Here is a 55078-nt window from a genome sequence, read left to right on the forward strand (position 1 = left end):
GGGGTGCCCCCCCCCGGGCTCACCGGTGGTCCCCAGCGCCGGTGGCGGTGGGGGGGCGGGTGGTGGGGGCCCCGGTGTGCTGTGCCGGGCCCGCACCTTCCGTATCGCGTCCGCAACCGGCCGGTCAGTTCCGGCCGGTCAGTTCCCGACGGAGACCGTGAACCGGACCGGATTGCCGTCGTTCGCCGCGCCCGAGACGTCGGGCTGGCCGTCCGGGACCACGTCGTCGTACGGGAAGGCGTACCCGATCGGCGAGTTGGCGTGGACCACCCGTGCCCAGTGGTTGGTGACGTCCCCCTGGTAGTAGTCGGCGGCCGTCGTGCCGTTCGGCTGGCTGGGGTGGGTGAGCATGATCGAGCGGTTGAACCCGGCGGCGATCCTGGCGAGCAGCGCCTTCTTCTCGTCCGGGTCGTCCGGATTGTTGGCGAAGGGGCCGTCGTTGCAGGTGAAGATGGACTTCGAGTCGGGCTTGGTGAAGGTGTGGCCGCCGTCGAAGGTGAGGGTGTCCCCGCTCACCCGGCCCTTCAGGCTGCCCTTGCCGCCCTGCAGGTCGATGGTGAGGTCGGTGGAGCTGTACTTGTCCCAGACCTGGTCGACATAGCCGCTCCACAGATCGCCGAACGGCATGGCGTCCGGGGAGGCGGACGCCATCAGATTCTGCGGCGACATCACCCGCAGCACCTTGCCGTCCGAGCCGTGGACGACCAGCTTGTCCCAGGGCTGGCCGTCCTTGGCCGCCTGGGCCGTGAGATCCGATGCGATCTTGTCGACCGCGCCGTCGGGGAGCGGGGCCACGGTGTGGTCGGTGTCGCCCTTGAGCGTGAGCCCGATGGGCAGCGAGGTCACCAGGTCGACGTACGAGATGTTGGCGTACAGCTGGTCCGGGTTGAAGGTGAACTCGCAGAACGACCAGGTGCGGCCGTAGTTCGGGTCCGCCGGGGTGGCGAAGGCGGGCTCGACCAGCGAGGGGCCCGGGTTGAGGAAGAAGTCGAGCTTGTCGTCCCGTACGAAGTAGACACGGGCGCCGTACATCTGAGGCAGTGTCAATGTGACGGCACCCGCGCCCGCGGCCTTCAGCGGGATGGCGCAGTCGACGGGCAGCGGTGTCTGCGGGGCCGACGGCGAGTCGGGGTGGTACACGCTGCCGTCGGCGCGCAGCAGGACCCACTTGTCGGTGCCCTGCTCATGGCCGGTGACGTACGCGTTGACGTTGCCTGGCAACGACTTGTTCTCCAGGGCCAGTTCGCAGGTGGCGGCGGAGGCCGACGCGCGTGGGCTCAGCGCGCTTCCCCAGGCGGGGTAGGTGAGAGCGGTGGCGGTCGCCGCGGCGCCGGTCAGGAACATTCTGCGGGATATCACGCAAGTCTCCTGTGGTCTGTGGGGGGGGCGGAGCACGGGAGGCGGGTGGGGCTGTGGGGGGTGGCCTCCCGTTGGCCCATACTGTTGCGAGGTGCGGGGCATTGGTCAAGACCTAGCACTGAGAGCGCTCTCAAATTCCTCTCCGCCTTCACCACTTGAAGACGCGGAGGCTCTGCTCATGGCCTCCGGGCCGTAGCTCCCGGCCTCGCCCCCGGGCAACCGGGCCCCGGCCACGGGTCTCCCGCCCGCGGATTCCCGGCGACGGCCTCCCGCCCGGCGCCCACCGGGACCGCCGGGGCGCTCGCCGCCGCCCCGCACGAGCGCCCCGCCGCCGTCCGGGCCGCCGGCCCCTACGGAGTTGGGCCGGACAGACCCTACGGCGTGGCCCAGTCCTTGAGCGCGTTCTTGCTCCCGAAGCGCGAGTTGGCCACATTCTTGTCGAGCGGGCTGCTGGTGTACTGGTGGAAGGTCCAGGCCGCCTTGATCCTGGGCTTGCCCGCCGTCGTGTAGTCCGCGATCCACAGTCCGTCCCCGGCGTACGACGTGGTGTCGTGGTTCAGCCAGTAGTCGCGGTTCGTGTACAGCAGCACCCGGTTGTGCGGCCGCAGTTTCTTCACCGCGCGGATGAAGCTGTCCTTCTCGGCGTTGCTGGCCCGGGTGCCGTCCCCGGTGGTCTCCCAGTCCACCGCGAGCAGATCGCCCGACTTCTCGGGGGCCTTGCTCACGAAGTACTCGGCCTGTGTCTGGATGTTCCCCGGCCACAGGAAGTGGTAGAAGCCGACGACGCACCCGCCGTCCCGCGCCAGTTTGGTCTGGCTTGTCAGTCGTGGATTGACGTATGTGTGGCCCTCGGAGGCCTTGATGAAGACAAAGGCCTGACCGTCGGTGTCGAACGACGTCTGGTACGTACTGACATCGATGCCGTGCAGCATGCGTGCTACCTCCCCTTGTTCCGTGGTGACTTGGGTATCCCATGTTCCACTTACCCATTCGGGAGGTGTCGACTGCATTCGCTCACCTGGGCGAAGTGAGAACCAGGGATACGTTGTGGCCGCCGAAGCCGAACGAGTTCGCCAGGGCCGCGTCCCAACGCCCCCTGCGGGCGCTGCCGGTGACGACATCCAGCGGTACCCGGTCGTCGAGCCTGGACAGGTTGCGGGTCGGCGGGACGGATCCGTCCCGCAGCGCCAGCAGCGCCGCCATCGCACCCAACGCCCCCGAGGCGCCCAGCAGATGGCCGGTCATGGACTTGGTCGCTGTGACCACCGGGTGGGTGCCGACGGCGGCGGCGACCGCCTCGGCCTCGGCGAGATCGCCCTGCGGGGTGGAGGTGGCGTGCGCATGGACATGGCCGATGTCCCCGGGGGCCAGGTCCGCGTCCAGCAGGGCCTTCCGGATCGCCCGTGCCTGGCCTTCGGGGTCGGATGCGGTGATGTGCCCGGCGCTGGACGTCGTCCCCGCACCGGCCACCGCTCCGTGCGCACGTGCGGCGCGTGCGCGGGCGTGCGCGGCGCTCTCCAGGACCAGGACTGCGGCGCCCTCGCCGAACACGAAACCGTCGCGCTCCGCGTCGAAGGGGCGCGAGGCGCCCTCCGGGTCGTCGTTGGCCGTCGACACCGCCCTCATCTGGGCAAAGGCGGTCAGCGGCAGCGGATGCAGGCTCGCCTCCGCACCGCCCGCCACCACGATGTCGGCCCGCCCCGCCCGGATGAGGTCGAGACCGAGCGCGATCGCCTCCGCCCCGGAGGCGCAGGCGCTCACCGGGGTGTGCGCGCCGCCCTTTGCCCCCAGCTCGATGGAGACCCAGGCGGCCGGCCCGTTGGCCATGAGCATGGGGACGGTGTGCGGCGAGACCTTCCGGGGGCCGGACTCCTCCAGTACGCGGTTCTGCCCGAGCAGGGAGAGCACGCCGCCGGTGCCCGTACCGATCACGACGGCGAGGCGCTCCGGATCGACGGCGGGCGCTCCCGCGTCCGCCCAGGCCTCGCGGGCACAGACCAGGGCGGCCTGTTCGCAGCGGTCGAGCCGGCGGGCCTCGGTGCGCTTCAGCGAATCCGCCGGGTCCTGGCGCATCCGGGCCGCGATCCGCACCGGCAGCGGGCCGGCCCAGTCCTCGTCCGCCAGGCTGCCGATTCCGTTCTCGCCCGCCGTCATCGCGGCCCAGGTAAGCGGGACATCACCGCCGAGGGGCGTGGTGGCCCCCAGCCCGGTGACCCAGACATCCGTTCTTGTCGCCATGCGGTGGACCGTAACCAACCATCCAGTTGGTTGGCAACCTGCGTATGATCGCCCCATGACGAGGAGCACCCGCACCGGGGGGACCCGCGCCCGCCTGCTGGCGGCCGCGCGCACGGAGTTCGCCGAACACGGACTGGACGGCGCCCGCGTCGACCGGATCGCCGAGCGCGCCGGGGCCAACAAGGAGCGCATCTACGGGTACTTCGGCAGTAAGGAGAAGCTGTTCGCGGCGGTCGTCGCGGAGGCGCTGGACGAGCACGCCGTGCAGGTCGGACTGCCGGACGGCGACCCGGGTGAGTACGCGGGGCGGATGTACGACTACCACCGGAGGAACCCGGAGCTGACCCGGCTGATGATGTGGGAGGCGCTGCACTACGGCGACGGGGCGCTGCCCGACAGCGAGGCGCGCTCCGGGCACTACGCGCGGAAGGCGGCCGCGCTCGGTGAGCCGGCCGGCGGGCGTCCGGCCGGGGACGCCGCCGCCACCTTCCTCGCCCTCATCGGTGTGGCGGTCTGGCCGCTGGCCTTCCCGCAGATGGCCCGGCTGGTCCTGGGGGCCGGGCCGGGACCGCTGGACCCCGCCGCGCTGCGGGCCCATGTGGTGGAGACGGCCCGCGCGGTGGCCGCGCACCGCCCCGGCGCCCCGGGGTGAGTACGCCGGTTGCGGCGTCCGGGCCGCCCCGCCGTCCCCCGTCCCGGCGCCGCCGCGTCACCCCTCCCGCTCCGGCTGTCAGGGCTTGCGGGCCACGGCCACATAGCAGGCGGCGTCGGCGTCGCTGACCTGCCCGGACTCCCGTGGGTCGTCGGGCCGCCACCGGTGGGACACCGTGACGCCCGGCTCGACGAGTTCCCAGCCGTCGAAGAAACGGCTGAACTCCTCCTTGGTGCGGAACTGCAGCGGTGTTCCGGCGGCCGTGTAGATGTCGATCATGCGGTTCATGGTCTCCGCGTCGAAGTCCGGGGTGGCGTGCGACAGGGCGAGCGTGCTGCCCGGTGCGAGGGCCTCCTTGTACCGCTCGATGATCGCGTAGGCGCCGTCGGCGTCGGTGACGAAGTGCAGCAGCGCGTTGAGGCTCAGCGCGACGGGCCGGCTCAGATCGAGGGTGTCGCGCAGGGCCGACGCCTTCAGCAGGGTCTCCGGTTCCTTGGCGTCAGCCTCGACATACGCCGTCCTCCCCTGCGGGGTGCTGCGCAGCAGGGCCTGGGCGTGGGCGAGCACGATCGGGTCGTTGTCCGCGTACACCACGCGCGCGGCCGGGACGGAGAGCTGGACCACTTCGTGGAGGTTGGGGGAGGTGGGAATGCCGGTGCCTATGTCGAGGAACTGGCGCAGCCCGTGCTCCGCGGCCCACCGGGTGGCCCGGTGCATGAACTCCCGGTTCGTCCGCGCCGCGACGCGCACACCGGGGAACGCGGCGAGCACCCTGCCCACGGCCTCCCGGTCGGCGGTGAAGTTGGTGGTGCCCCCCAGGTAGTAGTCGTACATCCGGGCGGAGTGCGCCCGGTCCAGCTCCAGATCGACCGGACTCGCCCCGAGATCCTGCCCCTGGTGCTCCGTCATGCTGACTGCCTCCCCTTGTCGGTGTGCCGCTCGTCAGCACCCTGCCCGTCGAGCGGTACAAGAACTCCGGCCGGGCCCGGTCAACTCCGGCCAACTCCGGTCCACTCCAGTCGCCCCTGGTCCACTGCGGTCCCCTCCCGGAAGAGCAACCCGGCGACGGGATTTTCAGGTACACATAGACGAGCCCAACGTGACGGGACGAACACCGATGGCAGCTTCCGTATGCGCCATGGCGTGGATGTGCGGACCACGGTGCGTACCGGCGCGCGGGGGGCGTGTCCCTATCACCGGACGCCGGTTCCAGCAGGGGACCGGCGCTGGTACAGCAGAGCAGGTACGTGTATGCGCCGGAGAACCGCGGTGGACGCCACCGCCTTACGGACGCCGTCCACCGGCCTGTCGGCGCGCAGGCTGCACATGGTCTGCGAGGCGTTCTGCGCCGAGCACCACCAGGAGTGGCAGTCGTACGCTCTCCTCCAGGTGGGGGAGTCAACGACCGCGCATGCCCTGGTGGTTGAGCTCAGGGCCCGGCTGACGCTCCACTGGGAACACGCGTTGCGCCAGGAGTCCGTCGAGGGACACGCCTGGAAGATCTTCAAGGAGATCATCTTCGAGTGGCTGGACGAACGCGGCCTGGAACCGGCGCTGGCCCGGACCGCCGCACCCGCATCGGTCTTCGAGCACATCCTGGGCGCCTGGGCCCCGCCCGCCCCCGGCCCAGCCCTTCCCGGCCCAGCCCTTCCCGGCACCGTCCTTCCCGGCACCGTCCTTCCCGGCACCGTCCCGGGACAGCGGGAACAGAGCCCGTGCCCGGAGCTGTACGCGGCCATCGCGCGCCTTCCGGAGCGCCAGTACGACGTGCTGCTGCTCCGGTACGTGCTGCAATACGATCAGGCCCGTACCGCATTCATCATGGGCGTCCCCCAGGAGACGGTCCGCTCGCACATCCGCCACGCGAAGCGGAAGCTGGCCCGGGACCTCGGCCTCCACGGGGCGCCCGGCCCGGGGGAGTAGCGCATGGACGTGAAACACGGAAGAGCCCCTGGCTCCGCCGCCGCCCGCGACGGCGGCGGGCACCGGCGGGTCGGCCGCCACGGCAGCAGCCACCCGTACCGCGCCCCCTCCGTGGAGCGGGCCCCGTCTCCCTCCCATGGGTGACCCCGACGGCCCGCGCGTCCCACCGCGACCGGGCACACCGGCCCCGGCGCCCTATCCGACGGCGTACGAACAGGCCGCACACGAACTGGGGTTGGCCTGCGCCCTGGTCCTGAACGCCCCGCAGGCGGCGGGCTGCCTCTCCCGGCTGGTCGACGAGCGGCACCCCGGCCCCGAGGGCGCCCTGATGCTGGCGGCGCTGCTGCACATCACCGGCCGGTACGACGCGGCACGCTCCTGGTGGCAGTTCGCCGCGGGCGCGGGCAGCAGAACGGCCGCGTACGCACTCTTCCTCGACCACCGGCGGCGCGGCGAGTACCGGGACGCCAAGCACTGGCGCACCCAGGCGGCGAACCTGGCCACCCCCCGCCGGGCCCCCCGCCCGGAGCCCGCCGCCCCCACCGTCCGCGCGGACCTCCTCCCCGAGGAGGCCCGCCACAGCCTGCTGGCCCAACTCCACCACGGCCTCCCGCCCGACGTACCCCGGGCACTCGCAGAGGTGGTCGACCGGTTGCACACGCGGGGGGACTGACGGCGGGGTCGGACTCCGCTCCCGCCACGCGGGTTACCGGGCCCCGGCCGTCCACGGTGAGCCGTAGCGGTCGGCCAGTTCACGGGCGTCGGCCGGGGAGAGCAGGTGCGGGTCGGTCGCCCGGGTGAGGAGGGTGAGGGCCGACGCCTCCTCGATCTCGACCGCCGCTTCGACGGCCTCCCGGACCGTGCGGCCGGAGACGACCGGGCCGTGGTTCTGCAACAGGGCCGCGCGGAAGGGGAGTTCCAGGGCCAGCAGATCCGCTGCCTGGCGGGGGTCGCCCGGAGGCGCGTACGGCACCAGGGGGGCTTGTCCCACGCGCATGACGAAGTACGGCGAGATCGGCCCGATGGCGGACCAGGGGGACCAGGGCGGCAGGCACGAGGCCGCGGTGGCCTGTCGTGAGTGGAGGTGGACGACCGCTGTGCAGGAGTCCGAGCGGCGGTAGAAGGCCAGATGCAGCGGCAACTCCTTCGAGGGCTTCGGGCCGCTCAGGGTGCGGCCTCCGAGGTCGGTGACGGCCAGTTGGTCCACGGTCAGCCGGCTCAGGTCGCACCCGGTGGGGGCGATGTGCACCTCGTCGCCGATCCGGACGCTGACATTGCCGGTCCTGCCCGGACTCAGACCGAGCGCCGCCAGTTCGTGTGCGGCGCTCACGATGTCCTGCCGGACGGTGTCCTGTCGTATGGCCTCCTGGCCGACCGTGCTCACCCGAGTTCCTTCCATGCGGTGGTGAAGACCGAGTCGTCACCGAAGTTTCCAGATTTGAGGGCGAGGTTGACCACCGGACCGGTGCCCGCCGGGCCTGCCGTCGCCGAGGCCCAGGCGACTCCCGGGGCGATCGCCGGACCGATGCGCAGCCGGGTCACGTCCAGGGCCGTGGTCACGGTGCCCGAGGTCTCGCCACCCGCGATCAGGAACCGTCGTGCGCCGCGGGCCAGCAGCTCCTGGGCGCACCGGCCCAGGGCCCGTTCGACCAGGGCCGACGCGGGTTCCAGCCCCGGGGATGTGTCGTGTTCGATGTCGTCGAGCGATGCGACGGCGTACACCAGGACCGGGTCACCGGGGCGCTGTGCCCACTGGTGCGCGGCCCACCGGGCCAGGTCCGCGACCTCGCCCGGCAGGTCGGCGCGCAGGGCGGCGAGATCGAGTTTGCGGGCGGGCATCCGCTCGCGCCCCCGGGCGACCTGGCGCCGCGTCGCGGCGGACGCGCTCCCGGCCAGCACGGCCTGGAACCCTTCCGCCACCGGAATGTCCCGGGCCCGCGACGGGCGCCCGGCCACCGGGAGACCCAGGGCGAGACCCGAGCCGCCGCTCCACAGCGTGAGCCCCGACGCGCCGTCGGCGATGACCGCCAGATCGGCGTCGTCCACGGCGTCGACGACATGGATCCGGCTGCGCCCCGGGTCGGCCTCCAGCGCCCGCCGGACCGCTGCCGCACCCGACCGCACCGTGGCGTGATCGGTGAGTACGGTCTCGTGACCGCTCTGCGCCGCGAGCAGCCCGACCACATCGGATTCGGTCATCGGCGTGAGCGGGTGGTGGCGCATCGGGCTCTCGCTGAGCAACTGCCGGTGGACGAAGAGATGCCCCTGGTAGACGGTGCGCCCATTGCCGGGAAGGGAGGGGACCGCGAGGGTCACGGAGGCCCCGACGGCGTGCATCAGGGCGTCCAGGACCGGGCCGATGTTCCCCGTCGGTGTGGAGTCGAAGGTCGAGCAGTACTTGAAGTAGAACCGCTCGCAGCCCAGCTCCCGCAGGACCGCCAGGGCGGCGAGGCTGTCGGCGACCGCCCGGCCGGGCGGCGCCGTGCGGGACTGCAGGGCGATCACCACGGCGTCGGCGTCGGCGTCCTGGGCCAGGCCCGGGTCGTCCGGGGCGGGCAGACCGGTGCGGACCACGGTGCGGTACCCGCGGCTCACCAGGTTCGTGGCCAGATCCGTCGCGCCGGTGAAGTCGTCGGCGATGGCGCCCAACGTCGGCATAGTCCCTCCTGCCCTTGCCGTGAGGCGGGCTTCCGTCGGCCCGCTCCCTACGGTGATGTTACAAAGCTTGACACACATGTGCAACGACGTTAATTCTTGTGAATATTGTTGTGGGCCTCGCCCCTACCATCGACTTGGTCCGCCCCTCCGCGAAGAGGGGGCGACGCGAGCACGGTCGGACGGGGGCCCCGCCTGCTCGTCACTCTCCGCCGAGGAACGTCATGGACATCAACGTCATGGACATCACTGAACGGACACGGTCCGACGCCACATCGCCGGTCCGCTATGCCCTCACAGGGGCCTGCGGAGGATTCGGCCGCACGCTTCTCGCCCAGACCCGCTATGTGCCCGGCCTCTCGCCCGCCGTGCTGTGCGACCTGGACACCGGAGGACTGCGCGCCCTGTGGGCCGAGCTGGGCCTGCCCGACGACGGGCTCCGGGTCTGCCGGACCCCCGACGAGGTGCGGCGGGCGGGCTCGGACCCGGACGTCACCCTCGCCGTCCCGGACACCGCGCTGCTGGCGGAGACGGAGTTCGACATCCTGGTCGAGGCCACCGGCAACCCCGCCGTGGGGTACGCGGCCGCGGTGGCGGCCCTCACCGCCGGCCGGCATGTGGCGATGGCCAGCAAGGAGGTCGACTCGGTCGCCGGCGTCCGGCTGTCCCGGCTGGCCGCCCGGCACGGCGTCGTCTACACACCGGCCGGAGGCGACCAGCCCGCCAATGTGCTCGGGCTGCTCCGGTGGGGGCGGCTGATCGGGCTCGACGTGGTGGCGCTCGGCAAGTCCAGCGAGTACGACCTCGTCCTCGACCCGGAGTCGGAGACCGTCACCCAGCAGGACATGACCGTCGCGGTCCCCGGCATGAGCGACCTCCTCACCCTGGGCGACGACGTACGCGGCACCCTGGCCGCCCGCGCGGCCCTGGTCGAAGCGCTGCCCCGCAGATCCAGCGCCGACTACTGCGAGATGTCGGTGGTCTCCCACCACTCCGGCTTCCAGCCCGACGTCCCGGAGCTGCACTACCCCGTCGCGCGCATCGACGAACTGGCCGACGTGTACGCGCTGCGCGAGGACGGGGGCCTGCTCGCCACCACGGGCGCCCTGGACGTCTTCAGCGCGCTGCGCCTGCCGGGCGAGGCGTCGTTCGCCGGCGGCGTCTTCCTCATCGTCCGCACCCACGACGACGTCACCTGGCGGATGCTGCGGGAGAAGGGGCACGTCGTCAGCCGCGACGGCCGGTACGCCTGTGTCTATCTGCCCTTCCACCTCATGGGGGTCGAGACCCCCTTCACCCTGCTGACCGCGGTCCATGAGCACCGGGGCGCCGCCGGCCCGGGTGGCGTGGGCCGCTCCGCCGTGCTCGCGGGCCGGGCGGTGCGCGACCTGCCCGCGGGCACCGAACTGCGGATGCACGGCCACCACCACGAGGTCGACGGCCTGGAACCGGCCCTGCTGACCGCGCAGGACGCCGGACCCGGTACCGCCCCCTACTACCTGGCGGCGAACGCCCGTACCGCCCGGGATGTCCGGGCCGGCACGGTGCTGACCCTCACCGACCTCACCGGCTACGACACCGCTCTCGCCCAGGCGTCGCACGCGGAGCCCGCGCAGGACGCCTGACCCACCCCTCGTATCCCCTGCGGCGCGGACAGCGCCAGAGCGGAAAACCCGAAGGAACGACCCGTGAACCCGAACATCGAGCATCTGCTCCTGGCAGCCGCCGCGATCGTCTTCCTGATCGTGCTGATCACGAAGTGCCGGCTGCACCCGTCACTGGCGCTGACCGTCGCGGCGCTCGCCCTGGGCATGGCCAACGGCATCAGCCCCGCGGGAGCGGTCAAGGACTTCGAGCAGGGCTTCGGCGACACGCTGAGCGACACCGGCCCGGTCATCGCACTCGGCGCCATGCTCGGCGGCATCCTGCTGGGCAGCGGAGGCGCCTACCGCATAGCCGACGCCTTCGTCGTCTCCCGTCCGGTGAAGTGGATCCCGCTGGCCATCGCGGTGGCCGCGCTCATCATCGGACTGCCCAACATCTTCGACGTCAGCTTCGTGATGCTCGTCCCGCTGGCGTACGCGGTCGCCAAACGCACCGGAACGCATCTCCTCTTCGTCGGCCTGCCGCTCGCCGCCGGCCTCTACACCGCACACGGCCTGCTGCCACCGCATCCCGCCCCCACGGCCGCGGTCACCGCCTACCACGCCAACACCGGCCTGACCATCGGCCTCGGTCTGGTCATCGCGATCCCCACCGTGCTGATCTGCGGCCCCCTGCTCACCAAGCTCAGCAGCCGCGCCTTCGGCCCCGCGCCCGACCTCGACGCCGGACCCGTCGCCAGCGTCAGCCCGCAGCCCGAGGGCCGCAGGGCCGGTCCTGTCTCGCTCCCGCTCACCCTGACCGCCGTCCTGCTGCCGCCCTTCCTGATGCTGGTCGGCACGCTCGGCTCCTCGATGACCCGGAAGAACTCACTGCCCTGGCAGGCCTTCGAGACCCTCGACAACCCGATCCTCGCGCTGCTCGTCGCCGTACTCTTCGCGTTCTTCGTCCTCGGGCCCCGGGCCGGCTTCCTGCTGCGGCAGATGCAGACGATGTCCGGCAAGGGGCTGGGCGCGGTCGGCCCGGTGCTGCTGATCATCGGGGCGGGCGGCGGGCTGGCCCAGATGCTGGCATCGACCGGGGTGAGCCACGCGATCACCGGTTACGCGGTGCACTGGTCCGCGCCGCCGCTCCTCCTCGCCTGGGGAATCGCCGCGCTGCTGCGGATCTGCCTCGGCTCGGCGACCGTCGCCACGATCACGACCGCCGGCATCGTGGCGCCCTTCCTGACCGTCTATCCGGGCCTCTCACCCGAACTCCTCGTCCTTGCCACCGCGTCGGGCTCCGTGATGCTGTCGCACGTCAACGACTCGGGCTTCTGGCTCTTCAAGGAGTACTTCCAGCTGTCCGTAGGAAAGACCTTCAGGACCTGGTCGGTCATGCTCTCGGTACAGTCCCTCATCGGACTGGCCGGCGTGCTCCTGCTCTCCCTCGCCGTCTGAGCCGCCGGCGCCCGAGCACCCCCGTCCCCCGTCCCCCGCCCACCGGACCCGGAATAGAGTGATCACATGAGTTCACAGGAGGAGGGGCAGCTGATCCCCGACCAGCGGCGCGAGCTCCTCCTGCGCCGGCTCCGCAGTCATCTCGTGCTCAGCGTGCACCAGCTCACCGAGATGCTCGGCGTCTCACACATGACGGTGCGCCGGGACATCGCCGCTCTGGAGGAGCAGGGCCACGTCTACTCCGTGCCCGGCGGGGTGCGCCTGGCCAGCCGTATCTCCAGCGAACCGAGCCATGAGCGCAAGACCCATGTCGACCGGGCCGAGAAGACGGCCATGGCCGCGCTCGTCGACGGGCTGCTTGTGGACGGGATGAGCGTGTACGTGGACGCGGGGACCACCCTGCTCCATGTGGTGCCCTTCATCACCGCCCGCCAGGGAATGACCGTCGTCACCAACGACTTCACCGTCGTCCACCGGCTGGCCGACGCGCCGCACGTCGAGACGATCCACATCGGCGGCAGGCTCGAACACGAGAACCTGTCCACCGTCGGCCCGGTGGCCGCGGCCACTCTGCGGCAGTTCGCACTCGACCTGGCCCTGATCAGCAGCAGTTCCTGGGACCTGCAACGTGGCGTGACCACCCCGTCGGAGGCGAAGGTCGAGGTCAAGCGTGCCGCGATGGAGTCGGCCTCCCGGTCGGTACTGGTCGCCGCCGCGTCGAAGTACGGCCTGTTCGCCACGTACCGGATGGCTCCGCTCCGCGCCTTCGAACGGATCGTGACCGACAGGGCACTCGAACCGGCCGCCGCCCAGGCGATCCGCGACCTCGGGATCGAACTGGACCTCGCCACCCCCTAGTTGGGTCGCGGCACAGTTGTCGATGAGGTTGTTGATGACGTTGTTGAAGTTGATGACGTTGTTGAAGACGTTGTTGACGACCCATCAGGACCGCGGGGAAAGCACCGCGACGGCCCGGTCGAAGGCCGAGTCCCGGTTCTTCGCGAACTCCTCATCGGTGAAGACCGGTGTCCGAAGCTGCGGCGGGATACCGGTGCCGTCGAAGGTCCGCCCCGAGCCGGTCAGGAACTCCTCGTTCGGGAGCCAGACCTCCATACCGTTGGGGAGCACGCGCTCCAGGACATCGGAGAAGACCCCCTGTGTGGGCTCCCCGACGCGGACGGTCCTGCCGGGGCGGCCGATGAGGGCCTGGGTGAAGGTCTCGCCCGCGCTCACCGTCGTACCGGCGGTCAGCACGGCGACCGGACCGGTGTAGCGGGGCACGCCCGCGGCCGGTTCCACCTGGATGGGCTGCGGCCGCGTGTACCGGGTGCGCTTCCGGTAGGCGAGGTACGGGGTGTCGGTCAGCCGACCGGCGATGTGCAGCCCCAGGGAGTCGGAGCCGCCGCCGTTGATCCGCAGATCGATGACCAGCCCCCGGAGGGAAGCCGTGCGCCGGACGGTGAGCACGGTGTCCAGCGCCCTGTCGAGCTCGGCGAGCTGCGCGCCGTACGAGGGGTCCTGCCGGTCGTAGGCCGCGAATCCGGAGATACGGAGATAGCCCTGGCCGCCGGGCAGATCCGCGTAGCTGATCCGGCCGTTCGCGAACTCCTGCGGCTGCGCGCCCCCGAGGTCGCGCCGCACGATGTACGACTTGACCTTGGTGTCAAGCTCCTGGCTGAGCATGGCCGTACCCGGACGGACCTGGGCGAAGTGGCGGTCGCCGTCGAGCACGGCGACATGGGCGTCGTACAGCGGCCGCACCATCTCGCTGAAGAGGGCGAAGAGTTCGTCCCTGGTCGTACCGGCGTGCACGGTGGGGCGGTACCTGTCCCGTACGGCGTGCCAGTCGATGCCCTTGGCGGCGAAGAAGGGGTAGTTCTCCTCGAAGGACTGCCAGAACACATCGAACGTCGTCACGGGGTCCTCGGGCGTCGCCCGCCCGCACGCCGCCGGGAGCGCCGCGATCCGCCGCAGTTCCTTGTACCCCGGCGAACCCGCCTCCCGCAGCGACCCCGTCGCCCGGACGGTGAGATCCGTTCCGTCAGCGGTGCGGTACACGCCCGGCGCCGTCTGCCGCGCCGCGTCGCCCTTCAGACAGCTGACCGCCGTCGTCTGGTACTCCTGCAGCCGCCCGTCCGCGATCGACAGGACGGTCCCGTAACCGTTCACGCGCCACACCCCGTCGACAGCCGGCCGGGGTGCCGCCGACGCGGGTGCCACCGCCCCGCCCGCGAGGGTCAGTGCCACGACGGCGGTCGCGGCCCTGCTGCTCCTGTGTCGCACCGTCTTCCCTCCCCTGTACGCGATCTGCGTCAGCGCTCCGAGGATCGCCGACCGGCGCGTACGGGAACATCCGGCGGGCCGGTGGACCGGCAGGGGGGACATCCCCCGGGTCCGGACGCCCGGCGACTGCCCGACCGCCCCGCTTCCTGACCGCCCCGCTTCCCGACCGCGCCGCTTCTTGATCGCCTTGACAGGCAGACGTCCAGTGGGAGTCTGGAGATGACGGCGTCGCGCGCCACCACGACCGGCCCGGCGACCCGCACGACCAGTACGGCGAGGGACGGGCCCTTCTGGGGATGTCCGCCCGGCCGAGGGCGCGGCACGGCAGTGCCCCGCCTCATCCAGGTATCCACGGCATTCAGCCGGCAGCCCGCTGCGGCGCCCGTCCGATGGCCACTGCCCGAGAGGGCGCCGAACCCCACAGCTGATCTGACCCTCCGAAGGAACTGCGCCGATGGCTGTACGAGGCGAGCAAGCGGTACGAGGCGAGCAGCCGGTACGAACGGCGTCGCCGCCTCCCAGGGCGCGGGAGGTCGCGAAATTCGCCGCCGTCGGGGCATCCGGTGTGGCGGTGAACCTCCTGGTGTTCAACCTCGTGCGCCACGCCACCTCGATCCCCGTGGTGAGCGCGAGTGTGATCGCCACCGTCGTGTCGATCGCCTTCAACTACATCGGATTCCGTTACTTCGTCTACCGGGACCGCGACAAGAGCGGCTGCACCCGCGAGATGGGGCTCTTCCTGGTGTTCAGCGCCATCGGCCTGGTGATCGAGAACGGCATTCTCTATCTGGCCACGTACGGCTTCGGGTGGGACAGCCCGCTGCAGAGCAACGTATTCAAGTTCCTCGGCATCGCCATCGCCACCCTCTTCCGATTCTGGTCCTACCGCACCTGGGTGTTCCGGGTGATACCACCCACTTCCTCATCATCCCCGTCCCCGTCCTCTTCCTCTTCCTCTTCCTCTTCCTCTTCCTCTTCCTCTTCCTCGCACGGGCCCTGACCCCCCGGAGCCCGCGACCAGGGGCAGCAGACCGGCCCCGGCCGGGTCCCCGGAACCTGGCGGTGCGGCGTGCTCGTTGGTTCGTACGCTCGTGAGGTCATGTATTGGTCGGGATGTCCACTGATCAGGTCGTCCACTGATCGGCTGGTGTGCTGGTCGGCTGGTGTGCTGGTGGGATCGTGTACTGGTCAGCTCGTCTGCTGGTGGGGTGGTGTGCCGATCAGGTCGTCGGTTGGTGGGCTCGTGTACTCATGGGCTGGTGTGTTCGTCCGACTGTCCGCTCGTCTCCGCCCGTCGCGGACATCCCGCGCGAGATGAGCGGGGGACCTACCGCTACCGGCCGGGCGGCGCGTTCGGCCAGGCGGTCGACGAGGCCCGCGAGCATGCCCGTTGGGGTGACACCGATACTGCCTGGCGGACCGTGCGCGCCGCGATCCCGGTGTGGGAGCCGCTCGGCCCCGCCCATATCGCCCCGGTGGGCCTGCTCGCCGACCCTCTGCTCGCGCCTGTGCTCACCGCTGGCCGGCGCCTGGAGCTGCCGGAATCCCCGCGCGGCGGCGAGCGGGGCCCGGCCCCCGGCCCCGCCCGCGACCAGGACCCGGGCGGCCTCTCCTGGCTGGCGCGCCCCGGTGGTCTGCGACCCGGGCAGTCGTCACCGTCCGGCTACCGGATGGTCCTGGTCGAAGGGGTCGCCCCGGACGAACTGCCCGTCCTGCTCGGTTCCTCATCCGACACGGCGCTCGCCCCACCGCTGCTGCACTGGAGAGTCCGTCACCATCACCGCCCCGATCTGCGGACGTTCTCCGGCTACGACGACAAGGCGCTGCTCAGCGTCGGGCGGGCGGGCCAGGGCTGGAGCTTCGGGTTCGAGGACGGCCCGCCTGCCTTCTCCATGGAGCGGTTCGTCTCTCCGGCGCAGGCGGCATCCGCCCGTGGTGGCCACGCGATCGTGGTGTGGAGCGATGGGGGCGGGCGTACCCCGCTCTTCCATGTGTCGATGGCCCGGGGCGGGATGCCGCTGTACGCGTTCACGGTGCGGGACGGGGTGACGGAGCACAGCTCAGGCGCCGTGCCCGCCGGGCTGGCCCCGGATCTTCTCGGTTTCGGCACCGAAAAATCCGACACCGAAAAATCCGACAGTGAGAGGCCAGCCGCTCAGTGGGGCGCCCAGGGCCGGGAACTGGATGCCATCGCCGACCTGTACGGGGTCGCTCTGCCACGTCTCGCTCTCACCGAGGGCCGGCTGCACTCCTTCGAGACGGTGTCCCGGATACGCCCGCCCGGCCCCGGTGAGGCCCATATGACGATCACCATGGGCTGACGCGCACGCAGGCGCTCAGCCTCTCCGCCACAGGCGCTCACCCGCTCCGCCATCAGATACGGAGGTCCGCGGTGACGGTGGAGGCAGGGGTGGTCAGGACGGCGTCGAAGGCGTCGACGACCGGGGTGTGCACAGAGGTGCCCTGGAGGCGGATGCGGTCGGGGCAGTCGGAAGCCTCCGTCCGTGCCCTGCGGAGATCGGCGATACCGAGTCCGAGGCCGCCGTCGGCAAAGGCGCACTCGATGCTTCCGGGTTCGGGCGGTTCCAGTGCCGTGTCGCCGAGGGTGAAGCCGAAGGGTGCTGTCTCGTCGCGGCGCATGTCCGCGGTGTGTCCGCCGATGCTGGTCAGGCCGAGCGCGAAGTAGGTATCGCCCAGTGCACGCCGCAGTTGCTGTCCCATGGGCAGCCCCGTGAGGTGCCCGTCGAAGGAGATGGGTGTCGTCTGGATGTGGGCGTTGTGGGCGGCCAGGACGATACGGGCGCCGGGATCGATACGTTCCAGGTGCCAGAGGACCGAACTGGCCATGTAGGCGTCCCGGGCCGAGGTGTCGGCGGTGAGGCCGTTGCCCGCGAACAGACCGGCCATGGCGCGGAAGGTGTAGTCGGCGTGGCAGGCGCCTTCGAGGCGGTGCAGGGCGAGGTCGTAGTCGTGCCGGTCGCCGCGGGTGGCGTACAGGGGTTCGAGGGCGCGGAAGCGGACGAGGAGGCGGGCGAGGATTGCGGTGAGGGTGTTCTGCTCGGTGGTGGGCAGGCGCGCCCAGGCGGGTGCGGCCACGGCTGCGGAGCCGCCGGCGAACGACCCGGCGATCCGCAGAGCCGTCTCGGCTGCCGGCACGGTCTGGGGGTCGATGCGGCGCAGGTAGTCGGCGACCGGTGACAGGGCGGGCAACAGGGATCCGCCCGCCGCCGGGATGTCGATGCCGGCGAAGCCCACCGGTGCTGAGGCGGTGCGGTTGTGCTGACGTACCCATTGCAGGGGTTCGGTGAGCCCTACGGGGACCGCTGTGGCGAGGTGGACCGCCAGGTCCTCATCGGCGCCCTCTCCCCGGGCCCAGGCATCCAGAGGGAAGCCTTCGCTGAAACCGTACTCGAAGGCCAGGACGGTGAAGCCGCAGCGTTCGACGAGGAACCTCAGCAGGCGGCGCCGCAGAAGCGCGAACTCTTCGACGAAGTGGGAGTGTTCGCCGATCGCGACGATGCGGGCGTCTCCGATGATGCCGCGCAGCGGTTCCAGGTCGTCGAGCGGCGCCTGCGGGTCGAGGTGGGTGAGCGGGACAGCTCGTTCGCGAAGCCAGTGGGTGAACGGGGTCCCGGGGGAGAAACGGGTCATGGTGAGGCTCGATTCAGTGCGGGGAGGGGCCGGGGGCTGCGGCCTCCAGGTCGTCGACCGTGCCGGACATGATCGTGGGGAGGTGTTCAGTGAGATGCGGCAGGGGCCAGTGCCACCAGGCCAGTGCGAGGAGACGGTCGATGTCGGCGTCGCGGTAGCGGCGGCGCAGCAGCCGGGCGGGATTGCCGCCGACGATGCCGTAGTCGCGGACGTCCTCCACGACGACCGAGCCGGAGGCGATGATCGCTCCGTGCCCGATACGGACGCCGGGCATCACCGTGGTCCGGTACCCGAACCAGACGTCGTTGCCCACTGTGGTGTCACCCCGTCCGGGCAGCCCGGTGATGAGGTCGAAGTGGTCGGCCCAGGAGCCGCCCATGATGGGGAAGGGGAATGTGGAGGGGCCGTCCATCCGGTGGTTGGCGCCGTTCATGAGGAACCGCACGCCCTCGCCCAGCGCACAGATTTCCGATGACGAGTTTCTCGGGCCCGTAGTGGTAGAGGACGTTGCGGTTCTCGAAGGCGGTCGGGTCCCCGGGATCGTCGTAGTACGTGAACTCCCCGACCTCGATCAGCGGTGAGGTCACCAGTGGCCTGAGGAGCACGACCCGGGGCTGGTCGGGCATGGGATGAACCTGGGTCGGGTCGGCGGGTACGGGCGGCATCTGTGATCGTTTCCTTCCGGAGGGCGGGCTTCAGACGCGCGCTTCGGCGGCGCCGAACCAGCGGCCGAGCGCTTCGCGGAGCGCCGGTACGGCGTTGTCGGGGGATTCGTCGACGGCGGCGGCCCAGGCGATGTGTGCGTCGGGCCGGATCAGGAGGGCGTCCGCGGGGCGGTCCTCGGTCTTGGCGGTGCAGACGTCGACACGGGTCCGCCAGGCTCCGGCCGCCCGGCGGAGGCCCTCGCGGTCGACGAGGTCCGGGAGCAGGGGCCGTGCGGTGTACAGGAGTTCGCCGACACCGGTCACCCCGCGGTCGCTGTGGAGGGTGAGGTTGGGGGCGAAGGCTCCGGCCAACGGGTGGTCCCCGGACGGTCCGGGCACCGGGTAGCGGATGTCAGCGCCCGCGACCAGCGCCCCCATGCGGCGCAGCGGCTGCTCGTCGGCGAGCAGCTCCTGGAAGAGCTCGCGGAGCGCTTCGGCCGCCGGGTCGGTCCCGCGCCGCAGCGCCACCTGGGCCCGGGTGTGGAGCAGGGTGCGCGCGCCGGCGAAGTGCCGTTCCTCGTGGTAGGTGTCCAGCAGGCCGTCGGGGGCCGTGCCGTGGATGTCGGCGGCCGGCTTCCAGGCCAGGTTGACCGCGTCGAGCATGCCGGCGTTGATCGCGACGCCGGTCGCGGGGAACAGGTGTGCCGCGTCACCGGCCAGCAGGATCCGCCCCTGCCGGTAACGCTCGGCGTGCCGGGCCTTGAAGGTGAACCGCGGCAGTCGGACCGCTTCGGCCAGCGGAAGACCCACGCCCAGGACGCGCCGGAGGCTGTCCCGGAATTCGGTCACGGACATCGGGACGTCGTCGTCGTACTCGTCGCTCTCGTCCTCGGTGGTGTAGAGGGAGACCACGGGGGATTCGGGCGATGCGCCAACGCCCAGAAGACCGGTGGCCGTTCGTGTGGAGCCCCCCTTGACCGTGCCGAAGCCTGCGACGTCGAGATCCCCGTTGCCGAGCACGGTCACGGTGTCCGGCAGGGTGACCTGGGCCAGCCGGTTGACTTCCGGATACGTGGTGCCGGGAAAGGCGATGCCCGCCGCGTCCCGCACCCGGCTGCGGGCGCCGTCGCAGCCCGCCAGGTACCGGGCGGTCACCCGGTACGGTCCGTCCGGGCCGAGCACCTCCGCGGTCACGGCCGCCGTGTCCTGGACGACTCCCGACACCTGGTGCCCGTGGCGGATCTCGACTCCGAGCTCACGGGCGCGTTCGGCGAGTACCTTTTCGAGCTGCTGCTGCGGGAGTGGCAGGGCGTGCATCGGAGGGTCGGCGAGCCGGGTCAGGTCGATATGGACGCCGCCGAACGGGAACCGAGGGGCCGGTACGGGGCCGGTGCAGGCGGCCTCGAACCGCTCCAGCAGGCCCCGGTACCGCAGCAGTTCCAGGATCTGCCCGCCGAGGCCACCGGCCTTCGGGGTGTCCCGGCGATGCGGATGGCGCTCCAGCACCAGGGGGTGCACCCCGGCCAGGCGCAGTTCGCACGCCAGCATCAGGCCGGTGGGACCGGATCCCACGATGATCACGTCAGTGTCCATACGCTCCCCCCTTTGGAACGGCACGTGTCGTGCCGATAGAATTGCACAGCTCGGCATCCCGTCAAGTGCGGCACGTGCCGTGCCGTTAGGGTGGCGCCATGACAGACTCCCGGCGCGGAGCCGCCCGGACCGAGGCCATCATGCGGACCACGCTGGAACTGGGTCAGGAGATCGGCTACGCGAAACTCAGCATCGAAGCGATCGCAGCCCGAGCCGGCGCGGGGAAACACACGATCTACCGCAGATGGCCGTCCAAGGGTGCTCTGCTCCTGGACGCGCTCCTCTCACTGCACAAGGCCAGCCTGGAGTACCCCGACACAGGCGACATCGTCGCCGACCTGCGCACCCAGATCCACGCGGCCGTCGATCTGCTGGCCAATCCCCCCTTCGGTCCGCTGTACCAGGCCCTGGTCGGCGAGGCCCAGTACGACCCCCAGATCGCCGCGGCGCTCAATGAGCGCTTGATCGCCGTCCAGGCCGACTTGACCGTCGCCCGGTTGAAGGCGGCGCAGGACCAAGGCCAGTTGTCGCCCGACTTCGACCTGAGCCTCGCCATGGCGATCCTCTCCGGCCCGCTCTATTTCCAATTCCTGATCACCCAGGAACCCCTGACCCATGAGTACGTCGACCGTGTCGTCCACGCCCTCTTCGCCGGCATGGGCAAGCCGTCATGAAGCAAGCCGGCGAAGGGTGATGGTGATGGCCGGCCACGCGTCGTACCCCTCGGGGCCCGAACGACCTTTCTGCGCAGACCTGTCTATCCGGGAGAGTCATGACAAGCAGGTTCACTGAGCTGACCGTTGACTGCCGTGACCCGGAGCGGCTCGCCGCATTCTGGTGCGCGGTCCTTGACTTCAAGGTGATCGACCGGCGCGAAGGCAAGGTCGAGATCGCTTCCTGGGTGCCGACCGTCGAGGGCATACGGGCCCGCCAGATGCCGCCCACCCTGCAGTTCATCCACGTGCCCGAGGGCAGGGCCGTCAAGAACCGGCTGCACCTCGACATCAGCCCGGTCGACGGCAGCACCGAGGACGAGGTGGTCAGATTGCTCGGCCTCGGCGCCACCAAGGTCGACGTGGGCCAGGGGCCGGACCGGAACTGGGTGGTCATGGCGGATATCGAAGGCAATGAGTTCTGCGTCGTGCGCAGCCTGGCGCCGCAGCGAAGCTAGCCCTACGGGTCAGGGGCTCTGCTGTTCTCTGTTCTCCGGTCGGGGGCAGACGGAGGGCTCCGGTGAGTGCTTCGATGGCCACCGTGTGTGCAATGGCGCAGGGTGGCACCGCCTGGCACCAACTGGCGCAGGTAGCGCCATCCGCACCATTCCTTTCTCTCTGGAAGTTCCTGAGGATTGGTTGCGCCACGTTTTTCCCAGTCAATCTGTGCGCATCTACGCCGCTCACGGGCGCCCTTCGCGCTTCAGTTCCCGGAAAGGCGCCATGCGCGCTTGCGAGTGGCGCCAATGTGGTGCCATGATGACGTCATGGACCTCACCCCGTATGTCGACACCCTCCGCCGTGAACTCGCGGTGGCCGCCGAAGCCGGCGGCGACGAAGCCCGTGAGCTGGCCGACAGGCTCACCGCGCCCTTGGAGTCGGCGACCCGGCTGACCCTGCTCAACGTGCTCTCCGCCGCGATGGGCGAGATCACCCGTGACCTCGCTCCCGGCTCGGTCGACGTACGGCTGCGCGGGCTCGACCCCGACTTCGTGGTGACGCTGCCGCCGGCCGGCGGCGCCCCCGCGGAGCCGGTCACGCCCGTCGAGTCGCTCAGGACCACGTCCGCGCCCGACGGCGACGAGGGTGGCACCGCCCGTGTCAACCTGCGCCTGCCGGCCCACCTCAAGGCCCGCGCCGAGGAGGCCGCGGCCGGCGAGGGGCTGTCGGTCAACGCATGGCTGGTGCGCGCCGTTTCGGCCGCGGTCGACGGCGGTAACCGGCCGCGTACGACGGAGAAGACCCGGACCATCGGGCAGGGCTACACGGGCTGGGTGCGCTAGCCAGAGGCCCGCCCGCGCCACGTCACGCACATCACGTCACACGCACCGCCACGCCCACCAGCGTCACCCACCACACCACGTCCCACCAGCGGGGACGCCACGCATACCCAAGAGGACGGGACAGCTATGCCTTCTTTCAGTACTCCCGAACCGATTTCGGTCACCGCCCACGTGGGCGCCGGTTCCATCCACTTCGCCGCGGATGACCGCCCCGACACTGTCGTCGAGGTGCAGCCCCGCGACCCGAAGCGCGACAAGGACGTGCGGGCCGCCGAGCAGACCGAGGTCACTTACGCCGGCGGCGTCCTGACCGTCAGGACGAAGGAGCGTCGCATGATCGGGCCCTCCGGCGTCGTTGACGTGACGGTCGGACTGCCCACGGGCTCGCGCATCGAGGCGACCGGCTCCTGGACCCAGGTGCTCGGTGAGGGACGGCTCGGCGAGGTCCGTGTGAAGACCTCGGGCGGTGACGTCCGCCTCGACGCGACCGGGCCGCTCCAACTCACCGCCTCCCACGGCTCGATCACCGTGGATCGGGTCCAGGGCGCGGCCGAGATCACCAGCAGCTTCGGCGGCATGCGTGTCGGCACCGTCGACGGGCCCGCCGTCCTGAAGAACTCGCACGGCACCACGACCGTCGGCGTCGCCACCGGTGACCTGCGGGTGAGTGGTGCCAACGGCGACATCGACATCGCGCGCGCCGAGGGTTCGGTCGTCGCCACCACGGCCAACGGCACCCTGCGCGTCGCCGAGGTCAGCCGCGGATCCGTCCGGCTGGAGACCTCCTACGGCGCCATCGACCTGGGCGTACGCGAAGGCACCGCCGCCTGGCTCGACGTCAACTCCGGTCATGGACAGGTGCGCAGCACGCTCGCCGCGTCCGAGAGCCCGGGGGAGTCCGAGGACACGGTCGAGGTCCACGCCCGTACGCGTTACGGGAACATCGACATCCACCGCGCCAGGGTCTGACCCCGGCCGCCCACTGGCCCACGCCCACTGGCCCACGCCCACTGGCCCACGCGCGCTCGCCCACCCGCACTGGCCCGCACCCGCTCGCTCACGCCCAGCCCCGCAAGCCTTCGAAAGGGAGGGCTTCATGCCTTCGTCTGTCATGCCCATGCCCGGATACGTCCAGGGCCAGGAACCGCCCGAAGCCGTATCCGCCGTCGGTCTGCGCAAGTCCTACGGCGACAAGCTCGTCCTCGACGGGATCGACCTGCGCATCCCGGCCGGCACCGTCTTCGCATTGCTCGGCCCGAACGGCGCCGGCAAGACCACCGTCGTCCAGATCCTCTCCACGCTCATCTCCGCCGGCCCCGGCTCCGGTGCCATCCGGGTCAACGGCCACGATCTGGCCGCCGCCCCGCAGGCCGTGCGCGCCGCGATCGGTGTCACCGGGCAGTTCTCCGCCGTCGACGGTCTGATCACCGGCGAGGAGAACATGCTCCTCATGGCGGACCTGCACCACCTCCCGCGCCGGGAGGGACGGCGGACCGCCGCCGAACTCCTGGAGCGCTTCGACCTGGTGGAGGCGGCGAAGAAGCCCGCCGCCACCTACTCGGGCGGTATGAAGCGCCGTCTCGACATCGCCATGACGCTGGTCGGCGATCCGCGGATCATCTTCCTCGACGAGCCGACCACCGGTCTCGACCCGCGCAGCCGGCACGCCATGTGGGGGCTCATTCGCGAACTGGTCTCCGGCGGCGTCACCGTCTTCCTCACCACCCAGTACCTGGACGAGGCCGACGAACTCGCCGACCGCATCGCCGTGCTCAACGGCGGGAAGATCGCCGCGCAGGGCACCGCCGACGAGCTCAAGCGGCTCATCCCCGGCGGACACATCCGGCTCCGCTTCACCGACCCGGCCGCCTACCGGTCCGCCGCGGTCGCCCTGCGCGAGGCCACGCGGGACGACGAGTCACTGTCGCTGCAGATCCCCAGCGACGGCGGCCAGCGCGCACTGCGCTCCCTCCTCGACCAGCTGGACTCGCTGGGTGTCGAGGCCGACGAACTGAGCGTCCACACCCCCGATCTCGACGACGTGTTCTTCGCCCTCACCGGCTCCAGCGTGCCCGCCCAGAACAACCAGCCGAAGGAGGCTGTCCGATGAGCGCCCTCTCCCTCGCCGTACGCGACTCGCACACGATGCTGCGCCGCAATCTGCTGCACGCGCGCCGCTATCCGTCGCTGACCCTGAACCTGCTGCTCACCCCGGTCATGCTCCTGCTGCTCTTCGTCTACCTCTTCGGCGATGTGATGAGCGCGGGCATCGGCGGCGGCGGTGCGGACCGCTCCGCGTACATCGCGTACATCGTCCCGGGCATCCTGCTGATGACCATCGGCGGCACCGTGGTCGGGACCGCGGTGTCCGTCTCCAACGACATGACCGAGGGCATCATCGCCCGCTTCCGCACCATGGCGATCCACCGCGGTTCGGTGCTCGTCGGCCATGTCGTCGGCAGCGTGCTGCAGGCGGTCATGAGCGTGGCCCTGGTGGGCGCCGTCGCCGTGGCCATCGGCTTCCGGTCCAGGGACGCCGGCGTCCTGGAGTGGCTGGCGGCCTTCGGGCTGCTCGTGCTCTTCGCCATGGCCCTCACCTGGGTCGCCGTCGGCATGGGCCTGATCAGCCCGAACGCCGAGGCCGCCAGCAACAACGCGATGCCGATGATCCTGCTGCCGCTGCTCTCCAGCGCCTTCGTCCCGGTCGACGCGATGCCGGGCTGGTTCCAGCCGGTCGCCCGGTACCAGCCGTTCACGCCGGCCATCGAGACGCTGCGGGCTCTGCTGCTCGGCGGCGACATCGGCAACAACGGGTGGCTCGCGGTCGGCTGGTGCCTGGCGCTCGCGGTACTCGGCTACTTCTGGTCCACCTCGAAGTTCAACCGCGACCCGAAGTGACCGCCACGGCCCCGGAGCGACCGCCGTGACGGCCCACTCCCCGGTGCTCTTCCACCCCCGGGACCGGCCGGGCGGCGGCCCTGAACGCAGCAGTCCGGCCGCTCACGCACCGACATCGCGGGCGCGGTAATCGGCCAGGGTCTCCCGGCGTACGAGCAGCCTGGCCCGGCCGTCCTCCACCGCCACCACGGGCGGACGGCCCACGAGGTTGTAGCCGGATGCCATCGACAGCTGGTAGGCCCCGGCGACCGGTACGGCGAGCAGGTCACCGGGCCGGATATCACCCGGCAGACCCACGTCGGCCGCGAGAATGTCGCCCGCCTCGCAGTGCCGGCCGACCACCGTGGCCGTGCGCGTCCCGGCGGTGGAGCGGCGCCCGATGAGCCTGGGTGCGTAGCGGACGCCGTACAGCGCGGGTCTGGGGTTGTCGCTCATGCCCCCGTCCACCGCGACGAACGTCCGCTCACCGGTCCGCTTCACCGAAAGCACCCGGTAGAGCGCCACACCCGCGGGGCCGACCACGGCGCGACCGGGCTCGATGAGGAGACGGGGCACGGGCAGCCGTGCGGCCGCGCAGCCCTCGCTCAGCTCGGCGCGCAGTCTGCGGGAGAGCGCGGGGATGTCCAGCGCGGCCTCTCCGGGCCGGTAGGCGATGCCGTGACCGCCGCCCATGTCCAGCTCGGGCAGGACGACCCCATGGGTGTCCCGCACCCGGGCCATCAGCCCCACCATGCGGCGCACGGCCACGAGGTACGGCTTGATATCGGTGAGCTGCGAACCGATATGGCAGTGCAGGCCGGTCAGTTGGAGCTGGGGCTGTCCGAGAACACGGGCGATCGCGTGGTGGGCCTGTCCGTCGGTGAGGGAGAGGCCGAACTTCTGGTCGTCCGTTCCGGTCCGGATCTTCACATGCCCGCCGGCGGACACCCCCGGCACGACCCGGACCATGACCTTCTGACGGCCCTCGTGACCCACCGCTGCCGCCAGCTGCGCGATCTCCGACGGATTGTCGATGACGATCCGCCCGACTCCGAGCCGTAGCGCGGCCGCGAGGTCATGAGGTGATTTGGCGTTGCCGTGCAGCACGATCCGGCCGGCCGGAAACCCGGCTGTCACAGCGAGTTCGAGCTCTCCGGCCGAGCAGACATCCAGTCCGAGCCCCTCCGCCGCTATCCAGCGCACCATCGCGCGGGAGAGGAAAGCCTTCGCGGCGTAGAGGATGCCGGCCTGCGGAAAGGCAGCCCGGTAGGCCCGGCAGCGCGCATGGACCTCGCCCCTGTCCAGGACGTACGTGGGTGTGCCGAACCGTTCGGCCATCTCGGCCAGATCGACGCCACCGACCGCGAGACCACCGTGCGGCAGCCGGGTCGTGGAGCCTGGCCAGACCGACAGATCGGCGTCGGCCGCAGACGTGGGCGAGGACGCGAGGGTGGTCGTCACGAGGCCAGCTTCCTTCCGCTCGGGGTGGGCATAGGTCCGGGCCCGCGGAGCTCCGCGACCGTACGGGCCGGGGCGTCGGCCCGTACCGGCGGAGCGGTCAGCATCGGATCGAGCGTCATCCGTGTCACGCCGAGCGGTTCGGCCATCGCACGCAGTGCGGGCTCGGAGAGCACGATCCACGCCTGGCCCTCGCCCAGCACTGCGGTGACCATCGCCGCCTCGGTGAAGGCAACGGTGGTACGTACGCCCAGCGGGGTACGGAAGAGACGGAGCGCGGCGCGCGCGGGCCCCGGCAGGACCGGTACGTACAACGGCCCGGCCGGGACCTGTTCCTCGGGTTCAGGATCGTCGTCGTAGGAGCGCAGGCACATGGGAACCTCCCGGAGAAACCACGAGGAGCGGGTGGCATCCCGGGTGCGGGGAGGCAGCCCGGGACGTGACACCGAAGCTATGCCCCGCCCGCGCACCGGTCGCCGTCTCATGATGTGCCCCTGACGCCGGACGGCCGAGTCGTAACGGATCGCTGACGGCCTGCGTGCCGGGCCACCGGGAGCCGGTGGCAGAGCCGATGCCCGGGCTTGCCTTGAGTCACGTCAGGGACTTTTTTTGGAGACTTCTTGTCGAGAGCTGATTACCACGTATCCCTGCTGCGTGAGACGCCTGCGGGGTTGGGCAGTTGATGCTCGGGCGGAATGCGACGGCTTCGGCGAGCCCCGCACTCGTCATGCGTAGGTCTGGGCTCGCCCCGAAAGCCTGGCCGGTCAGTCAGGTCCGGTTCATGACCACGTGAGGGTCGCCGCACTCCAAGTGAGGGTGGCGGCACCGCCGTTGAGGAGTGTGTCTGCGAAGGCGGTGACCTGCCGGGTGACGTCCGTGAAGCCTCCGGGGTAGCTCGTTGCGGCGGTGCCTTGCCGACGGCGCCAGGCGGTGTAGGAGGTCTGGCGGCGCTCGCCGAGGTCGGTGATGGTGGTGCTGAGGGGTTTGAGAGTGATGCCGCGGTGTGTGGCGGTGGCGGTCAGCGCTGTGGTGAGTTCTTGTCCGTCCAGGTCGTTGAGGGTGAGCAGGCGGTAGAGGTCGCCGTAGTCGCGGTCGCGGGTGTTGAGGTCGCCGAGTGAGATGGCGGTGGAGAGTTTTTCGGCGATGACGGTGGCGAGTGGTAGCCGAGGATCTGGAAGCTGTCCGTCGTGAGTTGCTGCGGATACTCGATGATCCGGGGGCCGGGGGTGACGGGGTCGCCGAAGCTGATGTCCAGTTGGAGCTTGAGTCGTGCTCGGGGGATGGAGGCGGCCATCGACAGGCGTAGACCGTGGTACTCGTCCTCCTCACGGATGGGGACGGTCACGGGTGGGATTGACCATCAGGCGAGCACCGCCTCTACGGCGGGGCGGACGACGGAGAGGGCGTCCAACTCGCTTGCGATGTGCTGGAGTTCGCTAATCCCGCCGCGCCCGCTTCGACGCAGGTAGCGGCCGAGCGCGGACAGGGCGAGGGTTTCGCCGAGGCGGCTGCGGTGGCGCATTGCGTCGACGACGCTGCGAGCTGGGCTGTACATGGGGATGGTTTCTCCCGGGGCTGCTTCGAACCGTTCGATACCGAGGTCGAAGGTCTTTGCGGCGTACTGCGCCACCACGGTCGGCGGGTAGGAAATCGTCGGGCGGCGTGTACCGCGCGGCACGGCGATGTGTACTGCTGCGGGGATGTCGTCGATCAGTTCATGCAGGGCCAGGGCGGATTCACCGCACACGACGGCGCGATGGGTCCGTGCGCACACGGCCAGCAAATCCGCGTGCGCCGTCTCCGGGGCGTCTGCCCGCCGGTACACCCCACGGGACAGCTCGTCTATCTCCCCCTCCGTGGCCAAGTGCGCCAGATCGCGAGGGGAGAGCAGGGCCTGTCGTGCCTGCGCTGTGGTGAATGTGGGGGAGAGGCCGGCCAGCCGCTGCTCTAAGCGCGGGTTTTTCCGCCAAGTAAGCAGGGAAGGCCCTGACAGCGCTACGAACGCGCTGGTCAGGGCCTACTTGCTCAGCACTCGATGATGTTCACCGCGAGCCCTCCCCGGGCCGTCTCCTTGTACTTGACCGACATGTCGGCGCCGGTGTCCTTCATCGTCTTGATGACCTTGTCCAGGGAGACCTTGTGGCTGCCGTCGCCGCGCATCGCCATCTTGGCCGCCGTGACCGCCTTGACCGCCGCCATGCCGTTCCGCTCGATGCACGGAATCTGGACCAGTCCGCCGACCGGGTCGCAGGTCAGGCCCAGGTTGTGCTCCATGCCGATCTCCGCCGCGTTCTCCACCTGCTCGGGAGAGCCGCCCAGGACCTCGGCCAGGGCGCCCGCCGCCATCGAGCAGGCGGAGCCGACCTCGCCCTGGCAGCCGACCTCGGCGCCCGAGATCGAGGCGTTCTCCTTGAAGAGCATGCCGATGGCGCCCGCCGAGAGCAGGAAGCGGACCACGCCCTCCTCGTCGGCGCCCGGGACGAAGTTGATGTAGTAGTGCAGGACGGCGGGGATGATGCCGGCCGCGCCGTTCGTGGGGGCGGTCACGACGCGGCCGCCCGCCGCGTTCTCCTCGTTCACGGCCATCGCGTAGAGCGTGATCCACTCCATGGCGCGGGCCAGCGGGTCGCCCTCGGCGCGCAGCTGGCGGGCCGAGTTGGCCGCCCGGCGGCGGACCTTGAGGCCGCCGGGGAGTATGCCCTCGCGCGACATCCCCCGGGCCACACAGGACTGCATGACGCCCCAGATGTCCAGCAGCCCCGCACGGATCTCCGCCTCCGTGCGCCATGCCTTCTCGTTCTCCAGCATCAGCGCGGAGATGGAGAGACCGGTCTCACGGGTCAGCCGCAGCAGCTCGTCGCCGGTACGGAAAGGGTGCTTCAGGACGGTGTCGTCCAGGACGATGCGGTCCTCGCCCACGGCGTCCTCGTCCACCACGAAGCCGCCGCCCACCGAGTAGTACGTCTTCTCCAGGAGCGGCGCGCCCTCGGTGTCGTACGCGAAGACCGTCATCCCGTTCGCGTGGTACGGCAGGGCCTTGCGCCGGTGCAGGATCAGGTCCGCGTCGTAGTCGAAGCCGATCTCGTGCGCGCCGAGGATGCTGATGCGGCCACTGGTGCGGATCTGCTCGATGCGCTCGTCGGCGTGCTCGACATCGACCGTGCGCGGGGACTCGCCCTCCAGGCCGAGGAGTACCGCCTTCGGGGTTCCGTGTCCGTGCCCCGTTGCGCCCAGCGAACCGAAGAGCTCGGCGCGGACCGAGCCGGTGTGGGCCAGCAGACCCTCGTTCTTCAGCCGCGCGGCGAACATCCGGGCGGCCCGCATCGGGCCCACCGTGTGGGAGCTGGACGGACCGATGCCGACCGAGAAGAGGTCGAAGACCGATATGGCCACAGGGAACTCCTTGGTGAGGTAGACGCCGTTGTCTGCCGGGGTGGTGCAGAGAAAGCGCGGTACAGCGGTGAGCAAGTGCGTACGTGGTGCGGGGCACCCCGCTCACCGACCAGTGTGCGGGGTGCCCCGTGGTTCGTACAAAACCGTACTGATCCGGACCGACCGGTCCTGCAACCGTACGGGTCCGGGCCTACTTCAGCCCGGGGTAGAGCGGGAACTTCCCGGCCAGCGCGGAGACCCGGGCGGCCAGCGCCTCCCGGTCGTAGGCAGGCTTCAGCGCGGACGCGATGATGTCCGCGACCTCGGAGAAGTCCTCGGCCTGGAAACCACGGGTGGCCAGGGCCGGAGTGCCGATCCGCAGCCCCGATGTGACCATCGGGGGGCGCGGGTCGTTCGGGACGGCGTTGCGGTTGACCGTGATGCCGATCTCGTGGAGACGGTCCTCGGCCTGCTGGCCGTCGAGCTCCGAGTTGCGCAGGTCCACCAGGACCAGATGCACATCGGTGCCGCCGGAGAGGACCGAGACACCGTGCTCGGTGACATCGGCCTGCACCAGACGCTCGGCCAGGATGCGGGAGCCGTCCAGGGTGCGCTGCTGGCGCTCCTTGAAGTCGTCCGTCGCCGCCACCTTGAAGGCGACCGCCTTCGCCGCGATCACATGCTCCAGCGGGCCGCCCTGCTGACCGGGGAAGACCGCCGAGTTGATCTTCTTGGCGAGCTCGGCGGTGGAGAGGATCACACCACCGCGCGGGCCGCCCAGCGTCTTGTGCGTGGTCGTGGTGACGACATGCGCGTGCGGGACGGGCGACGGGTGCAGACCCGCGGCCACCAGGCCGGCGAAGTGCGCCATGTCGACCATCAGATACGCGCCGACCTCGTCGGCGATCTCGCGGAACGCGGCGAAGTCCAGCTGGCGCGGGTAGGCGGACCAGCCGGCCACGATCAGCTTCGGCTGGGTCTCCTTGGCGAGGCGGGCGACCTCGGCCATGTCGACCTGGCCGGTCTCCTCGTCGACGTGGTACGCGACCACGTTGTAGAGCTTGCCGGAGAAGTTGATCTTCATGCCGTGGGTCAGGTGACCGCCGTGCGCGAGGTTCAGGCCCATGATCGTGTCACCGGGCTTGAGCAGCGCGAACATCGCGGCCGCGTTCGCCTGGGCGCCCGAGTGCGGCTGGACGTTCGCGTGCTCGGCGCCGAAGAGCGCCTTCACACGGTCGATCGCGATCGTCTCGACCACGTCGACGTGCTCACAGCCGCCGTAGTAGCGGCGGCCCGGGTAGCCCTCGGCGTACTTGTTGGTGAGGACGGAGCCCTGGGCCTCCATGACCGCGACCGGAGCGAAGTTCTCCGAGGCGATCATTTCGAGGGTGGACTGCTGGCGGACCAGCTCGGCGTCGACAGCGGCGGCGACGTCCGGGTCGAGCTCGTGGAGGGAGGAATCAAGAAGTGACATCAATAGTCCCTAGGTCCCTAGTTGCCGGCGGAGAGAGCGGCGTACTCGTCGGCGGAGAGCAGGTCGTCCGGCTCGCCGGTGACGCGCACCTTGAACAGCCAGCCGCCCTCGTACGGGGCGGTGTTCACCAGCGACGGGTCGTCGACGACGTCCTGGTTGATCTCGGTGATCTCACCGGAGACCGGGGCGTACAGATCGCTGACCGACTTGGTCGACTCCAGCTCGCCGCAGGTCTCGCCCGCGGTGACCGTGGACCCGGCCTCAGGGAGCTGGGCGTAGACGACGTCACCGAGCGCGTTGGCCGCGAACTCCGTGATGCCGACCGTCGAGACGCCGTCCTCGGCGACCGACAGCCACTCGTGCTCCTTGCTGTAACGCAGCTGCTGGGGGTTGCTCATGACCTGATTCTCCTGGATGCGGGGGAGTGCTGGTGAACAGTGGTCTTACGGGCTGAGATGGTGTGGGTCACTTCTGGCGCTTGTAGAAGGGGAGGGCCACGACCTCGTACGGCTCATGGGTACCGCGGATGTCCACGCCCACACCGGACGTGCCGGGCTCCGCGTATGCCGCGTCGACGTACGCCATGGCGATCGGCCTGCCCAGCGTCGGGGACGGGGCGCCCGATGTGACCTCGCCGACGACCTGGCCGTCCGCGACGACCTGGTAGCCCGCGCGGGGGACCCGGCGGCCCTCGGCGATCAGGCCGACCAGCTTGCGCGGCGGGGCCGAAGCGGCGCGCTCGGCGGCGGCCTCCAGGGCGGTGCGCCCGACGAAGTCGCCCTCCTTCTCGAACTTGACGACCCGCCCGAGACCGGCGTCGAAGGGCGTCAGCGCGGTGGTCAGCTCATGGCCGTACAGCGGCATGCCGGCCTCCAGGCGCAGGGTGTCGCGGCAGGACAGACCACAGGGCACGAGACCGGCCGGGGTGCCCGCTTCGGTGAGGGCCTGCCAGAGCTTCTCGGCGTCGGCCGGGGCGGTGAACAGCTCGAAACCGTCCTCGCCCGTGTAGCCGGTCCTGGCGATGAGCGCAGGGATACCGGCGACGGTGCCGGGCAGACCGGCGTAGTACTTCAGCCCGTCCAGGTCGGCGTCGGTGAGCGACTTCAGGATGCCGGAGGATTCCGGGCCCTGTACGGCCAGCAGGGCGTAGGCGTCGCGGTCGTCCCGTACGACGGCGTCGAAACCGCCCGCGCGTGCGGTCAGCGCGTCCAGGACGGTCTGTGCGTTGCCCGCGTTGGCGACGACCATGTACTCCTGCTCGCCCAGCCGGTAGACGATCAGGTCGTCCAGGATCCCGCCGTCCTCCTGGCAGATCATGGTGTAGCGGGCGCGGCCGTTGCCGACGGTGGAGATGTTGCCGACCAGCGCGTGGTCGAGCAGCCGCACGGCCTCCGGGCCGCTGACGGTGATCTCGCCCATGTGGGAGAGGTCGAAGAGACCGGCACGGGTCCGTACGGCGATGTGCTCGTCGCGCTCACTGGCGTAGCGCAGCGGCATGTCCCAGCCCGCGAAGTCGGTCATGGTCGCGCCCAGCGAACGGTGCAGGGCGTCGAGTGCGGTGAGGCGGGGCGTGGGGCTCATATGCGGTACTCCCGGGGCATGACAGACGAGGACGATCCTCCCCATCTGTCATCGGAACCTGAGAGGTTCGCCGGCGCCTGTCGGGAGGGCGCGGCTTGCACCTTGGGTGGGACCGCGGGGCGGTCCGCTTTTCAGATCTGCCTCGTCCGCGCGGTACGGGGCCTGAGAGATTACAAGGGAGGGACTTGCTCCTTCGGCGCCCCGGCCAGTGACCGGGAACTCTCCCGCGCGGATTCGAACGGCCTGTATGGAGTTGGCGCGCACATCATCGCATGCCGGGCGATCGTTGCCCCACCGGTCTCGCATTACTCTTTCTTTACACTTCGCCGACGGGGGTATGCACAAGGACGCAGGCATGCGCAGGCGCAGGCGGCGTACGGGGTGGCCCGACAGGGGGAGCGGCCATGGTGGGACAGGAGCGGCGTGCGGATCCGGCGCCGGAGACGGTGCCCGGCGGGCCGGGGGCCGGGGCCGGGTGGCCGGCGGGATCCGGGCAGGAGGCGGCCGGGCGGACGGTGGGGCCGGGGCCCGCACGGACCGTGGCCGGGCCGGCCGTACGGAGTGGACGGGCGGGATCCGGGCGCGCGCCCGCGGTGCGGGACCTGCGCCGGCGGACCGGCCGCAGCCCGCACGCCCTGGTGTTCGCCGCGGGGGACGTGGTGGTCCTGTCCGGACTGCCGGGCAGCGGCAAGTCCACGCTGTTGCGCAGGGCCGCCGGGGCGTACGGAATCGACTCGCAGGACACCCGGGACCGCTGGGAGCGCCGGCTGCCGCGCCTGCTGCCGTACTGGAGCTACCGGCCGCTGGTGCGGGCCGCCCACTACGGCAGGCTGTGGCGGGCCCTGCGCTCGGGTGCCGGTGTCGTCGTGCACGACTGCGGTACGCACTTCTGGGTCCGTGCCCTGCTGGCCCGCACGGCGCGGCGGCGCGGCAGCGCCCTGCATCTGCTGCTGCTCGACGTGACGCCCGCGATGGCGCTGGCCGGCCAGGCCGAGCGCGGCCGGAAGGTCTCCGCGTACGCCTTCGCCCGGCACCGCGGGGCGGTCGCCGGGCTGGTCCGGGCGGCCGAGCGGGCGCGGCTGCCCGCCGGTTGCCGTTCGGCCGTGCTGCTCGACCGGGAGGCTGCGGCCGTGCTGCGCGCGATCCGCTTCGGGGCGGCGGATTGAAGGAGCTCAGCTGTCTGTCGTGGCGGGGGCCGTTAGGGTCGGTCGGCAGGTGAACGCGTGCACGGATGCACAGGTGAGAAGGGGATACCTCGGTGGACATGGCATGGCCGGGAAATGAGCTCGAAGAGGTCCTGACCGCATCGGTCGGGAACCCCGGCGCGGGCGGCCGGCTGATCGAGGTGCTGGGGCGCAGCAATCTCTGGGTTCCGCTGCCCAACGGCGGCGGGCAGGAGAGCAGTTCACTCGACCTGCCCACCGTCGAGATCGAGGGCGGGGCCTATGTGCCGGTCTTCAGCTCGGAGGCGCAGTTCCTCCAGTGCGTCGGCTCGCACTACTCCTTCGCGGTGGCCCCCGCCGTCGAGTTCGCCCGGGGGCTGCCGCCGCAGCTGGGTCTCGTGGTGAACCCGGGCGGTGCGATCGGCATGCCGCTGCCGCCGCCCGCGGTGGCCGAACTCTGCCGCAGCGGCCGGACCCCCCTCGACGGGCCCGCGACCGGCGGCCGGGTGCGGCTCTTCGAGCCGGACTGGCAGGAGGAGCCGGTCGACTTCCTCTCCGCCGCCGCGGGCGAGTTCGAGGAGTCGGGTGTGGTCCGCTCGGCCCGCCGGGCCCTCGCCTCCATCGAGGGCGGCGACCCGGTCCTCTTCGTCGGGGTCGAGTTCGCGACATGGGACGGCGCGGGCCGCAACGCCCCGATGGACGCGCTCGGCCGGGCGCTGCACCGGGTCGAGGTGAGCTGGCCGGTCAATCTCGTCCTCCTCGATGTGGCGCAGGACCCGGTCGCCGACTGGATGCTGGAGAAGGTCAGGCCGTTCTACGTCAGGGCCGGGGCGGAGGGGCCGGTGCTGTAGGGGCGGTACCGAGGGGCCGCTGCGGCGGGCCCGGTACCGCGGGACGGGAGGAGCGGACGGTCCGGTGCCGCGCAGGCGCACCGAACCCGCCGCAGCCTAAGCTGGTCGGATGCGTGGGACGCACGGGACGGCCGGCCCGCGGACTGGCCGGAATCGTGCGGCCGACCGGACGGGCGGACCAGCGGCCGGCCGGATGGCCGGAATCGCACGGGCGAACGGTGTGGACCGCGCCGGGCGGGCCGCGTCCCGGCGCATGGCACAAGCACGTCAACGGGTGGATCGAAGAGGGGCGGGACCCAGGGTGAGCGCGTCGGGCACGACGGCCGGGCAGGTCGAGCAGATGCTGCTCCAGGTGACCCCCGGGCGGTACGACGCCTATGAGGCACTGCTGCAGGCGCTCGCCGACAGCCAGGTCTGGATGCTGCTCTGGAACGGCCGGGCCGGGTCGCCGGACGCCCAGTACGGGAACATGGAGATCGAAGGCCTCGGTTACGCCCCGTGTGTGACATCGGCGCAGGAGCTGGCGGTCTCCGGCTGGAACCGTTCGCACGAGGTGGTCACCGGCCGTGACATCGCGCGCTCCCTCTACCCGGACCACTGGGGAATCTGGCTCAATCCGCATGCCCCCGGCGGCGGTGTCGGCATCCCCTGGACCGACCTGCGCCGTATCGCCACCGGTCTGGACCGGATGCCCGCCGGACCGCTGCGGCTCTCCGAACCGGCCATCGAGATCCCGCAGTTCTACGCGCTGCTCACCCAGAGCGCCCACCACACCCCGGCGATCCGCTCATTGAGCCGGGCCTGGGTGCAGCCCGCGCTCGGCACCCCGTATCTGGCCATCGGGCTCGATCTGTACGACACCAGCCAGCAGTCCGTGGATTCGGTGCGGGCGATGATGCAGCAGTCGATCGCCGCGGTTCCGGAGGGGCTGCCGGTGTCGACCGTGGCGCTCTCCGACGCGTACGACCCGGTCGGGATGTGGCTGCGGGCCAACTGCCGCCCCTTCTACGACCGTGAGGCCCACGCGGCCTCCTCTCCCGCGGCGGGATACGGATACCCGCCGGTAGGCTGAGTGTCCCAATTGGGCCGTCAACAGCGGTTGTTGGGTGCGATGTCCGAACTGGCCCATTGGTGAGGAAAGTTTCCGCTCAGCCGGTCCTGACGTCCGGATAACGGAAGTCCATTAACCGCATCACGGTTGCGCATACATTCACCTTCAGGTCTGGCGGGTGATCGCAACCGCAATGAAGACTCCCTGCATCGAGCATCGTCGTGCCCTTGTTGCGACGTGCCATGAACACATTCCGTCACTTCAGCACAGTGGCATCACCCGATGCGCTAGATGCACAGCAGCCGCCACCGCGGCAGGTACGGGCCGGCCACCGCCGGCCGGGAGGGGTCAAAGGCACTGTGACCGCACCGATCGAGACCACCGGGTCGACTGCCGAAGCGCAGCCGGAGGCAGTACTCACGGGGGCCACGCAGAGCCAGATCGAGGGCCGTTCGCTCGGCCGGATCGCCTGGACGCGTTTCAAGCGGGACAAGGTCGCCATGGCCGGCGGGGTCGTCGTGATCCTGCTGGTGCTGGTCGCCCTCCTCTCCAAGCCGATCCAGGCGATGTTCGGGCTCGACCCCAACGGCTTCCACCAGAATCTGGTGGACCCGGCTCTGCTGGGGCCCAAGGGCAGCTTCGGCGGCATCAGTTGGAGCCACCCGCTGGGTGTGGAGCCGCAGACCGGCCGGGACATCCTGGCGCGCATCATCGAGGGCTCCTGGGTCTCCCTGGTGGTCGCCGCCGGGTCGACGCTCCTCTCGGTGGTCATCGGTGTCGTGATGGGCGTGGTGGCCGGCTTCTACGGCGGCTGGGTGGACAGCGGCATCAGCCGTCTGATGGACACCTTCCTGGCGTTCCCGCTGCTGCTGTTCGCGATCTCCATCTCCGCATCGCTGCAGGGCAACGCGTTCGGCCTCAGCGGTCTGACGCTCCGTATCTGCGTGCTGATCTTCGTGATCGGATTCTTCAACTGGCCCTACATGGGCCGCATCGTCCGCGCGCAGACGCTCAGCCTGCGTGAACGGGAGTTCGTCGAGGCCGCCCGCTCGCTGGGGGCCCGCGGGCCCTTCATCCTCCTGCGCGAGCTGCTCCCGAACCTGGTCGCGCCGATCCTCGTCTACTCGACGCTGCTGATCCCCACCAACATCCTCTTCGAGGCGTCCCTGAGCTTCCTCGGCGTGGGCATCCAGCCGCCGCAGGCCTCCTGGGGCGGCATGTTGTCCACCGCGGTCGACCTCTACCAGGTCGACCCGATGTTCATGGTCATTCCCGGCCTGGCGATCTTCATCACCGTGCTGGCCTTCAATCTGCTGGGGGACGGGCTGCGTGACGCACTCGACCCCCGTGGCAAGTAATCGCGGCCGTGCCGCACACCGGACAACCGAGGGGGCTTTCCTCAGCATGAAGAGCAGGAAGACGGCAGCGGCGATAGCCGCGACGGTAGCGCTGGGGCTCGCTGCCACCGCTTGCGGGAGCAGTGACAGTGGCGGCGGGGGCAGCCATGGCAAGGCAGACGCAGCTCTGACCAGCATCGTCAACAAGACCAGCAAGAAGGGAGGGACGGTCACCTACGAGCACTCAAGTGCCGCCGACTCCCTGGACCCCGGCAACACGTACTACGGCTGGGTGCAGAACTTCTCCCGCCTCTACGCGCGTGCGCTGGTGACCTTCAACCCGGCTCCGGGCAAGGACGGGCTCAAGATCGTGCCCGACCTGGCGACCAGCCTGGGCAAGGCGTCCCCGGACGCCAAGACCTGGACGTACCACCTCCGCAAGGGCGTGAAGTTCCAGGACGGCACCGTGATCACCTCGAAGGACGTCAAGTACGCCATCGAGCGGACCTTCGCCCGTGAGGCGCTGTCCAACGGGCCCACGTACTTCAGCACGTACCTCAAGGACGGCGACAAGTACAAGGGTCCCTACAAGGACAAGTCGGCCGACGGTCTCAAGTCCATCGAGACGCCGGACGACTCCACGATCGTCTTCCACCTGAGCAAGCCGTTCGCGGACATGGACTACCTCGCGTCCTTCTCGCAGACCGCTCCGGTGCCGCAGAAGGCCGACAAGGGCGCCTCGTACGTCCAGCACATCGTGTCGTCGGGCCCGTACAAGTTCGCCTCGTACAGCGAGAGCCGCGGCGCGACGCTGGTCCGCAACCCGCAGTGGGACCCGAAGACCGACCCGGTCCGCAAGGCGCTGCCGGACAAGATCAACCTGAATTTCAACGTCCAGCCGACGACCGTCGACGAGCACCTGCTCAACGACACCAGCACCGCTGACATCGCCGGTACCGGTCTGCAGTCCAAGACTCAGCCGAAGGTCATCACCAAGGCCACCGAGAAGGCGAAGACGGACGACCCGTACGCCGGCGCGCTGCAGTACCTCGCGCTGAACGTGCATGTGAAGCCGTTCAACAACGCCGACTGCCGCAAGGCCGTGCAGTACGTCGCCGACAAGGCAGACATGGTCGACGCGATCGGCGGCGAGGTCCGGGGCGACCCGGCGACGACCGTCATCCCGCCGGGTGTCTCGGGCTACAAGAAGTTCGACCTGTACCCGACCCCGGGCAACAAGGGCGACGTGACCAAGGCCAAGCAGTACCTGGCCAAGTGCGGTAAGCCCAAGGGCTTCAAGACGACGCTGACCGCGCGCTCCGACCGTCCCGACGAGGTCACCAGCGCCACCCAGCTCCAGCAGAGCCTGAAGAAGATCGGCATCATCGCCGACATCAAGACGTTCCCGTCGGACAAGTACTTCACCGACTTCGCGGGCGTCCCGGACTGGGTCCACAAGAACAACGCCGGAATGATGATGATGGCGTGGGGCGCCGACTGGCCGGCCGGCTTCGGCTACATCGACCAGATCGTCGACGGCAAGGCCATCAAGCCGTCCGGTGGCACCAACCTGATGGAGCTCGACGACCCGAAGATCAACGCGGAGATCGTCAAGGGCATCGGGACGCTGGACAACGCGAAGCGCAACGCCACCTGGGGCCAGGTCGACCAGATGGTGATGGAGAACGCCTCGCTCGTCCCGCTCTTCTACCGCAAGAACCTGCTCTACCGCCCGGACTCGGCGGCGAACGTAACGGTCAGTCAGGCGTACCTCGGCATGTACGACTACGTGCTGATGACCTCGACCAAGTAACAACACCTGTTCATCGACAGCACCCCCCTGAAAGGCAGGTGAAGGCGCCGGGACGGACGGGCCTACCCCGTCCGTCCGTCCCGGCGCCGCACGGCTGTGGCTGCGTACATCATCCGACGCGTATTCGCCGCGGTGTTGCTGCTGCTGGTGGTCAGCGCAGTCACCTTCGCGATCTTCTTCCTCGTTCCCCGCCTCGGCGGGCAGACGACCGACTCCATGGCCGCCCAGTACGTGGGCAAGAGCCCCGACCCGGCGACGATCGCCGCGGTCAAGAAGAACCTGGGGCTGGACCAGCCCCTCTACGAGCAGTACTGGCACTTCATCAAGGGCATCGTCGTCGGCGCGAACTACCACTTCGGGCCCGACCCCGCGGTGTGCCACGCGCCGTGCTTCGGCTACTCCTTCAAGACCCACTCGGCGGTCTGGCCCGAGATCCAGCAGCGTGTCCCCGTGACGCTGTCGCTCGCGGTCGGCGCGGCGGTCATCTGGGTCGTCAGCGGTGTCGCGACCGGTGTGGTCTCCGCCCTCAAGCGGGGCTCGCTCATCGACCGACTCGCGATGGGCGTGGCCCTGGCCGGCGTCTCGCTGCCGATGTTCTTCACCGGTCTGGTCTCGCTCGCCCTGTTCAGCTTCCACTGGACGATCTGGAATGTGCACTTCGTGCCCTTCACGGACAATCCGGCGGAGTGGGCCTGGAACCTGATCCTCCCCTGGTGCACCCTCGCCTTCCTGTACTCGGCGCTCTACGCCCGGCTCACCCGGGCCGGGATGCTGGAGACCATGGGCGAGGACTACATCAGAACCGCGCGGGCCAAGGGCCTGCGCGAGCGGAACGTGGTCGTCAAGCACGGCCTGCGCGCCGCGCTCACCCCGCTCATCACCATCTTCGGCATGGACTTCGCGCTGCTCATCGGCGGCGCGGTCATCACCGAGACGGTCTTCGACTTCCAGGGGATGGGGGCCTACGCCATCCAGGGAGTGACCCGCAGCGACCTCCCGGTCGTCATGGGTGTGACGCTGGTGGCCGCTTTCTTCATCGTTGTCTGCAACCTGCTGGTGGACCTTGTGTACGCCGCGATCGACCCCCGGGTGAGGCTCTCATGAGCGACGTGCACAAGAAGGGTTCCGGCGAGCCCGCCAAGAGCGGCAAGGACGACGCCCCGTCCCAGGACGCGAAGAGCTTCCTCTCGGTCCGGGACCTGCGGATCCACTTCGACACCGACGACGGCCTGGTGAAGTCCGTGGACGGTGTCAGCTTCGACCTGAAGGCCGGTCAGACGCTCGGTATCGTCGGTGAGTCAGGCTCCGGCAAGTCCGTGACCTCGCTGGGGATCATGGGGCTGCACAGCTCGGAGCGGGCCCGGATCTCCGGTGAGATCTGGCTCGACGGCGAGGAGCTGATCGGCGCGGGGCCCGAGCGGGTCCGCGAACTCCGCGGTCAGAAGATGTCCATGATCTTCCAGGACCCGCTGTCGGCGCTGCACCCGTACTACAGCATCGGCGCGCAGATCGTGGAGGCGTACCGCGTCCACCACAAGGTCGACAAGAAGACCGCGCGTACCCGTGCGGTCGAGATGCTCGACCGGGTCGGCATCCCCGAGCCGCAGCGCCGTTTCGAGGACTACCCGCACCAGTTCTCCGGCGGTATGCGCCAGCGCGCGATGATCGCGATGTCCCTGGTCAACAACCCCGAACTGCTCATCGCCGACGAGCCGACGACCGCCCTCGACGTCACCGTCCAGGCGCAGATCCTCGATCTCATCCGGGATCTGCAGAAGGAGTTCGGCTCGGCGGTCGTCATCATCACCCACGACCTCGGCGTCGTCGCCGAGATCGCGGACGAGCTCCTGGTGATGTACGCGGGCCGTTGCATCGAGCGCGGCACGGCCGAGAAGGTCTTCTACGAGCCCCAGCACCCCTACACCTGGGGGCTGCTGGGCTCCATGCCGCGCATCGACCGTGAGCAGACCGAACGTCTGGTGCCCGTCAAGGGCTCCCCGCCCAGCCTGATCAACGTGCCGTCCGGCTGCGCCTTCCACCCGCGCTGCCCCTACGCCGACGTGCCCAAGGACAACATCACCCGCATCGAGCGCCCTGAGCTGCGGGAGAGCACGGACGGGCACTTCTCCGCGTGCCATATGACGAAGGCCCAGCGGGAAAAGATCTGGACCGAAGAGATTGCGCCGAAGCTGTGACTGATCAGAAGAAGAAGGCTCCGCAGGCTCCCGAGGCTCCGAAGGTTCCGCAGCAGACGTCCAAGGACTCCGCCGCCGCGCCCGCCAAGGACGCCGGGGCGGAGCCGCTGCTCAAGGTCACCGACCTGGTCAAGCACTTCCCGATCACCAAGGGCGTGCTCAAGCGCAAGGTGGGCGCGGTCCAGGCCGTGGACGGGCTGTCGTTCGACGTGTTCCCGGGGGAGACCCTGGGTGTCGTCGGCGAGTCGGGCTGCGGCAAGTCGACCATGGGCCGGCTGATCACCCGGCTGCTCGAACCGACCGGCGGAAAGGTCGAGTTCGAGGGCAAGGACATCACGCATCTGTCCGCGGGGCAGATGCGGCCGATGCGCCGCGACGTCCAGATGATCTTCCAGGACCCGTACGGCTCACTGAACCCCCGGCACACCATCGGCGGGATCGTCGGAACCCCCTTCAGGCTCCAGGGCGTCGAGCCCGAGGGCGGCGTGAAGAAGGAGGTCCAGGGGCTGCTGGAGCTGGTGGGACTCAGCCCCGAGCACTACAACCGGTACCCGCACGAGTTCTCCGGCGGCCAGCGCCAGCGCATCGGCATCGCCCGCGCGCTCGCACTGCGGCCCAAGCTCGTCGTCGCCGACGAGCCGGTCTCGGCGCTCGACGTGTCGATCCAGGCGCAGGTGGTGAACCTGCTGGACGACCTCCAGAGCGAGCTCGGTCTGACCTACGTGATCATCGCGCACGACCTGTCGGTCATCCGCCATGTCTCGGACCGGATCGCGGTGATGTACCTCGGGAAGATCGTCGAACTGGCGGACCGCAAGTCGCTGTACGAGTCGCCGATGCACCCGTACACCAAGGCGCTGCTCTCGGCGGTGCCGGTGCCCGACCCGCGGCGCAAGGGGACCAGGAGCGACCGGATCCGGCTGGAGGGCGACGTCCCCTCGCCGATCTCGCCGCCGGCCGGCTGCCGGTTCCACACCCGGTGCTGGAAGGCGACGGAGATCTGCGGAACACAGGAACCGCCGCTGCTGACGCTGGGGACCGGACACCAGGTGGCCTGCCACCACCCGGAGAACGCGCCCGACCAGGCGCCGGGCGAGGAACGGCTGCCGCAGGCGAGGGAGGCCGCCGAACTGGTCTCGGTCGCGAAGCCGGAGCCGGCCGCTGACGCGGTCGCGAAGCCCGAGCCGGCCGGTGACGCGGTCGCGAAGGACACGGAGACGGAGCCCGGGGCCAAGGCCGAGCCCAAGGCCGGGACCGAGGCCGCCACCGGCACCGAGTCCGGGACCGACGCAGGGGCGGAGCCGGAGGCCAAGACCGGCACCGGCACCGGCGCAGAGGCCGGGCCGGACGCCGCCGCGGAGTCCGGCGAGAAGTAGGCGCCGCGCGGTTGTCGCGCCGGGCACGCCCATGACAAGTTGGTAAAGTCATGTACATGCCTAAACGGGAGAGTGCAGAGTCAGCGTGTCCGTAACAACGGCGCACGCACGAAGGGCAGACTCTTGGCGCTCTCCCGTTCGGCACGTCTGGCCGCCCTCGCCACCGCGACGGCCGCCCTCTGTGTCATCGCTGCCGCTCCGGCACCCTCACCCGGTTCGGCCGGCATCGGTGACCCCTACTTCCCGCAGCTGGGCAACGGCGGCTTCGACGCCCTGCACTACGGCCTCGACATCGCGTACAACCCGGACTCCGGCCGGCTCGACGGCCGTACGACGGTCACCGCGCGGGCTACGCAGAACCTTTCCTCCTTCGACCTGGACCTCCAGAAACTGACGGTCGCATCGGTCGAGGTGAACGGCGCGCACGCACGCTTCACCCGCTCCGGGGACGAGATACGCATCACCCCGGCAGGCCCGCTGCGCAAGGGCCGCACCTTCACCGTACGGGTCGTCTACGGCGGTGTTCCGCAGGCGCTCAGCGGCCCGATCGTCTTCGGCTCCGACTACGGCTGGATGAAGACCAAGGACGGCGTCTTCGTCGCCTGCGAGCCCAACGCGGCCTCCACCTGGTTCCCTTCGAGCGACCACCCCTCCGACAAGGCCGCCTTCGACATCACCATCAAGGCGCCCAAGGGGCTGACCGGGGTCTCCAACGGGCGGCTGCTCTCCACCCGTACCCAGGGCGCGTCCACCGTCTCGCACTGGCGCGAGTCCCGGCAGATGGCCACCTATCTCGCCACCGCCTCGATCGGCAGGTTCGACGTCAGGACCGGCCGTACACCCGCCGGAACACCGATCTACGTGGCCATCGACCCGGTGCTCGCCCACAGCAACGCCGTTGATGTGTACGCCGTGACGGCCGAGGCCACCGACTACTGGTCGAAGGTCTTCGGGCCGTATCCGTTCGAGGAGACCGGCGCGGTCGTCGACGACATGCCGCAGGCGGGCTTCTCGCTGGAGACCCAGTCCAAGCCGAGCTACTCCGCCGTACGCAACGAGTCGACGATCGTGCACGAGCTGGCCCACCAGTGGTTCGGCGACTCCGTCTCGGTGAAGCAGTGGAAGGACATCTGGCTCAACGAGGGCTTCGCCACGTACGCCCAGTGGCTCTGGGACGAACACCAGGGCAAGCGCTCGGCGCACGACGCCTTCCTCGCCGAGTACGACGCGACCCCCGCGAACTCCGGCTTCTGGCACTCGGAGGTCGCCGATCCACAGCGCGACACGATGTTCGGATCGGCCGTCTACGACCGGGGGGCCATGACGCTCCAGGCGCTGCGCGAACGGATCGGGGACAGGGCGTTCTTCCGGCTGCTGCCCGCCTGGACGAAGGCGCACCGGTACGGCAACGCCGACACCGGGCAGTTCACCGCGCTCGCCGAGAAGATCTCCGGGCAGCGGCTCGGCGCCTTCTTCGACGCGTGGCTGCGCACTCCTGCCAAACCGGAGCTGTAGGGCGGAGCGTTGCACGGCGGCGGTGCGGCGGGGGTAGAACTGTCGGGTGCTCCATGACCTGTTCAACACCTCCGTCCAGCACGTGCTGGACCTCATCGGGATCTTCGTCTTCGCGATCTCCGGTGCGCTGCTCGCTGTCCGGAAGAACTTCGACGTCTTCGGGATCGCGGTGTTCGCCGAGGTCACGGCGTTGGGTGGCGGGCTGTTCCGGGACATCGTGATCGGGGCGGTGCCGCCCGCCGCCTTCACCGATCTCGGCTACTTCGTGACCCCGCTGATCGCCGCCGGCCTGGTCTTCTTCCTTCACCCCGAGGTCGAACGGATCCAGGCCGGAGTGAACGTCTTCGACGCGGCCGGGCTCGGTCTCTTCTGTGTGACCGGCACCACCAAGGCGTACGACTACGGGCTCGGTCTCACTGCCTCCGCCGTGATGGGTCTCGCCACCGCGGTGGGCGGCGGTGTGCTCCGCGATGTCCTGGCCAACGAGACGCCCTCGCTGGTGCGCTGGGACCGCGATCTGTACGCCGTACCGGCCGTGGTGGGGGCGACGATGGTGGCGCTCTTCATCCAGTTCGACGTGCTGACCACCACCACGGGCTGTATCGCGGCGCTCACCTGCTTCACGGTGCGGCTGCTCGCGCTGCGCTTCCACTGGCGGGCCTCACGGGCCTGGAACAGACGTTCGGCGGCCGTCTCTACCGACGAGTAACCTTGCGGTGTACGGTGCTGCTCATGGCACAGGTATCCATCGGGAACAGTGAGTTCGACCGCGACACCGCAGTCACCCGTCGTGAAGAAGGCGTCTACGAGGCGGAGCTCTCCGCGGGCTGGACCATCATCCAGGCGGTCAACGGCGGCTATCTGCTGGCCCTGATCGGCCGCGCGCTGGGCGACGCGCTCCCGCACCCCGACCCGTTCTCGGTCTCCGCGCACTATGTGACCGCCTCCCGTCCGGGCCCCGCGGTGATCAGGGTCAAGACCGTCCGCAGCGGCCGCACGCTCTCCACGGGGCAGGCGTCGCTCTTCCAGTACGCGGAGGACGGCACCGAGGTCGAACGGATCCGGGTGCTCGCCTCGTACGGCGACCTGGACGCGCTCTCCGACGAGGTACGCACCACGGCGAAGCCGCCGTCCATCCCGCCCATCGAGCAGTGCCTGGGCTCCGAAGACGGTCCGGCGCCCATTCCCGGCTCATCCGCGATCACGGACCGCCTGAGGGTGAAGCTGGACCCGGCCACCTGCGGCTGGGCGGTGGGCGCGCCGTCCGGCAAGGGGGAGATGCGTGCGTGGTTCGGCCTCGCCGACGGGCGCGACGCGGATCCGCTCTCGCTGCTGCTGACGGTGGACGCGCTGCCGCCGACCGCCTTCGAGCTCGGCCTCAAGGGCTGGGTGCCCACGGTCGAACTGACGACCCACATCCGGTGCCGCCCCGCGCCGGGCCCGCTCCGGGTGTCGATCGTCACGCGCAACCTCGCCGGGGGCTTCCTGGAGGAGGACGCCGAGGTCTGGGACAGCGCGGACCGGCTGGTCGCCCAGTCCCGGCAGCTGGCGCTGGCGCCGCGGGGGTAGCGGGACGGCGGGGACGGGGGCGGGATGGTGGCCGCGGCTCGGCCGGTCCGGTTCCTCGGCTCCCGCCCCTCCCGGCTCCCGGTTCCTCGGCTCCTGCCCCACTCGGCCCCGTCCCCGCGGTCGGGGCAGTGCCTCGGTCGGGCCAGTGCCTCAGTCGAGCCAGTGCTGCCGCCCCAGGCTGACCAGCCGCATCTGACGCCGGGCCATGTCCCGGGCCCGCTCCGACGCCTCGGGCCCCTCCTCCGCCGCCTCCAGCAGGACCGAAGCGGTCATCACCATGTGATCCACATAGACGGCCGCCAGCATCAGCAGGTCGTCGTCGCTCCACAGCGCGGACCGCGGTTCGTCCGCGAACGCCGCCGCCACCTCCCGTGTGAACAGCCGCAGTTGCGCCGCTATCGCCGCGCGCACCGGCTGGACGCCGCCATGCCGTTCGCGGGCGATGAACCGGACGTGCGCCGGATGCGTGCGGACCAGCGCGGCGATCAGGCCGACCGTAGTGTCGATACGCGCCTCGCTGTCGCCGGTCTCCGCGAGTGTCGCGGCGATCAGCCCGTGCAGTGAGCCCAGGGCCTCCTCGACGAGCGCGACCCCGAGGTCGGCGGTGTCCCGGAAGTGCCGGTAGAAGGCGGTCGGCGCGACACCCACCGCGCGGGTCACCTCACGCAGCCCGAGGCTGGACAGGCTCTGCTCCTCCAGCAGGCCCAGCGCCGCGTCCAGGAGGGCCTGGCGGGTCTTCTGCTTCTGGACCTGGCGGAGGCCCACGGTGTGACTCATGCCATTCAGTAAACAACCGTTCTCCGCCGAAGGGAAGCGTAGACTCAGTAGTCAGTGAACAGTCGTACTCACAATTGTTCACTCAACCGAGCCGTGCGTGCGCCGGACAGGGCGCACCGAAAGGACAGTGATGATTGCCCTCGTCGCGCTTCTCCTCGTCTTCGGAGTCGTGCTGGGTGCCGTGGCCCACTTCCCGCTCTCCGTGTCCCTGGTCGCCGCGGCCGTCATCGGCGCCTGGCTGGCCGTGTTCGCCGTGCGCGAGCGTCTCGGCCGCCGGCGCTTCACCGGGCGCCTCGGCAAGTAAGCGCCCGGCAAGCAACCCGGCCCACACCACGTAAAGGGAGCTGCATCATGGAACTCACCGCTTCGGCCCGGACCCGGACCGGCACCCGCGACGCCGACGGCATGGCCGTCGCCGCGTTCGTGCTCGGCCTGCTGGGTCTGCTTGTGCTGAACATCGTTCTCGGCCCCACGGCCATCGTGCTGGCCGGCCTCGCGCTGTGGCGCGGCACGGCCCGCCGCGGCCGTGCCCTGCTCGGCCTCGCGCTCGGCGTGGCCGACCTGGTGGTGCTGGCCACCGTCTTCACCTCCAGCGGCGCCGTCATCTGGAACTTCGGCGGCTGACGTCCGGAACTCCGGTGGCTGACGTCCGGAACTCCGGCGGCCGACGGCCAACGACCGGAACCCGGCGGCCGGGCTGCCGTGCGCCGCTCACCGGGGGAGTGCGGCGGGGAGACCTCTCCGGTGCTCGTAGAATCGTGCGCACCATGGCATACCTCGACCACGCTGCGACCACTCCCATGCTTCCGGAGGCGGTCGAGGCGATGACCGCCCAGCTCACCGTCGTCGGCAACGCCTCGTCGCTGCACGCCGCCGGGCGGCGGGCCCGGCGTACCGTCGAGGAAGCCCGGGAGGCCCTCGCGGAATCACTCGGCGCGCGCCCCAGCGAGGTGGTCTTCACCGCGGGCGGCACCGAGGCCGACAACCTCGCAGTCAAGGGCCTCTTCTGGGCCCGCCGCGACGCCGAACCGCGCAGGAACCGGGTGCTGGTCAGCCCGGTCGAGCACCACGCCGTCCTGGACGCCGTCGACTGGCTGGGCGAGCACGAGGGCGCGACGGTCGAATACCTCCCGGTCGACGGCTACGGCCGGGTCCACCCCGAGTCCCTGCGCGCGGCGATCGAACGGGACCCGTCCGATGTCGCGCTCGCCACCGTGATGTGGGCCAACAACGAGATCGGCACCGTCATGCCGGTCCGTGAACTGGCCGACGTCGCAGCCGAGTTCGGTATCCCGCTGCACGCCGACGCGGTACAGGCGTACGGCCAGCTCCCGCTGGATTTCGCGGCGTCGGGCCTGGCCGCGATGACCGTGTCGGGCCACAAGGTCGGCGGCCCCTACGGCGTCGGAGCCCTGCTGCTCGGCCGTGAGTACACCCCCGTGCCCGTTCTGCACGGCGGGGGACAGGAGCGCCATGTGCGCTCCGGGACGCTCGACGTGCCGGCCATAGCCTCTTTCGCCGTGGCGGGAACACTGGCCGCGGAGCGCCGCGAGACCTTCGCCCGGGAGGTCGGCGCACTGCGCGACGGACTGATCGACGCGGTACGGTCCACGGTCCCCACGGCCATCCTGGGCGGCGACCCGGTGAACCGCCTCCCCGCCAACGCCCACTTCACCTTCCCGGGCTGCGAGGGCGACTCCCTGCTGCTCCTGCTGGACGCCCAGGACATCGCCTGCTCCACCGGATCCGCCTGCACGGCGGGGGTGGCACAGCCCAGCCATGTCCTTCTGGCCACGGGCACAGACCCGGACCTGGCCCGCGGCACACTCCGGTTCTCACTGGGACACACCTCTACCGCGGCGGACGTCGCCGCGGTGGCGGAGGCGATCGGCCCGGCGGTGGAACGGGCCAGGTCGGCCGGGCTGAGCTGAGGCGGGCTCCTCCGAGATGCGCAGGGCGGGCCGCTCCGGCCAGGGGCGCGCCGGGGTCAGCTGAGGCGGGCTCCTGCGGCCAGGGGTGCCGGGGTGGCCCGGGGTGCTGGTCCAGTGCAGGGGCGCGGTTACGGTTTGTGCTGCTCCCGAGCCTCGCGCACCAGCCGTACGTACCAGGCCCAGTCCCAGTAGGGCCCCGGGTCCGTGTGGTCGGCGCCCGGCACCTCCACATGCCCGATGATGTGCCTCCGGTCCACGGGTATCCCGTACCGCGAGCAGATGTCCGCGGTCAGCCGGGCGGACGACCGGTACATGGCGTCCGTGAACGACGAGGCCCGGTCCACGAACCCCTCGTGCTCTATCCCGATGCTGCGTTCGTTGTAGGCGCGGTTTCCCGCATGGAACGCCACATCCAGCTCCCGGACCGTCTGCGCCACCTTCCCGTCCCTGCGGAGCACGTAGTGAGCGGCGGCCGCGTGGGCCGGATCCGCGAAGACCCGGAGTGCCATCGCATAACTGCCCTGGACGGTATGGATGACAACCCGGTCGACTGCATAGTCATGAGGCCGGTCGGCGACCCGGTAATTCGCCGGGGAGGCCGCCGCCCACTGCGCTCCCGCGAAATCGACCGCAGGGCTCTCGCCGGGCCTTCCGCCGCCGGAGAGCCGGTCCCAGACGTGCGACAGCTCGCCCCTGCCCAGCGCCGTGGCACCCGCCGCTGCGCCCAGCCCGCCGACCAGCAGGGCCCGGCGGCCCATGCGCCGGTCCCTGTCGCCACCCGTACGTTCCATGTGTGCCTCAACGCATCCGTGCGAGCGCGGGATTCCCCCGTGCCCGTACCCTGGTACGGCTATGACTCAGACACCCCAGAGCCCCCGCCCCCGACCCCTCCGGGTACTGGCCGCGATGTCCGGCGGTGTGGACTCCGCCGTTGCCGCCGCCCGCGCCGCCGAGGCCGGGCACGACGTGACCGGTGTGCACCTGGCGCTCTCCGCCAATCCACAGTCGTTCCGTACCGGCGCGCGTGGCTGCTGCACCATCGAGGACTCCCGCGACGCCCGTCGCGCGGCCGACGTCATCGGTATCCCCTTCTATATCTGGGACCTGGCCGAGCGATTCCGTGAGGACGTCGTGGACGACTTCGTCGCGGAGTACGAGGCGGGCCGCACCCCCAACCCGTGTCTGCGCTGCAACGAGAAGATCAAGTTCGCCGCGCTGCTCGACAAGGCCCTCGCGCTCGGCTTCGACGCGGTCTGCACCGGCCACTACGCCACGGTCGTCCGCAACGAGGACGGCTCACGCGAGATGCACCGGGCATCCGACATGGCCAAGGACCAGTCGTACGTCCTCGGGGTGCTGGACGAGCGCCAGCTCGCGCACGCCATGTTCCCGCTCGGTGACACGCTGACCACCAAGGACGAGATCAGGGCCGAGGCAGAGCGCCGTGGGCTGGCCGTCGCCAAGAAGCCGGACAGCCACGACATCTGCTTCATCGCGGACGGCGACACCCAGGGCTTCCTCGCCGCACGGCTCGGCACCGCCGAGGGCGACATCGTGGACGAGGCGGGCACGAAGGTCGGCAGCCACGAAGGTGCCTTCGGCTTCACCATCGGCCAGCGCAAGGGCCTGCGCATCGGCCACCCCGCCCCGGACGGCAAGCCGCGCTACGTTCTCGACATCTCCCCGGTCGACAACACGGTCACGGTGGGCCCGGCCGAGGCCCTGGACGTCACCGCGCTCACCGCGATCAAGCCCCGCTGGTGCGGAGACGCCCCGGTCGGCGCCGGTACGTACACCGCCCAGCTGCGGGCGCACGGCGGCGAGACGCCGGTCACGGCCGAGCTGGTGGAGGGCGGCACCCTCCATGTCACGTTCGACGAGCCGGTACGGGGCGTTGCGCCCGGCCAGGCGATCGTGCTCTACGACGGCACACGCGTCGTGGGCTCGGCGACGATCGCCACGACCGACCGCTCATCCCGGCAGGCGCCGCTTCGAGAGGCCGAGACCGCCGCGCCCTGAGGCCACCGGCACCGCCGGATCCAACGGGCCCCGGGCTGACCGACACCGTCAGCCACGCCCCGGGGCCGCCGGAGCCTCAGATCTCCTCGCCTCAGACCGCCTCGCTCGGTACCGCCTCGGTGTCGTAGAAGCAGAAGTGGTCCTTGATCCGGGCGACTTGGGGCAGCGGCTCCGGGTACGCCCAGACGAGGTCGGCTGCTCCGGGCAGCGACCAGTAGGACGCGTCTCCCTTGAAGGGGCAGTGGGTGTGGGTGTCCGAGGGGGTCAGCAGCTCGGTGCGGACATCCTCCGGCGGGAGGTAGTAACGCACCGGAAGCCCTGTCTCGTGCAGCAGCAGGGGGCGGCTGCTCTCCGCCAGGACACGGCCCTCGCGGACCACCCGTACATGATCGGTACCTTGCTCAACGGTGATGCGATGTCCAGTCGTCATATGTGATTCAGCGCATCCGACCCGGAACTTCTTCCCCGCGGGCTGCCTCTACCGTGGACGCATGAACATCTGTGTCTTCCTCTCCGCCGCCGATCTCGACGAGCGCTACACCCGCCCCGCCCGTGAATTCGCCGAGCTGCTCGGCAGGGGCGGCCACACCCTGGTCTGGGGCGGCTCGGAGAGCGGTCTGATGAAGGTGGTGGCCGACGGCGTACAGGAGACCGGCGGACGGCTCGTCGGGGTGTCGGTGGACTTCCTCGCGGCCAGGGCCCGTACCAACGCCGACGAGATGGTGATCGCATCCGATCTGGCCGAGCGTAAGGCGCTGCTGCTCGCCAAGGCCGACGCGGTGGTGATCATGGTGGGAGGAACCGGCACGCTGGACGAGGCCACCGAGATCCTGGAGCTGAAGAAGCACGGAAAGACCACGAAGCCGGTGGTCCTGCTCAACGCAGACGGCTTCTACGACGGACTGAAGCAGCAGTTCCAGCGGATGGAGGACGAGGGGTTCCTTCCCATTCCCCTCACTGACCTGGTCTTCTTCGCTGAGGACGGGGTAGCCGCGCTGGCCTACCTGGAGGAGTCGCAGGGCGTCCAGTAGTGCGACGATGGGGTCCATGGCTACACATGTGATCACTGGTGCCGGTTCCGGCATTGGCGCTGCTGTCGCGCGCCGTCTCCATGAGCGCGGCGACCACCTCGTCGTCGTGGCGCGTGACGCGGGGCGCGCCAAGGAGCTCGCCGGACGCTTCCCGGGCGCGTCGACCCTCGTCGCCGACCTGGCGAACCCCGACCGCATCTCCTGGGCGCTCGACAAGCAGACGATGCCCGGACAGGTCGACTCGCTGCTGCATATCGCGGGCATCGTCGATCTCTCTCCCGTCGCCGAGCTGCGTCCTCCGACCTGGCACCAGCAGCTGAACACCAACCTCATCGCTCCGGCCGAGCTGACCCGGCTGATGCTCCCGCAGTTGCGGACCGTCCAGGGCCAGGTCCTCTTCGTCAATTCCGGCGCGGGCCTCAACGCCCATGCGGAGTGGGCTGCTTACGCCGCCGCCAAACACGGTCTGAAGGCCCTGGCCGACGCCCTGCGCCAGGAGGAACGCGCCAACGGCGTCCGGGTCACATCCGTCTACCCCGGCCGTACGGCGAGCCCCATGCAGGCGAAGATCCACTCGCAGGAGGGCAAGGAGTACCGTGCGGAAGGCCTGATCGACCCGGAGTCGGTCGCCACCACCATCCTGACGGCCCTGGACCTCCCGCGTGACGCGGAGATCAACGATGTGACGGTGCGGGCAGGACGCTGACAGCGCTGACAGCGGGGAGCGTCCCGCCCGCCAGCCGGACAGACCCTAGCCGGACGGACCACCAGCCGGACGGACCACCAGCCGTGCACCGGCGCAGCGGTGCACGGCAGTGGACCCCGGGTCCGTGGCCCCTCGGTGGCGGGACCCGGCTACCTGTCGGAGGCCGCGTCCCGGTCCGCCCGTGCGGCTGCGGAGTCGGCGGCGTCCAGCTTCTTCTCCATCTCCGCCGCGCTCTCGCCGCTTCGGTGGGACGGAGTCGCCGTGGGCGCTTTCGTCCCACCGGAGCCGTGCCCCGCGCAACCCGCAGTGAGGGCGGTGAGCAGTGCGAGGGCCGACGCGGCGGAGGACATCGCGAAGCGCCGCCGCCCGGAGCGCCCGGATGCTGTCATCAACTGCTCGCCGTGTTACTGCCGGACGCGCTGGGGCTCGCGCCCTCACTCTTCTTCTGGGCGTTCTTCCTTCCGTTGTCGTTGGCCGCGCACCACGTCTTGACGTCCTTCAGGTCGTCCTGCCGCTGCTTCACCGCCGTGAGCAGCGCCTTCCGCGTGGTGAGACGGTGGCCGAGGTAGGTCGAGATGGCGGAGTCGTCCCTGGCCTTCGCGTTTTGGACCCGCTTCTCCAGGCGCTGCACGGATCCGACGACGTTCGCGCCCCCGTCCAGGCGCTTCAGCGCCCGGGCCAGCCGTTTGTCGACCTTGGGCAGACGCTTGCAGATCTGCCGGGCGCCGTCGCCCTTCGGAGTGTGGGCCGCCGGCGCGGCGGCGAGGGCGGTTGTGGTGGAGCCGGCCAGCAGGGCGGCCGCGGCCAGGCCGACCACGGCGGCCCGCCTGCGGTGTGCGGTGACGGGGAGCATGAAAGCCTCCTGATGTCGGTTGCTGCCGCCACGGTCGCGACGGCCGACGGCGACGCTAGAGACGTTCTTTGGGAAAATCCTGTGGGGGCGCGGTCGGTGGCGGCGGTGGCGGTGTCTGCCGCCACGGCGGCACCCGCGAATCGGATGGTGCGGATGGCGGGGGCGGCGTTGGGAGCAGGGGCGTCGCCGGCGGTCCGGATGATGCCGGTGGCGCGGGTGGTGCGTGAGGTATCGGCAGCCCGGACACTGCCGGTGGCGCGGTCGGCCGTTCCGCCGTGGCTGCCAGCCAGTTGTGCCGTTCCTGCCTCGGCGGCGCGTCCGTGCCCGCGGGAAGGCGCACGGTGATGCGGCAGCCCGGCCCGTCCGGCCGCTCTCCGGCCCACACCGTGCCCCGGTGCAGGGCCGCCTGCTGGGCGACGAGCGTCAGCCCGAGACCGCTGCCCGTACTGCCGGGTCCGCGACTGAACCGCGTGAATACCACCTGGCGTTCCTCCAGCGGGATGCCCGGCCCGCGGTCGTCCACGACGAGGACCAGCCCGTCGGCGTCCCGGTCGAGTACGACGTCGATCTCGGCCGGGCGGTCGGGGCCGCGGCCGTGGGCCAGCGCGTTGGCCAGCAGATTGTCCAGCATCAGACGCAGACCCGGCTCCCAGCCCTGGAAGCCGGGGACCGTCTCGGCCTCCAGGCGTATGACAGCGTCCGGGGCGCGCCTGCGGGCCTCGGCGACGGCCGCCCCGGCGATCTCCGCGACGTCCGTGTCGAGGAAGGCGTCGGCCTCCACGAGATCGGCGCGGCCCAGCGCCCGCAGTTCGTCCAGCAGGCGACGCAACCGCGCGTGCTCCGCGTGCAGTTCGTCCACGATGTCCGCCCGGTCCGCGTCCGGCAGGTCCCGGTGTGCCTGGAGGATGTCGAGGTTGGTGCCCATGGACATCAGCGGGGTGCGCATCTCGTGCGATGCCGCGGAGGAGAACGAGCGCGCCGTGTCCAGGGCTTGGGTGGTACGCACCGCCTGCTCGTCGTAGCGGGCGAGCACGGTGCGCACGGTCGCGGCCAGATCGTCCACTTCCCGGGTGCCGGTCGGCCGGTGGTGGAACCTGGCGGTGCTGGTACGGGGGTCGAGCCCGTTGGTGGCCCGCTGGAGACGCCGCAGCGGCCGGGTGGCTCCGGTGGCGAGCGCCCAGCCCACCGCGCCGCCGAGCGGCGCTGCGAGGATCGCCGCCATCGCCACACGCCTCCGTACAAGGCTCAGTTGGGTACGTGCCGCCGTGTCCGGCGAGAAGACCCACAGGGTGCCGGAGACCCCGGCCCTGCCGGTGGCGACAGGCCGGGAAAGCGCCCGCCACTGCCGCCCCTGACCGCGCACGGTGACGGGTCTGTGCGCCCCCTGGGGCAGTTGCACGCCGGGGCCGGGCTGCGGCCCGCCCGAGAACGTGCCCTCGGGGCCCGTGACCCGGACCCCCACGTCGAGCGCGGCGGCGTAGAGCCGGCGCGCCCGTGCCTGCTCCACAGGATCGGGGCGGTCCGCCGCCGCGGCCTTCAGCACGGTCCGCACCTCGGGGACCACGGCGGCGGCCCGGTCTCGCAGGTGCTGGTCCTGTTCGTGGTGGAGGTCACGCGAGACGAACTGGAGCAGCAGCCAGCCCGAGGCGATGACGAGCAGCGGAAGGGTGAGGCCGACGGCGAGGGCGAGCCGGGTGGAGAGCCTCATGAGCCGCCACCCTGTTCCCGCAGGACGAACCCGACCCCGCGCACGGTGTGGAGCAGCCGGGGAAGCCCGTCCGCCTCCAGCTTGCGCCGCAGATAGCTGACGAAGGTGTCGACGGCGTCGCTGCGCACCTCGGCGTCGTACCCCCAGACGCGTTCCAGCAACTGGTCGCGGGTGAGGACGAGACCGGCATTGCGTGCGAGGCACTCCAGGAGTTCGAACTCGCGCCGGGTCAGGTCCAGAGCCCGGCCGTCCCGCAGCGCGGTGCGCGCGGCGGGGTCGAGGACGAGGTCCGCCACGTGCACCGTGCCGAGGCCCGTCGGCGGCCTGCGGCGCAGCAGGGCGTGCAGGCGCAGCACCAGTTCCTGGAGAGCGAACGGCTTGAC

54 protein-coding genes, 2 pseudogenes and 1 riboswitch (1 of these 57 cut by a window edge) are annotated in these 55078 nt (G+C 70.5%); of the genes and pseudogenes, 31 read left to right on the forward strand and 25 right to left on the reverse strand.

What is annotated here, in order from left to right; translation table 11 throughout:
- Positions 1-138: 138 nt before the first annotated feature.
- The 3 genes from ACFXBC_RS02100 to ACFXBC_RS02110 form a co-directional block, all read right to left on the reverse strand.
- On the reverse strand, positions 139-1344 hold the full coding sequence (locus ACFXBC_RS02100; RefSeq protein ID WP_385017827.1) for a glycoside hydrolase family 64 protein: 1206 nt from the start codon (positions 1342-1344) through the stop codon (positions 139-141).
- A gap of 389 nt (positions 1345-1733) precedes the next feature.
- Entirely contained in the window at positions 1734-2291 is a 558-nt protein-coding gene (locus ACFXBC_RS02105) for a GH25 family lysozyme (RefSeq protein WP_385017544.1), read from the reverse strand.
- Positions 2292-2373: 82 nt separating this feature from the next.
- The gene (locus tag ACFXBC_RS02110) at positions 2374-3597 is read right to left on the reverse strand and encodes a beta-ketoacyl-[acyl-carrier-protein] synthase family protein (RefSeq protein WP_385017547.1); all 1224 of its coding nucleotides are present in this window, start codon (positions 3595-3597) and stop codon (positions 2374-2376) included.
- A gap of 55 nt (positions 3598-3652) precedes the next feature.
- Between ACFXBC_RS02110 and ACFXBC_RS02115 the strand changes: the two genes are divergently transcribed.
- Complete coding sequence (locus ACFXBC_RS02115) at positions 3653-4249, forward strand: TetR family transcriptional regulator (RefSeq protein WP_385017549.1); 597 nt, start codon at positions 3653-3655, stop codon at positions 4247-4249.
- A 78-nt stretch (positions 4250-4327) separates the two neighbouring features.
- Here the strand turns inward: ACFXBC_RS02115 and ACFXBC_RS02120 are convergent, their stop codons facing one another.
- On the reverse strand, positions 4328-5158 hold the full coding sequence (locus ACFXBC_RS02120) for an SAM-dependent methyltransferase (RefSeq protein ID WP_385017552.1): 831 nt from the start codon (positions 5156-5158) through the stop codon (positions 4328-4330).
- A 342-nt stretch (positions 5159-5500) separates the two neighbouring features.
- Between ACFXBC_RS02120 and ACFXBC_RS02125 the strand changes: the two genes are divergently transcribed.
- Complete coding sequence (locus ACFXBC_RS02125) at positions 5501-6172, forward strand: RNA polymerase sigma factor (protein ID WP_385017555.1); 672 nt, start codon at positions 5501-5503, stop codon at positions 6170-6172.
- A gap of 136 nt (positions 6173-6308) precedes the next feature.
- The gene (locus ACFXBC_RS02130; RefSeq protein ID WP_385017558.1) at positions 6309-6845 is read left to right on the forward strand and encodes a hypothetical protein; all 537 of its coding nucleotides are present in this window, start codon (positions 6309-6311) and stop codon (positions 6843-6845) included.
- A 33-nt stretch (positions 6846-6878) separates the two neighbouring features.
- Here the strand turns inward: ACFXBC_RS02130 and ACFXBC_RS02135 are convergent, their stop codons facing one another.
- Both ACFXBC_RS02135 and otnK read right to left on the reverse strand, forming a co-directional pair.
- The gene (locus ACFXBC_RS02135) at positions 6879-7556 is read right to left on the reverse strand and encodes a class II aldolase/adducin family protein (protein WP_385017561.1); all 678 of its coding nucleotides are present in this window, start codon (positions 7554-7556) and stop codon (positions 6879-6881) included.
- Positions 7553-8830, reverse strand: coding sequence for a 3-oxo-tetronate kinase (gene otnK / locus ACFXBC_RS02140; RefSeq protein ID WP_385017564.1), 1278 nt, complete (start codon positions 8828-8830; stop codon positions 7553-7555). Before otnK ends, ACFXBC_RS02135 begins: the two co-directional genes overlap by 4 nt.
- Positions 8831-9051: 221 nt before the next feature.
- Here otnK and ACFXBC_RS02145 point away from each other — a divergent pair, with 221 nt between their 5' ends.
- From ACFXBC_RS02145 to ACFXBC_RS02155, 3 genes are all read left to right on the forward strand, one after another.
- Positions 9052-10452: a homoserine dehydrogenase gene (locus ACFXBC_RS02145; RefSeq protein WP_385017567.1), complete on the forward strand. Its 1401-nt coding sequence runs from the start codon at positions 9052-9054 to the stop codon at positions 10450-10452.
- 63 nt (positions 10453-10515) lie between these two features.
- Positions 10516-11871, forward strand: a complete 1356-nt coding sequence (locus ACFXBC_RS02150) for a gluconate:H+ symporter (protein WP_385017569.1) — start codon at positions 10516-10518, stop codon at positions 11869-11871.
- A 66-nt stretch (positions 11872-11937) separates the two neighbouring features.
- On the forward strand, positions 11938-12729 hold the full coding sequence (locus tag ACFXBC_RS02155; RefSeq protein ID WP_385017572.1) for a DeoR/GlpR family DNA-binding transcription regulator: 792 nt from the start codon (positions 11938-11940) through the stop codon (positions 12727-12729).
- 84 nt (positions 12730-12813) lie between these two features.
- Here the strand turns inward: ACFXBC_RS02155 and ACFXBC_RS02160 are convergent, their stop codons facing one another.
- On the reverse strand, positions 12814-14154 hold the full coding sequence (locus ACFXBC_RS02160; protein ID WP_385017575.1) for a S41 family peptidase: 1341 nt from the start codon (positions 14152-14154) through the stop codon (positions 12814-12816).
- 454 nt (positions 14155-14608) lie between these two features.
- Here ACFXBC_RS02160 and ACFXBC_RS02165 point away from each other — a divergent pair, with 454 nt between their 5' ends.
- The gene (locus ACFXBC_RS02165) at positions 14609-15154 is read left to right on the forward strand and encodes a GtrA family protein (RefSeq protein WP_385017578.1); all 546 of its coding nucleotides are present in this window, start codon (positions 14609-14611) and stop codon (positions 15152-15154) included.
- Between the two features lie 259 nt (positions 15155-15413).
- Positions 15414-16475, forward strand: coding sequence for a hypothetical protein (locus ACFXBC_RS02170; RefSeq protein ID WP_385017581.1), 1062 nt, complete (start codon positions 15414-15416; stop codon positions 16473-16475).
- Between the two features lie 52 nt (positions 16476-16527).
- Here the strand turns inward: ACFXBC_RS02170 and ACFXBC_RS02175 are convergent, their stop codons facing one another.
- From ACFXBC_RS02175 to ACFXBC_RS02185, 3 genes and pseudogenes are all read right to left on the reverse strand, one after another.
- Positions 16528-17805 carry an erythromycin esterase family protein gene (locus ACFXBC_RS02175; RefSeq protein WP_385017584.1) on the reverse strand — a complete coding sequence of 426 codons (1278 nt, stop codon included), beginning with the start codon at positions 17803-17805 and terminating at the stop codon, positions 16528-16530.
- 13 nt (positions 17806-17818) lie between these two features.
- Positions 17819-18470, reverse strand: a pseudogene (locus ACFXBC_RS02180) (CatB-related O-acetyltransferase).
- 30 nt (positions 18471-18500) lie between these two features.
- On the reverse strand, positions 18501-20042 hold the full coding sequence (locus ACFXBC_RS02185; RefSeq protein WP_385017587.1) for an FAD-dependent monooxygenase: 1542 nt from the start codon (positions 20040-20042) through the stop codon (positions 18501-18503).
- 98 nt (positions 20043-20140) lie between these two features.
- On the opposite strand from ACFXBC_RS02185, the gene ACFXBC_RS02190 reads away from it, so the two are divergent.
- The 6 genes from ACFXBC_RS02190 (at position 20141) to ACFXBC_RS02215 (ending at position 24936) form a co-directional block, all read left to right on the forward strand.
- Positions 20141-20716, forward strand: coding sequence for a TetR/AcrR family transcriptional regulator (locus ACFXBC_RS02190; RefSeq protein ID WP_385017590.1), 576 nt, complete (start codon positions 20141-20143; stop codon positions 20714-20716).
- A gap of 98 nt (positions 20717-20814) precedes the next feature.
- Positions 20815-21213 carry a VOC family protein gene (locus tag ACFXBC_RS02195; RefSeq protein WP_385017593.1) on the forward strand — a complete coding sequence of 133 codons (399 nt, stop codon included), beginning with the start codon at positions 20815-20817 and terminating at the stop codon, positions 21211-21213.
- Between the two features lie 309 nt (positions 21214-21522).
- Complete coding sequence (locus ACFXBC_RS02200) at positions 21523-22038, forward strand: toxin-antitoxin system HicB family antitoxin (protein ID WP_385017596.1); 516 nt, start codon at positions 21523-21525, stop codon at positions 22036-22038.
- Positions 22039-22164: 126 nt separating this feature from the next.
- The gene (locus ACFXBC_RS02205; protein ID WP_385017599.1) at positions 22165-23007 is read left to right on the forward strand and encodes a DUF4097 domain-containing protein; all 843 of its coding nucleotides are present in this window, start codon (positions 22165-22167) and stop codon (positions 23005-23007) included.
- 142 nt (positions 23008-23149) lie between these two features.
- On the forward strand, positions 23150-24148 hold the full coding sequence (locus tag ACFXBC_RS02210) for an ATP-binding cassette domain-containing protein (RefSeq protein WP_385017830.1): 999 nt from the start codon (positions 23150-23152) through the stop codon (positions 24146-24148).
- Entirely contained in the window at positions 24145-24936 is a 792-nt protein-coding gene (locus ACFXBC_RS02215; protein WP_385017602.1) for an ABC transporter permease, read from the forward strand. The genes ACFXBC_RS02210 and ACFXBC_RS02215 overlap by 4 nt, the downstream gene beginning before the upstream one ends.
- Before the next feature lie 102 nt (positions 24937-25038).
- Here the strand turns inward: ACFXBC_RS02215 and lysA are convergent, their stop codons facing one another.
- The 8 genes and pseudogenes from lysA to gcvT all read right to left on the reverse strand — a co-directional run bounded on the left by lysA (position 25039) and on the right by gcvT (position 32800).
- Positions 25039-26376: a diaminopimelate decarboxylase gene (lysA, locus tag ACFXBC_RS02220; RefSeq protein ID WP_385017605.1), complete on the reverse strand. Its 1338-nt coding sequence runs from the start codon at positions 26374-26376 to the stop codon at positions 25039-25041.
- On the reverse strand, positions 26373-26747 hold the full coding sequence (locus ACFXBC_RS02225) for an SAV_915 family protein (RefSeq protein WP_385017608.1): 375 nt from the start codon (positions 26745-26747) through the stop codon (positions 26373-26375). Before ACFXBC_RS02225 ends, lysA begins: the two co-directional genes overlap by 4 nt.
- Positions 26748-27152: 405 nt before the next feature.
- Positions 27153-27718, reverse strand: a pseudogene (locus tag ACFXBC_RS02230) (nucleotidyl transferase AbiEii/AbiGii toxin family protein).
- A 15-nt stretch (positions 27719-27733) separates the two neighbouring features.
- Positions 27734-28387, reverse strand: a complete 654-nt coding sequence (locus ACFXBC_RS02235; protein ID WP_385017833.1) for a type IV toxin-antitoxin system AbiEi family antitoxin domain-containing protein — start codon at positions 28385-28387, stop codon at positions 27734-27736.
- Between the two features lie 11 nt (positions 28388-28398).
- The gene (locus ACFXBC_RS02240) at positions 28399-29766 is read right to left on the reverse strand and encodes an L-serine ammonia-lyase (protein ID WP_385017835.1); all 1368 of its coding nucleotides are present in this window, start codon (positions 29764-29766) and stop codon (positions 28399-28401) included.
- A gap of 190 nt (positions 29767-29956) precedes the next feature.
- Complete coding sequence (glyA, locus tag ACFXBC_RS02245; RefSeq protein ID WP_385017611.1) at positions 29957-31219, reverse strand: serine hydroxymethyltransferase; 1263 nt, start codon at positions 31217-31219, stop codon at positions 29957-29959.
- Between the two features lie 17 nt (positions 31220-31236).
- Positions 31237-31617 (reverse strand): glycine cleavage system protein GcvH, encoded by a 381-nt coding sequence (gene gcvH, locus ACFXBC_RS02250; RefSeq protein ID WP_385017614.1) that lies wholly within the window; start codon positions 31615-31617, stop codon positions 31237-31239.
- A gap of 67 nt (positions 31618-31684) precedes the next feature.
- Positions 31685-32800 (reverse strand): glycine cleavage system aminomethyltransferase GcvT, encoded by a 1116-nt coding sequence (gene gcvT / locus ACFXBC_RS02255; protein ID WP_385017617.1) that lies wholly within the window; start codon positions 32798-32800, stop codon positions 31685-31687.
- Positions 32801-32941: 141 nt separating this feature from the next.
- Positions 32942-33037, reverse strand: a riboswitch (glycine riboswitch).
- A gap of 167 nt (positions 33038-33204) precedes the next feature.
- Here gcvT and ACFXBC_RS02260 point away from each other — a divergent pair.
- The 11 genes from ACFXBC_RS02260 to ACFXBC_RS02310 all read left to right on the forward strand — a co-directional run bounded on the left by ACFXBC_RS02260 (position 33205) and on the right by ACFXBC_RS02310 (position 45670).
- On the forward strand, positions 33205-33966 hold the full coding sequence (locus ACFXBC_RS02260; protein WP_385017620.1) for an AAA family ATPase: 762 nt from the start codon (positions 33205-33207) through the stop codon (positions 33964-33966).
- Between the two features lie 98 nt (positions 33967-34064).
- Positions 34065-34814, forward strand: a complete 750-nt coding sequence (locus ACFXBC_RS02265; RefSeq protein WP_385017623.1) for an enhanced serine sensitivity protein SseB — start codon at positions 34065-34067, stop codon at positions 34812-34814.
- Between the two features lie 301 nt (positions 34815-35115).
- Entirely contained in the window at positions 35116-35886 is a 771-nt protein-coding gene (locus ACFXBC_RS02270; RefSeq protein WP_385017625.1) for an enhanced serine sensitivity protein SseB C-terminal domain-containing protein, read from the forward strand.
- A 338-nt stretch (positions 35887-36224) separates the two neighbouring features.
- Positions 36225-37223 (forward strand): ABC transporter permease, encoded by a 999-nt coding sequence (locus ACFXBC_RS02275; RefSeq protein ID WP_385017628.1) that lies wholly within the window; start codon positions 36225-36227, stop codon positions 37221-37223.
- A gap of 46 nt (positions 37224-37269) precedes the next feature.
- The gene (locus tag ACFXBC_RS02280) at positions 37270-39015 is read left to right on the forward strand and encodes an ABC transporter substrate-binding protein (protein WP_385017631.1); all 1746 of its coding nucleotides are present in this window, start codon (positions 37270-37272) and stop codon (positions 39013-39015) included.
- A gap of 96 nt (positions 39016-39111) precedes the next feature.
- Positions 39112-40119, forward strand: coding sequence for an ABC transporter permease (locus ACFXBC_RS02285; RefSeq protein ID WP_385017634.1), 1008 nt, complete (start codon positions 39112-39114; stop codon positions 40117-40119).
- On the forward strand, positions 40116-41210 hold the full coding sequence (locus ACFXBC_RS02290) for an ABC transporter ATP-binding protein (protein ID WP_385017637.1): 1095 nt from the start codon (positions 40116-40118) through the stop codon (positions 41208-41210). Before ACFXBC_RS02285 ends, ACFXBC_RS02290 begins: the two co-directional genes overlap by 4 nt.
- Positions 41207-42586, forward strand: a complete 1380-nt coding sequence (locus ACFXBC_RS02295) for a dipeptide ABC transporter ATP-binding protein (protein WP_385017640.1) — start codon at positions 41207-41209, stop codon at positions 42584-42586. Before ACFXBC_RS02290 ends, ACFXBC_RS02295 begins: the two co-directional genes overlap by 4 nt.
- Before the next feature lie 123 nt (positions 42587-42709).
- On the forward strand, positions 42710-44101 hold the full coding sequence (locus tag ACFXBC_RS02300; RefSeq protein ID WP_385017643.1) for a M1 family metallopeptidase: 1392 nt from the start codon (positions 42710-42712) through the stop codon (positions 44099-44101).
- A gap of 46 nt (positions 44102-44147) precedes the next feature.
- Positions 44148-44810, forward strand: a complete 663-nt coding sequence (locus tag ACFXBC_RS02305; RefSeq protein ID WP_385017646.1) for a trimeric intracellular cation channel family protein — start codon at positions 44148-44150, stop codon at positions 44808-44810.
- A gap of 23 nt (positions 44811-44833) precedes the next feature.
- Entirely contained in the window at positions 44834-45670 is an 837-nt protein-coding gene (locus tag ACFXBC_RS02310; RefSeq protein WP_385017649.1) for a thioesterase family protein, read from the forward strand.
- A gap of 150 nt (positions 45671-45820) precedes the next feature.
- Here the strand turns inward: ACFXBC_RS02310 and ACFXBC_RS02315 are convergent, their stop codons facing one another.
- Positions 45821-46447 carry a TetR family transcriptional regulator gene (locus ACFXBC_RS02315; protein WP_385017652.1) on the reverse strand — a complete coding sequence of 209 codons (627 nt, stop codon included), beginning with the start codon at positions 46445-46447 and terminating at the stop codon, positions 45821-45823.
- A gap of 130 nt (positions 46448-46577) precedes the next feature.
- On the opposite strand from ACFXBC_RS02315, the gene ACFXBC_RS02320 reads away from it, so the two are divergent.
- From ACFXBC_RS02320 to ACFXBC_RS02330, 3 genes are all read left to right on the forward strand, one after another.
- Positions 46578-46751: a hypothetical protein gene (locus ACFXBC_RS02320; protein ID WP_385017655.1), complete on the forward strand. Its 174-nt coding sequence runs from the start codon at positions 46578-46580 to the stop codon at positions 46749-46751.
- A 47-nt stretch (positions 46752-46798) separates the two neighbouring features.
- On the forward strand, positions 46799-47071 hold the full coding sequence (locus ACFXBC_RS02325) for a DUF4190 domain-containing protein (protein WP_385017658.1): 273 nt from the start codon (positions 46799-46801) through the stop codon (positions 47069-47071).
- Between the two features lie 143 nt (positions 47072-47214).
- Positions 47215-48378, forward strand: a complete 1164-nt coding sequence (locus ACFXBC_RS02330) for a cysteine desulfurase family protein (protein ID WP_385017661.1) — start codon at positions 47215-47217, stop codon at positions 48376-48378.
- 128 nt (positions 48379-48506) lie between these two features.
- Here the strand turns inward: ACFXBC_RS02330 and ACFXBC_RS02335 are convergent, their stop codons facing one another.
- Complete coding sequence (locus ACFXBC_RS02335; protein WP_385017664.1) at positions 48507-49169, reverse strand: N-acetylmuramoyl-L-alanine amidase; 663 nt, start codon at positions 49167-49169, stop codon at positions 48507-48509.
- A gap of 61 nt (positions 49170-49230) precedes the next feature.
- Between ACFXBC_RS02335 and mnmA the strand changes: the two genes are divergently transcribed.
- On the forward strand, positions 49231-50397 hold the full coding sequence (gene mnmA, locus ACFXBC_RS02340) for a tRNA 2-thiouridine(34) synthase MnmA (RefSeq protein ID WP_385017667.1): 1167 nt from the start codon (positions 49231-49233) through the stop codon (positions 50395-50397).
- 91 nt (positions 50398-50488) lie between these two features.
- Here the strand turns inward: mnmA and ACFXBC_RS02345 are convergent, their stop codons facing one another.
- The gene (locus ACFXBC_RS02345; RefSeq protein WP_385017670.1) at positions 50489-50827 is read right to left on the reverse strand and encodes a DUF427 domain-containing protein; all 339 of its coding nucleotides are present in this window, start codon (positions 50825-50827) and stop codon (positions 50489-50491) included.
- A gap of 61 nt (positions 50828-50888) precedes the next feature.
- Between ACFXBC_RS02345 and ACFXBC_RS02350 the strand changes: the two genes are divergently transcribed.
- Both ACFXBC_RS02350 and ACFXBC_RS02355 read left to right on the forward strand, forming a co-directional pair.
- On the forward strand, positions 50889-51428 hold the full coding sequence (locus tag ACFXBC_RS02350; RefSeq protein ID WP_385017673.1) for a TIGR00730 family Rossman fold protein: 540 nt from the start codon (positions 50889-50891) through the stop codon (positions 51426-51428).
- A gap of 7 nt (positions 51429-51435) precedes the next feature.
- The gene (locus ACFXBC_RS02355; RefSeq protein WP_385017675.1) at positions 51436-52134 is read left to right on the forward strand and encodes an SDR family oxidoreductase; all 699 of its coding nucleotides are present in this window, start codon (positions 51436-51438) and stop codon (positions 52132-52134) included.
- Positions 52135-52283: 149 nt separating this feature from the next.
- Here the strand turns inward: ACFXBC_RS02355 and ACFXBC_RS02360 are convergent, their stop codons facing one another.
- The 4 genes in view from ACFXBC_RS02360 to ACFXBC_RS02375 are tightly spaced (at most 55 nt apart) and all read right to left on the reverse strand, a layout consistent with a single transcriptional unit that may run on beyond the window.
- Positions 52284-52523 (reverse strand): hypothetical protein, encoded by a 240-nt coding sequence (locus ACFXBC_RS02360; protein WP_385017678.1) that lies wholly within the window; start codon positions 52521-52523, stop codon positions 52284-52286.
- Positions 52523-52987: a hypothetical protein gene (locus ACFXBC_RS02365; RefSeq protein WP_385017681.1), complete on the reverse strand. Its 465-nt coding sequence runs from the start codon at positions 52985-52987 to the stop codon at positions 52523-52525. The genes ACFXBC_RS02360 and ACFXBC_RS02365 overlap by 1 nt, the downstream gene beginning before the upstream one ends.
- A 55-nt stretch (positions 52988-53042) precedes the next feature.
- Positions 53043-54695: a sensor histidine kinase gene (locus ACFXBC_RS02370; RefSeq protein WP_385017684.1), complete on the reverse strand. Its 1653-nt coding sequence runs from the start codon at positions 54693-54695 to the stop codon at positions 53043-53045.
- Positions 54692-55078, reverse strand: the 3' portion of a protein-coding gene (locus ACFXBC_RS02375; protein WP_385017687.1) for a response regulator transcription factor. The gene runs 318 nt beyond the window's last position; 387 of the gene's 705 nt are visible here — the last part of the coding sequence; its start codon lies off the right edge, out of view — the gene reads right to left on this strand; the stop codon is at positions 54692-54694. Before ACFXBC_RS02375 ends, ACFXBC_RS02370 begins: the two co-directional genes overlap by 4 nt.

Source organism: Streptomyces sp. NPDC059398 (assembly GCF_042751845.1).
Taxonomy (GTDB): Bacteria; Actinomycetota; Actinomycetes; order Streptomycetales; family Streptomycetaceae; genus Streptomyces.

Excerpts from the sequence above, each read along its gene's own strand:
- ACFXBC_RS02195 (WP_385017593.1), top strand. The coding sequence starts at position 20,815 with ATGACAAGCAGGTTCACTGAGCTGACCGTTGACTGCCGTGACCCGGAG.
- ACFXBC_RS02370 (WP_385017684.1), bottom strand. The coding sequence starts at position 54,695 with ATGAGGCTCTCCACCCGGCTCGCCCTCGCCGTCGGCCTCACCCTTCCG.
- ACFXBC_RS02330 (WP_385017661.1), top strand. The coding sequence starts at position 47,215 with ATGGCATACCTCGACCACGCTGCGACCACTCCCATGCTTCCGGAGGCG.
- ACFXBC_RS02175 (WP_385017584.1), bottom strand. The coding sequence starts at position 17,805 with ATGACCCGTTTCTCCCCCGGGACCCCGTTCACCCACTGGCTTCGCGAA.
- ACFXBC_RS02100 (WP_385017827.1), bottom strand. The coding sequence starts at position 1,344 with ATGTTCCTGACCGGCGCCGCGGCGACCGCCACCGCTCTCACCTACCCC.
- ACFXBC_RS02320 (WP_385017655.1), top strand. The coding sequence starts at position 46,578 with ATGATTGCCCTCGTCGCGCTTCTCCTCGTCTTCGGAGTCGTGCTGGGT.
- ACFXBC_RS02260 (WP_385017620.1), top strand. The coding sequence starts at position 33,205 with ATGGTGGGACAGGAGCGGCGTGCGGATCCGGCGCCGGAGACGGTGCCC.
- ACFXBC_RS02290 (WP_385017637.1), top strand. The coding sequence starts at position 40,116 with ATGAGCGACGTGCACAAGAAGGGTTCCGGCGAGCCCGCCAAGAGCGGC.
- ACFXBC_RS02265 (WP_385017623.1), top strand. The coding sequence starts at position 34,065 with ATGGCATGGCCGGGAAATGAGCTCGAAGAGGTCCTGACCGCATCGGTC.
- ACFXBC_RS02210 (WP_385017830.1), top strand. The coding sequence starts at position 23,150 with ATGCCCATGCCCGGATACGTCCAGGGCCAGGAACCGCCCGAAGCCGTA.
- ACFXBC_RS02280 (WP_385017631.1), top strand. The coding sequence starts at position 37,270 with ATGAAGAGCAGGAAGACGGCAGCGGCGATAGCCGCGACGGTAGCGCTG.
- ACFXBC_RS02335 (WP_385017664.1), bottom strand. The coding sequence starts at position 49,169 with ATGGAACGTACGGGTGGCGACAGGGACCGGCGCATGGGCCGCCGGGCC.
- ACFXBC_RS02315 (WP_385017652.1), bottom strand. The coding sequence starts at position 46,447 with ATGAGTCACACCGTGGGCCTCCGCCAGGTCCAGAAGCAGAAGACCCGC.
- gcvT (WP_385017617.1), bottom strand. The coding sequence starts at position 32,800 with ATGAGCCCCACGCCCCGCCTCACCGCACTCGACGCCCTGCACCGTTCG.
- ACFXBC_RS02185 (WP_385017587.1), bottom strand. The coding sequence starts at position 20,042 with ATGGACACTGACGTGATCATCGTGGGATCCGGTCCCACCGGCCTGATG.
- ACFXBC_RS02110 (WP_385017547.1), bottom strand. The coding sequence starts at position 3,597 with ATGGCGACAAGAACGGATGTCTGGGTCACCGGGCTGGGGGCCACCACG.
- glyA (WP_385017611.1), bottom strand. The coding sequence starts at position 31,219 with ATGTCACTTCTTGATTCCTCCCTCCACGAGCTCGACCCGGACGTCGCC.
- ACFXBC_RS02215 (WP_385017602.1), top strand. The coding sequence starts at position 24,145 with ATGAGCGCCCTCTCCCTCGCCGTACGCGACTCGCACACGATGCTGCGC.
- ACFXBC_RS02145 (WP_385017567.1), top strand. The coding sequence starts at position 9,052 with ATGGACATCAACGTCATGGACATCACTGAACGGACACGGTCCGACGCC.
- ACFXBC_RS02360 (WP_385017678.1), bottom strand. The coding sequence starts at position 52,523 with ATGACAGCATCCGGGCGCTCCGGGCGGCGGCGCTTCGCGATGTCCTCC.
- mnmA (WP_385017667.1), top strand. The coding sequence starts at position 49,231 with ATGACTCAGACACCCCAGAGCCCCCGCCCCCGACCCCTCCGGGTACTG.
- ACFXBC_RS02325 (WP_385017658.1), top strand. The coding sequence starts at position 46,799 with ATGGAACTCACCGCTTCGGCCCGGACCCGGACCGGCACCCGCGACGCC.
- ACFXBC_RS02225 (WP_385017608.1), bottom strand. The coding sequence starts at position 26,747 with ATGTGCCTGCGCTCCTACGACGACGATCCTGAACCCGAGGAACAGGTC.
- ACFXBC_RS02105 (WP_385017544.1), bottom strand. The coding sequence starts at position 2,291 with ATGCTGCACGGCATCGATGTCAGTACGTACCAGACGTCGTTCGACACC.
- ACFXBC_RS02310 (WP_385017649.1), top strand. The coding sequence starts at position 44,834 with ATGGCACAGGTATCCATCGGGAACAGTGAGTTCGACCGCGACACCGCA.
- ACFXBC_RS02365 (WP_385017681.1), bottom strand. The coding sequence starts at position 52,987 with ATGCTCCCCGTCACCGCACACCGCAGGCGGGCCGCCGTGGTCGGCCTG.
- ACFXBC_RS02120 (WP_385017552.1), bottom strand. The coding sequence starts at position 5,158 with ATGACGGAGCACCAGGGGCAGGATCTCGGGGCGAGTCCGGTCGATCTG.
- ACFXBC_RS02165 (WP_385017578.1), top strand. The coding sequence starts at position 14,609 with ATGGCTGTACGAGGCGAGCAAGCGGTACGAGGCGAGCAGCCGGTACGA.
- ACFXBC_RS02115 (WP_385017549.1), top strand. The coding sequence starts at position 3,653 with ATGACGAGGAGCACCCGCACCGGGGGGACCCGCGCCCGCCTGCTGGCG.
- ACFXBC_RS02155 (WP_385017572.1), top strand. The coding sequence starts at position 11,938 with ATGAGTTCACAGGAGGAGGGGCAGCTGATCCCCGACCAGCGGCGCGAG.
- ACFXBC_RS02125 (WP_385017555.1), top strand. The coding sequence starts at position 5,501 with ATGCGCCGGAGAACCGCGGTGGACGCCACCGCCTTACGGACGCCGTCC.
- ACFXBC_RS02130 (WP_385017558.1), top strand. The coding sequence starts at position 6,309 with ATGGGTGACCCCGACGGCCCGCGCGTCCCACCGCGACCGGGCACACCG.
- ACFXBC_RS02345 (WP_385017670.1), bottom strand. The coding sequence starts at position 50,827 with ATGACGACTGGACATCGCATCACCGTTGAGCAAGGTACCGATCATGTA.
- ACFXBC_RS02190 (WP_385017590.1), top strand. The coding sequence starts at position 20,141 with ATGACAGACTCCCGGCGCGGAGCCGCCCGGACCGAGGCCATCATGCGG.
- ACFXBC_RS02205 (WP_385017599.1), top strand. The coding sequence starts at position 22,165 with ATGCCTTCTTTCAGTACTCCCGAACCGATTTCGGTCACCGCCCACGTG.
- ACFXBC_RS02350 (WP_385017673.1), top strand. The coding sequence starts at position 50,889 with ATGAACATCTGTGTCTTCCTCTCCGCCGCCGATCTCGACGAGCGCTAC.
- ACFXBC_RS02355 (WP_385017675.1), top strand. The coding sequence starts at position 51,436 with ATGGGGTCCATGGCTACACATGTGATCACTGGTGCCGGTTCCGGCATT.
- otnK (WP_385017564.1), bottom strand. The coding sequence starts at position 8,830 with ATGCCGACGTTGGGCGCCATCGCCGACGACTTCACCGGCGCGACGGAT.
- gcvH (WP_385017614.1), bottom strand. The coding sequence starts at position 31,617 with ATGAGCAACCCCCAGCAGCTGCGTTACAGCAAGGAGCACGAGTGGCTG.
- ACFXBC_RS02200 (WP_385017596.1), top strand. The coding sequence starts at position 21,523 with ATGGACCTCACCCCGTATGTCGACACCCTCCGCCGTGAACTCGCGGTG.